Origin of the sequence: Allobosea sp. MMO-172, from assembly GCF_037147855.1 — a bacterium.
GTDB lineage: Bacteria > Pseudomonadota > Alphaproteobacteria > Rhizobiales > Beijerinckiaceae > Allobosea.
Window position 1 is genome coordinate 447,892 of sequence record NZ_JBBCUM010000001.1, and the last position, 56,113, is coordinate 504,004.

At 67.1% G+C, this 56,113-nt stretch carries 51 protein-coding genes and 1 tRNA gene (2 of these 52 running past the window's edge); 19 read left to right on the forward strand and 33 right to left on the reverse strand.

Annotated elements, in window-relative coordinates:
* Together WFK61_RS02090 and WFK61_RS02095 are read left to right on the forward strand one after the other, a co-directional pair.
* A protein-coding gene (locus WFK61_RS02090; RefSeq protein ID WP_336809873.1) for a hypothetical protein crosses the window boundary here: on the forward strand, positions 1 to 1,109 show its 3' portion. It extends 70 nt beyond the left edge of the window; only the last 1,109 of its 1,179 coding nucleotides appear in the window; its start codon lies off the left edge, out of view; its stop codon occupies positions 1,107 to 1,109.
* Positions 1,110 to 1,241: 132 nt separating this feature from the next.
* On the forward strand, positions 1,242 to 1,559 hold the full coding sequence (locus WFK61_RS02095) for a hypothetical protein (protein ID WP_336809874.1): 318 nt from the start codon (positions 1,242 to 1,244) through the stop codon (positions 1,557 to 1,559).
* Between the two features lie 6 nt (positions 1,560 to 1,565).
* Here the strand turns inward: WFK61_RS02095 and WFK61_RS02100 are convergent, their stop codons facing one another.
* The 6 genes from WFK61_RS02100 to WFK61_RS02125 all read right to left on the reverse strand — a co-directional run bounded on the left by WFK61_RS02100 (position 1,566) and on the right by WFK61_RS02125 (position 9,604).
* On the reverse strand, positions 1,566 to 2,522 hold the full coding sequence (locus WFK61_RS02100) for a succinylglutamate desuccinylase/aspartoacylase family protein (protein WP_336809875.1): 957 nt from the start codon (positions 2,520 to 2,522) through the stop codon (positions 1,566 to 1,568).
* An 11-nt stretch (positions 2,523 to 2,533) separates the two neighbouring features.
* Complete coding sequence (locus tag WFK61_RS02105; protein ID WP_336809876.1) at positions 2,534 to 3,355, reverse strand: ABC transporter permease; 822 nt, start codon at positions 3,353 to 3,355, stop codon at positions 2,534 to 2,536.
* A gap of 9 nt (positions 3,356 to 3,364) precedes the next feature.
* Entirely contained in the window at positions 3,365 to 4,300 is a 936-nt protein-coding gene (locus WFK61_RS02110; protein ID WP_336809877.1) for an ABC transporter permease, read from the reverse strand.
* A gap of 134 nt (positions 4,301 to 4,434) precedes the next feature.
* A complete protein-coding gene (locus WFK61_RS02115) occupies positions 4,435 to 6,024 on the reverse strand; it encodes an ABC transporter substrate-binding protein (RefSeq protein WP_336810095.1) in 1,590 nt (529 codons plus the stop codon).
* Between the two features lie 212 nt (positions 6,025 to 6,236).
* A complete protein-coding gene (locus tag WFK61_RS02120) occupies positions 6,237 to 7,859 on the reverse strand; it encodes an amidohydrolase (protein ID WP_336809878.1) in 1,623 nt (540 codons plus the stop codon).
* A 263-nt stretch (positions 7,860 to 8,122) separates the two neighbouring features.
* Positions 8,123 to 9,604, reverse strand: a complete 1,482-nt coding sequence (locus WFK61_RS02125; protein WP_336809879.1) for a M81 family metallopeptidase — start codon at positions 9,602 to 9,604, stop codon at positions 8,123 to 8,125.
* A 192-nt stretch (positions 9,605 to 9,796) separates the two neighbouring features.
* Here WFK61_RS02125 and WFK61_RS02130 point away from each other — a divergent pair, with 192 nt between their 5' ends.
* Positions 9,797 to 10,819 carry a DNA topoisomerase IB gene (locus tag WFK61_RS02130; RefSeq protein WP_336809880.1) on the forward strand — a complete coding sequence of 341 codons (1,023 nt, stop codon included), beginning with the start codon at positions 9,797 to 9,799 and terminating at the stop codon, positions 10,817 to 10,819.
* Between the two features lie 83 nt (positions 10,820 to 10,902).
* A complete protein-coding gene (locus WFK61_RS02135) occupies positions 10,903 to 11,109 on the forward strand; it encodes a hypothetical protein (protein WP_336809881.1) in 207 nt (68 codons plus the stop codon).
* Positions 11,110 to 11,179: 70 nt separating this feature from the next.
* On the opposite strand, the gene hemC is transcribed toward WFK61_RS02135, so the two are convergent.
* On the reverse strand, positions 11,180 to 12,118 hold the full coding sequence (gene hemC / locus WFK61_RS02140) for a hydroxymethylbilane synthase (RefSeq protein ID WP_336809882.1): 939 nt from the start codon (positions 12,116 to 12,118) through the stop codon (positions 11,180 to 11,182).
* A 106-nt stretch (positions 12,119 to 12,224) separates the two neighbouring features.
* Positions 12,225 to 13,613, reverse strand: coding sequence for an aminotransferase-like domain-containing protein (locus WFK61_RS02145; protein WP_336809883.1), 1,389 nt, complete (start codon positions 13,611 to 13,613; stop codon positions 12,225 to 12,227).
* 155 nt (positions 13,614 to 13,768) lie between these two features.
* Here WFK61_RS02145 and WFK61_RS02150 point away from each other — a divergent pair, with 155 nt between their 5' ends.
* A complete protein-coding gene (locus WFK61_RS02150; RefSeq protein WP_336809884.1) occupies positions 13,769 to 14,635 on the forward strand; it encodes a DMT family transporter in 867 nt (288 codons plus the stop codon).
* Positions 14,636 to 14,696: 61 nt separating this feature from the next.
* Entirely contained in the window at positions 14,697 to 14,960 is a 264-nt protein-coding gene (locus WFK61_RS02155) for a DksA/TraR family C4-type zinc finger protein (RefSeq protein ID WP_293812475.1), read from the forward strand.
* 102 nt (positions 14,961 to 15,062) lie between these two features.
* On the opposite strand, the gene WFK61_RS02160 is transcribed toward WFK61_RS02155, so the two are convergent.
* From WFK61_RS02160 to WFK61_RS02175, 4 genes are all read right to left on the reverse strand, one after another.
* Positions 15,063 to 15,138 (reverse strand) — tRNA-Thr (locus tag WFK61_RS02160).
* Between the two features lie 75 nt (positions 15,139 to 15,213).
* Positions 15,214 to 16,152, reverse strand: a complete 939-nt coding sequence (locus tag WFK61_RS02165; protein WP_336809885.1) for a prephenate/arogenate dehydrogenase family protein — start codon at positions 16,150 to 16,152, stop codon at positions 15,214 to 15,216.
* A 5-nt stretch (positions 16,153 to 16,157) separates the two neighbouring features.
* Positions 16,158 to 17,258, reverse strand: a complete 1,101-nt coding sequence (gene hisC, locus WFK61_RS02170; protein WP_336810096.1) for a histidinol-phosphate transaminase — start codon at positions 17,256 to 17,258, stop codon at positions 16,158 to 16,160.
* A gap of 27 nt (positions 17,259 to 17,285) precedes the next feature.
* A complete protein-coding gene (locus tag WFK61_RS02175) occupies positions 17,286 to 18,119 on the reverse strand; it encodes a chorismate mutase (protein WP_336809886.1) in 834 nt (277 codons plus the stop codon).
* A 170-nt stretch (positions 18,120 to 18,289) separates the two neighbouring features.
* On the opposite strand from WFK61_RS02175, the gene metX reads away from it, so the two are divergent.
* Together metX and metW are read left to right on the forward strand one after the other, a co-directional pair.
* Positions 18,290 to 19,459 (forward strand): homoserine O-acetyltransferase MetX, encoded by a 1,170-nt coding sequence (metX, locus tag WFK61_RS02180; RefSeq protein ID WP_336809887.1) that lies wholly within the window; start codon positions 18,290 to 18,292, stop codon positions 19,457 to 19,459.
* 3 nt (positions 19,460 to 19,462) lie between these two features.
* The gene (metW, locus tag WFK61_RS02185) at positions 19,463 to 20,086 is read left to right on the forward strand and encodes a methionine biosynthesis protein MetW (RefSeq protein ID WP_336809888.1); all 624 of its coding nucleotides are present in this window, start codon (positions 19,463 to 19,465) and stop codon (positions 20,084 to 20,086) included.
* Positions 20,087 to 20,240: 154 nt separating this feature from the next.
* On the opposite strand, the gene clpB is transcribed toward metW, so the two are convergent.
* Positions 20,241 to 22,859: an ATP-dependent chaperone ClpB gene (gene clpB / locus WFK61_RS02190; RefSeq protein ID WP_336809889.1), complete on the reverse strand. Its 2,619-nt coding sequence runs from the start codon at positions 22,857 to 22,859 to the stop codon at positions 20,241 to 20,243.
* 175 nt (positions 22,860 to 23,034) lie between these two features.
* Here clpB and WFK61_RS02195 point away from each other — a divergent pair, with 175 nt between their 5' ends.
* Together WFK61_RS02195 and WFK61_RS02200 are read left to right on the forward strand one after the other, a co-directional pair.
* Positions 23,035 to 23,352 carry a DUF2293 domain-containing protein gene (locus WFK61_RS02195; protein ID WP_336809890.1) on the forward strand — a complete coding sequence of 106 codons (318 nt, stop codon included), beginning with the start codon at positions 23,035 to 23,037 and terminating at the stop codon, positions 23,350 to 23,352.
* Positions 23,353 to 23,435: 83 nt separating this feature from the next.
* The gene (locus WFK61_RS02200; protein WP_336809891.1) at positions 23,436 to 24,221 is read left to right on the forward strand and encodes an MOSC domain-containing protein; all 786 of its coding nucleotides are present in this window, start codon (positions 23,436 to 23,438) and stop codon (positions 24,219 to 24,221) included.
* Between the two features lie 68 nt (positions 24,222 to 24,289).
* On the opposite strand, the gene WFK61_RS02205 is transcribed toward WFK61_RS02200, so the two are convergent.
* From WFK61_RS02205 to WFK61_RS02230, 6 genes are all read right to left on the reverse strand, one after another.
* Positions 24,290 to 25,288, reverse strand: coding sequence for a DUF4167 domain-containing protein (locus WFK61_RS02205; protein ID WP_336809892.1), 999 nt, complete (start codon positions 25,286 to 25,288; stop codon positions 24,290 to 24,292).
* Positions 25,289 to 25,694: 406 nt separating this feature from the next.
* Positions 25,695 to 26,534: a peptide chain release factor N(5)-glutamine methyltransferase gene (gene prmC / locus WFK61_RS02210; protein WP_336809893.1), complete on the reverse strand. Its 840-nt coding sequence runs from the start codon at positions 26,532 to 26,534 to the stop codon at positions 25,695 to 25,697.
* Positions 26,535 to 26,599: 65 nt separating this feature from the next.
* A complete protein-coding gene (locus WFK61_RS02215; RefSeq protein ID WP_336809894.1) occupies positions 26,600 to 26,848 on the reverse strand; it encodes a hypothetical protein in 249 nt (82 codons plus the stop codon).
* 74 nt (positions 26,849 to 26,922) lie between these two features.
* Complete coding sequence (prfA, locus tag WFK61_RS02220; protein WP_336809895.1) at positions 26,923 to 28,008, reverse strand: peptide chain release factor 1; 1,086 nt, start codon at positions 28,006 to 28,008, stop codon at positions 26,923 to 26,925.
* Positions 28,009 to 28,064: 56 nt separating this feature from the next.
* Positions 28,065 to 30,332 (reverse strand): phosphoenolpyruvate--protein phosphotransferase, encoded by a 2,268-nt coding sequence (gene ptsP / locus WFK61_RS02225; protein ID WP_336809896.1) that lies wholly within the window; start codon positions 30,330 to 30,332, stop codon positions 28,065 to 28,067.
* A gap of 183 nt (positions 30,333 to 30,515) precedes the next feature.
* Positions 30,516 to 32,081, reverse strand: a complete 1,566-nt coding sequence (locus WFK61_RS02230; protein WP_336809897.1) for an alpha,alpha-trehalose-phosphate synthase (UDP-forming) — start codon at positions 32,079 to 32,081, stop codon at positions 30,516 to 30,518.
* Between the two features lie 278 nt (positions 32,082 to 32,359).
* Here WFK61_RS02230 and otsB point away from each other — a divergent pair, with 278 nt between their 5' ends.
* On the forward strand, positions 32,360 to 33,163 hold the full coding sequence (gene otsB / locus WFK61_RS02235; protein ID WP_336809898.1) for a trehalose-phosphatase: 804 nt from the start codon (positions 32,360 to 32,362) through the stop codon (positions 33,161 to 33,163).
* A gap of 6 nt (positions 33,164 to 33,169) precedes the next feature.
* Positions 33,170 to 35,011, forward strand: coding sequence for a glycoside hydrolase family 15 protein (locus WFK61_RS02240; RefSeq protein WP_336809899.1), 1,842 nt, complete (start codon positions 33,170 to 33,172; stop codon positions 35,009 to 35,011).
* Positions 35,012 to 35,035: 24 nt separating this feature from the next.
* Here WFK61_RS02240 and WFK61_RS02245 read toward each other — a convergent pair whose 3' ends face one another.
* Entirely contained in the window at positions 35,036 to 35,257 is a 222-nt protein-coding gene (locus tag WFK61_RS02245) for a putative antibiotic biosynthesis monooxygenase (RefSeq protein ID WP_336809900.1), read from the reverse strand.
* Between the two features lie 103 nt (positions 35,258 to 35,360).
* On the opposite strand from WFK61_RS02245, the gene WFK61_RS02250 reads away from it, so the two are divergent.
* Positions 35,361 to 35,942: a TetR/AcrR family transcriptional regulator gene (locus tag WFK61_RS02250; RefSeq protein ID WP_336809901.1), complete on the forward strand. Its 582-nt coding sequence runs from the start codon at positions 35,361 to 35,363 to the stop codon at positions 35,940 to 35,942.
* A gap of 7 nt (positions 35,943 to 35,949) precedes the next feature.
* On the opposite strand, the gene WFK61_RS02255 is transcribed toward WFK61_RS02250, so the two are convergent.
* From WFK61_RS02255 to WFK61_RS02275, 5 genes are all read right to left on the reverse strand, one after another.
* Positions 35,950 to 37,158: a M20 family metallopeptidase gene (locus WFK61_RS02255; protein ID WP_336809902.1), complete on the reverse strand. Its 1,209-nt coding sequence runs from the start codon at positions 37,156 to 37,158 to the stop codon at positions 35,950 to 35,952.
* Positions 37,159 to 37,280: 122 nt separating this feature from the next.
* Positions 37,281 to 40,049: a tetratricopeptide repeat protein gene (locus tag WFK61_RS02260; protein ID WP_336809903.1), complete on the reverse strand. Its 2,769-nt coding sequence runs from the start codon at positions 40,047 to 40,049 to the stop codon at positions 37,281 to 37,283.
* Positions 40,050 to 40,165: 116 nt separating this feature from the next.
* Positions 40,166 to 40,705 carry a chromate transporter gene (locus tag WFK61_RS02265; protein WP_336809904.1) on the reverse strand — a complete coding sequence of 180 codons (540 nt, stop codon included), beginning with the start codon at positions 40,703 to 40,705 and terminating at the stop codon, positions 40,166 to 40,168.
* Complete coding sequence (locus tag WFK61_RS02270; RefSeq protein ID WP_336809905.1) at positions 40,705 to 41,271, reverse strand: chromate transporter; 567 nt, start codon at positions 41,269 to 41,271, stop codon at positions 40,705 to 40,707. Before WFK61_RS02270 ends, WFK61_RS02265 begins: the two co-directional genes overlap by 1 nt.
* A gap of 7 nt (positions 41,272 to 41,278) precedes the next feature.
* Positions 41,279 to 41,911, reverse strand: a complete 633-nt coding sequence (locus tag WFK61_RS02275) for a LysE family translocator (RefSeq protein ID WP_336809906.1) — start codon at positions 41,909 to 41,911, stop codon at positions 41,279 to 41,281.
* Between the two features lie 171 nt (positions 41,912 to 42,082).
* Between WFK61_RS02275 and WFK61_RS02280 the strand changes: the two genes are divergently transcribed.
* Positions 42,083 to 42,658 carry a GNAT family acetyltransferase gene (locus WFK61_RS02280; RefSeq protein WP_336809907.1) on the forward strand — a complete coding sequence of 192 codons (576 nt, stop codon included), beginning with the start codon at positions 42,083 to 42,085 and terminating at the stop codon, positions 42,656 to 42,658.
* A 65-nt stretch (positions 42,659 to 42,723) separates the two neighbouring features.
* On the opposite strand, the gene WFK61_RS02285 is transcribed toward WFK61_RS02280, so the two are convergent.
* The 3 genes from WFK61_RS02285 to WFK61_RS02295 form a co-directional block, all read right to left on the reverse strand.
* Positions 42,724 to 43,230, reverse strand: a complete 507-nt coding sequence (locus WFK61_RS02285) for a DinB family protein (RefSeq protein WP_336809908.1) — start codon at positions 43,228 to 43,230, stop codon at positions 42,724 to 42,726.
* Positions 43,231 to 43,243: 13 nt separating this feature from the next.
* Entirely contained in the window at positions 43,244 to 44,467 is a 1,224-nt protein-coding gene (locus tag WFK61_RS02290; protein WP_336809909.1) for an NAD(P)/FAD-dependent oxidoreductase, read from the reverse strand.
* A gap of 93 nt (positions 44,468 to 44,560) precedes the next feature.
* Complete coding sequence (locus WFK61_RS02295) at positions 44,561 to 45,475, reverse strand: LysR family transcriptional regulator (protein WP_336809910.1); 915 nt, start codon at positions 45,473 to 45,475, stop codon at positions 44,561 to 44,563.
* Positions 45,476 to 45,641: 166 nt separating this feature from the next.
* Between WFK61_RS02295 and amaB the strand changes: the two genes are divergently transcribed.
* From amaB to WFK61_RS02320, 5 genes are all read left to right on the forward strand, one after another.
* Positions 45,642 to 47,162, forward strand: coding sequence for an L-piperidine-6-carboxylate dehydrogenase (amaB, locus tag WFK61_RS02300; RefSeq protein ID WP_336809911.1), 1,521 nt, complete (start codon positions 45,642 to 45,644; stop codon positions 47,160 to 47,162).
* Between the two features lie 150 nt (positions 47,163 to 47,312).
* Complete coding sequence (locus WFK61_RS02305; RefSeq protein ID WP_173047970.1) at positions 47,313 to 48,509, forward strand: acyl-CoA dehydrogenase; 1,197 nt, start codon at positions 47,313 to 47,315, stop codon at positions 48,507 to 48,509.
* A gap of 142 nt (positions 48,510 to 48,651) precedes the next feature.
* Positions 48,652 to 49,842, forward strand: coding sequence for a CaiB/BaiF CoA transferase family protein (locus WFK61_RS02310; RefSeq protein ID WP_336809912.1), 1,191 nt, complete (start codon positions 48,652 to 48,654; stop codon positions 49,840 to 49,842).
* On the forward strand, positions 49,835 to 51,511 hold the full coding sequence (locus WFK61_RS02315; protein WP_336809913.1) for a thiamine pyrophosphate-binding protein: 1,677 nt from the start codon (positions 49,835 to 49,837) through the stop codon (positions 51,509 to 51,511). The genes WFK61_RS02310 and WFK61_RS02315 overlap by 8 nt, the downstream gene beginning before the upstream one ends.
* Before the next feature lie 95 nt (positions 51,512 to 51,606).
* Positions 51,607 to 52,104 (forward strand): hypothetical protein, encoded by a 498-nt coding sequence (locus tag WFK61_RS02320; protein ID WP_336809914.1) that lies wholly within the window; start codon positions 51,607 to 51,609, stop codon positions 52,102 to 52,104.
* A gap of 27 nt (positions 52,105 to 52,131) precedes the next feature.
* Here WFK61_RS02320 and WFK61_RS02325 read toward each other — a convergent pair whose 3' ends face one another.
* The 5 genes from WFK61_RS02325 to WFK61_RS02345 all read right to left on the reverse strand — a co-directional run.
* Complete coding sequence (locus tag WFK61_RS02325) at positions 52,132 to 52,842, reverse strand: SDR family NAD(P)-dependent oxidoreductase (protein WP_336809915.1); 711 nt, start codon at positions 52,840 to 52,842, stop codon at positions 52,132 to 52,134.
* 7 nt (positions 52,843 to 52,849) lie between these two features.
* Positions 52,850 to 53,818: a transaldolase gene (gene tal, locus WFK61_RS02330; RefSeq protein WP_336809916.1), complete on the reverse strand. Its 969-nt coding sequence runs from the start codon at positions 53,816 to 53,818 to the stop codon at positions 52,850 to 52,852.
* A 138-nt stretch (positions 53,819 to 53,956) separates the two neighbouring features.
* Positions 53,957 to 54,793 (reverse strand): carbohydrate ABC transporter permease, encoded by an 837-nt coding sequence (locus WFK61_RS02335; protein ID WP_336809917.1) that lies wholly within the window; start codon positions 54,791 to 54,793, stop codon positions 53,957 to 53,959.
* Positions 54,790 to 55,665, reverse strand: a complete 876-nt coding sequence (locus WFK61_RS02340; protein ID WP_336810097.1) for a carbohydrate ABC transporter permease — start codon at positions 55,663 to 55,665, stop codon at positions 54,790 to 54,792. Before WFK61_RS02340 ends, WFK61_RS02335 begins: the two co-directional genes overlap by 4 nt.
* Positions 55,666 to 55,772: 107 nt before the next feature.
* Positions 55,773 to 56,113: the 3' portion of an ABC transporter substrate-binding protein gene (locus WFK61_RS02345; protein WP_336809918.1), read on the reverse strand. The gene runs 1,042 nt beyond the window's last position; 341 of the gene's 1,383 nt are visible here — the last part of the coding sequence; the start codon falls outside the window, past its right edge; it ends in the stop codon at positions 55,773 to 55,775.

A 56,113-nucleotide genomic window follows, 5' to 3' on the forward strand; every position in this document is an offset into this window, starting at 1 on the left:
AGAAAGCCCCCGAGGAAAAGGAGAGTTCGGTCGCCGTCATCGGGCTTCGGGGCGGCTTCGACAGCAATCCGGCGGGCATTCAGGGCGCGAACGGCACGCCGGCCGTCACAAGCTTTGCAACCTGGGATTATCTTCACGGCACGTTGCAGGACGGCTACGGCCTCAACCTGTCTCTGGTCGAGACGCATTACGATCCGCGCACGCTCGCCTCGGCCCGCGCCCATTCGCTGGCGCTCAAGCACGCCATCAGCCTCGGCGATTCAACCGTGCTGCAATCCTCGGTCACGGCGAGCGGGGAGCAGAGCTGGTCGCGCCGGAAGAGCAGCCTGACCTGGCGCGAGCGCCTCGATCATGGCATCGGCCCGTTCCGCCTCTTCGCCAGCGGGGAGGCGCGCATCAGCGCGCTGAACGAGCGCAACGTCTTCAATCTCGGCGATTTCCTGCCGCGCGACGAGAATTTCGGCACGCTCGGGCTGACGACGGGCGCGGCCTGGCGCTCGGGCGAGACCGAGATCGGGCTCTCCTTCAGCGCCTCGCGCGTCCATTATATCGAGGGCGTCGACTATCTCGGCTTCCGGCGCGACCATAACCGGCTGCAACCGAACCTGTTCTTCTCGACGGTGCTGGGCAGCGCCGCGATCGAGGGTTCGCTCTCGCCGTTCCGGGCCTATTTCCCGGAGAAGGAATTCGATGCGGTCGAGAGCCTGCTCTACACCGCGAAGCTGCGTGTGCCTTATGAGCGCTTCACGCTCGATCTCGGCTCGACCCGCACGGTGGAGGACACCACCCTGCCCTTCTCCGTCATCAACCTGACGACGGCGCATGAGGCGAAGCTGACCGCCCGGATCGACGACGACAATGCCGTGAGCGTCTCCGCCCGGCGCAAGACCGAGGACTATGTCGGGCTCGACGCCCGCTCGGACCAGAAGGGCATCGGCATCGACTACCAGCGCGGATTGGGCAAGGGCTTCACCGCCACCGCCTCCGGCGCCTGGCGCAAGACCAAGGAGACCGGGCTCACGCCGGTGACCTCGTTCAGCGTCATGCTCGGCCTGCAGAAGCAGATCGACCTCAGCCGCGTCAGTAAGCCGGACAAGAGCGGCGGGTAGCGTCCGGCCTCGCGGCCCCCTTGTCATTGCCGCGCCTCAAGACGGCCTCAGCATCCATTCATCATGAGTCCGCTAGGAGACGGCGAATCCCAGCCGGCCCGCTTGCCAGCGCCGATCTCGAAAGGAACGACCATGCTGCGCCGCCAGCTCACGGTTTCGGCTCTCGCCTGCGCCGTCCTGCTCAGCGCCCTGCCGGCTCAGGCCCAGTATTACGGCGGCCCCTATCGCGGCGCGCCATCCTATGAAGATGACGACGACGATGATCGTCCGTCCCCGCCGCGCTATTACCGCCGCGACTATGGCTATGAACGCCCGTATTACCGGCAGCCGCGCTACGGCAATATCTGCGTCACCGGCCGTGGCGATTGCCCGACGCCGCCGCTGCCCTTCGGGGCGGGCTGCGGCTGCAACATCCCGGGTTTCGGGACCAAGCGCGGCATCGTGCAGTAGCCGCCCTCAGTACCGGCGGGTGCTCTCCGTCCCGAGATAGCAGATGCCCTCGCCGGGCTTGGCCTTGGGATTGGGGAAGATGATGAAGCCGTCGCGCGGCATCGCCACCACCGTGCCGTCGGCGCGGCGGGCGATCGGCGTGCCCCTGGCGACGCGGTCGCCGGTCTTCCAATTGCCCTCGACGCGGTCGCCCTCAGCCTCGCAGATGACGAGATCGTCCATATGGACGACGACGCGCTTCTCCGCGGCCGGCAGGGCCTCGTCGGTCAGGCCGAGATGGGCGAGCACGTTGCGGATCGCCTTGTAGCCGACATCGACGGAAGCCGGGTCCTCGTGACGGCCGCATTCCAGCGTCACGCCATAGCCGCCGGCGAAGCGCATGAACTCCGTCGTGCCGAAGCCTTCGGTGACGGCGAGCCGCGGCAGGTTCAGACGCTCGCGCGCCGCGATCAGGCGCACATAGATATCGAGCCAGCCATGGATCATCAGGTCGACGCCGAGGCTGGCGGCGAAGGCGGCTTCCGCCGCGCCGTGGCGGAAGGGTTCGAGCGTGCCGCGATTGTCGTCCGGCCCGAAGAAGACGAAGGGCACGCCCTCCCCGGTGAAGGAATGGACGTCGAGCAGCATGTCGTGCTGGCGCAGGATGGCGGAAAGGCGGTTGCCGAGCCTGTCCTCGTTATCGACAGGCTGCGGCCGCTCGCGCAGGTCGCGGTTGAGGTTGCGGTCGCCCTCGCGGGTGTTCTGCCGGTAAGCCTTGGGATTGGCGACCGGCAGGAAGGTGACCTCGCCGCGCTGGACCGAAACACGGCCGGCCCGGCAATCCTCGATCACGCGGGCAATGGCGTTCGGCCCGCACGTCTCGTTGCCGTGGACGGCACCGAAGACGAGGAGCTTCGGCCCCGCCTTCAGTCCGTGGAAGCGAATGGTCTCAAGCGGCGGGTCGATCAGGTCTGGCGTGGTCATAGGCTCTGGTATCAGGCTTTGCGTAGCTGCGAGTGGGGATCGAGGATATCGCGCAGGCCGTCACCGAGCAGGTTGAGGCCGAGCACGGTCATGAAGATGGCGAGACCCGGAAAAACGGAGATCCAGGGCGCCGTGGTGATCTGGTCGCGCGCATCGGAGAGCATCGAGCCCCAGCTCGGGAAGGGCGGGCGGATGCCGAGCCCCAGGAAGGAGAGCGCCGCCTCCGCCAGCACGGCGCCGCCCATGCCGAGCGTGCCGATGACGATGATCGGGCCGGCGATGTTCGGCAGGATCTGCAGCAGCATGATGCGCAGATTGCTGGAGCCGAAAGAGCGCGCCGCCTCGACATAGCCCTGCTGCTTGATCGACAGCGTCGCCGCCCGCGACAGCCGGCAGGTATAGGACCAGTTGGTCAGGCCGAGCGCGATCAGCAGGCTGGTCAGGCCCGGCTGGAGGATCGCCATGATCGCGAGTGCGAAGATCAGCGAGGGGATCGACAGCATGAGATTGGTCAGGCCGTTGACGAAATCGTCCCACCAGCCGCCGAAGTAACCCGCCGACATACCCAGCGCCACGCCGATCACCGTGTTGATCAACTGCGAGACGATGCCGACCGTCAGCGAGATGCGCGCGCCGTAGAGCACGCGGCTGTAGATGTCGCGGCCCTGCGCATCGGTGCCGAACCAGAATTCGGAGCCGGGCGGAACCTCGGCATTCATCAGGTTGGCGTCCATGACGGGGTCGGTATGCGCCAACCAGGGCGCCAGCGTCCCGCCGATCACGACGGCGGCGAAAAGCACGCCGCCAATCCACAGATTAGCCCGGAATTTCATGCCCCGCCCCTAGGTATATTTGATGCGCGGATCGATCAGAGCGCAGAGCACGTCCACGATGATGTTCACGACGAGAAAGAAGAGCACGAGCAGCAGGATGCAGGCCTGGACGACAGGGATGTCGCGCAGCGACACACTGTCGACCAGGAGCGAACCGATGCCCGGCCAGGCGAAGAGCTTCTCGATCACCACCGCGCCGCCCATGATCGAGCCGAACTGCAGGCCGAGCGTCGTCAGCACGATGACCATGGCGTTGCGCGCCACATGCCAGCGCATCACCCGGACCTCGCTGTTGCCCTTGGCGCGGGCGGTGCGGACGAAATCGGCATTCATGACCTCGAGCACGGCGGCCCGCGTCGTACGGGCGAGCAGCGCCAGCGGCGCCACGCCAAGCGCGACCGCCGGCAGCACGATGTAACGTGGATTGCCGTCGCCATAGCCGAAGCTCGGGAACCAGCCGAGCGTGAGCGCGAAAGCGTACATCAGCATCAGCCCGAGCCAGAACTGCGGCAGGGACAAGCCGGACACAGCGACGAACATCGACTGCATGTCGAGCCAGCCACCCGGTTTCAACGCCGCCAGGAAACCAAGCGGAACCCCCAGGACGATGGCGAAGGCCATTGCGGCAACGGCAAGCTGGAGACTGGGCCAGATGCGCTCCAGCAGGGAGTTGATCACCGGCTGACGGGTGCGGAACGAGGTGCCGAGATCGAACGTCGCAAGCTTCATCGCATAGTTCGCGAAGCGCACATGGACGGGATCGTCGAGGCCGAACTGCTTGTTCATGCGCGCGACCTGCTCGGCATCGACGACCGAACGGCCATCCGCCATCTGGGTCGAGGCGAAATCGCCGGGAATGACGCTGAACATCACGAAGATGAGCCCCGCGACGGCAAGCAGGATCGGAATGGCCTGCAGCAGACGGCGGATGACATAGGGCAGCATGGTGAACTCCTGATCGCCGCCGCATGGCGGACTCAGGTCTAGGACCGGAAGTCCCCGTCACCCCGGATGGACGGCGTAGCCGGCCGACCCGGGGGCGGAGATTCCTGATCTGGCGGGAACCTCTGCGGAGGCGCTTACTTCGCCGCGGGCGAAGAAGCGTCGACCCAGAGATCCTCGTAACGCTGGAGCGCGAGCTCGGTCGCGTTTGCCTGGAGGCCGTGCAGCCAGGGCTGATAGGCCAGCACCGCCTTGTTGTAGTTGAAGAACCAGACCGGAGCCTCTTCCTGCAGCAGCGCGTTGGCCTTCTTCATGAGCTCGACCTTCTTGCCGGCGTCCCTCTCGGCCGCGGCCTCTTCGAACAACTTGTCAAAAGCGGCGCTCTTGAAAGTGGTGTAATTGCAGGACGAGCGCGGCGTCGCCGAATGGAAGCACTTCAGCGCGGTCAACGGATCGGGCCCCGAGGTGTTCGACCAGATGTAGGCCTGGAAGTCGCCCTTCGCGACGACACCACCGAGCGCCGAGGTCTCGACCGGCTTGACCTTCACCTTGATGCCGACCTTGGCGAGCATGGGAATCGTCGCCTCGACGATCGGAATGCCCCAGCTCTCGTTCGGCGTCGCCGTCCATTCGAACTCGAAGCCGTCGGGATAGCCGGCCTCAGCCAGCAGCTTCTTGGCCTTCTCCGGATCGAAGGCATAAGGCTTGGCGTCCTTGTCGAAGGCCGGGACCGAGCTCGGCAGCCAGCTCACCGCGCGATAGGCCTTGTCACGAACGAGGCGCTTGATGATCAGCTCGCTGTCGATGGCGTGGTTGATCGCCTGACGGACGCGCTTGTCGGAGAAGGGCTTGAACTCCGGGTTCATGCCCATGTTGCGGGTAAAGACCTCCGCGACCTCCAGGATGCCCTTCTTGAGGTTCGGATCGGCCTGATAGGCTACATACTGGGTCGAGCCCAGGATCGAGACGTCGATCTCCTTGTTGCGGAAGGCGACGTCACGCGCGGCCGCCTCGCCCATCGGCGAGATCACCAGCTTGTCGGCATAGGGCTTGCCGGGCTTGTAGTATTTCTCCCAGCGCTCGAAGACCATGCGCGAGCCGGGAACGTGCTCGACGAACTTGAACGGGCCGAGGCCGATCGGCTTGTTGAAGAAGTCCGGCGCCTGCGCTTCCTTGGCCGGCATGATCGCCGTGGTGGCGGCGTAGAACAGGAAGCTGGGATCGGCCGGATCGGTCAGCGTCATCTCGATGGTGAAGTCATCGATCTTCTTGAGGCCGGAAATCTCCTTGGCCTCGCCCTTGCGAACGGCCTCAGCGCCCTTGATGCGCACGACGCGGCTTGCACCCGGATAGTTCTTGGAGCCGTCGACGAGGCGATGGAACGACCAGATCACGTCGTCGGCCGTCATCTTGCGGCCGTTATGGAAGAAGGCGTCGTCACGCAGTTTCAGCGTATGCGTCAGCCCGTCCGCCGAGGTGGTCATGCTCTTGACGAGCTCGGGCTCGGGTTTGCCGGCCTTCGAATCCCAGCGGAACAGCATGCTGTGCAGCGCATAGCCGTAAATCTCGTCCTGGATCTGGTTCGAGACATGGCTGTCATTGCTGACGAAGGACGCGCCATAAGGGGCCGTGAAGCGGATCGTTCCGCCCCGGCGCGGCTCCTGAGCCTGTGCCGATACCGTAAAGGCCGCCAGCGTCAACGCGGTGGCAAACGCAAATTTCTTCAACAACACGATCATTCCTCCCGTTTATCCGCTCCGGCTGATCCGGAGTTGTTTGCTTTCAAGTGGAACCATAACGGCTTTGCCGCGCTTGTCTTCCCCCGCACGGTCAAATTCCCCGAACAGCGCCGCGTTTCACGGTCCTGCGAAGCTATTCGGGGATCCTTTTCGCATTTTCTTCGTACGAAAAGGCCTTTTTCGCTCGAAGATGCGCCAGATCAAGCACCTCGCTCGAAGACGACCTCGCCGCCAAGAATGGTGAGGTCGCAGCGCGTGTCCTTCAGGATATCGGCCGGCGCGGCGCTCAGCAGATCGCGCGAGAATACCGCGACATCGGCCAGCAAGCCCGGCGCGAGGCGGCCCTTCACGTTCTCCTGCTTCTGCGAGAAGGCGCCGAACTCGGTATAGGCCTGCAGCGCCTCCTCGATCGAGACGCGCTGGGCCGCATCCATCACCGTGCCCTTCCAGGTCTCGCGGGTCAGCATGGTGTGGAAATTCGGGAAGGGATTGGGGTCGCAGACCGGCGCGTCGCTGCCCGTCGCCGGCTTCAGGCCGAGATCGAACCAGGTGCGGAACGGATAGCTCGGCATCGCCCGCTCGGGGCCGAGCACCTTCACATAGGCATCGCCGAAATCATGGATGAAGACCTGCTGCGGGCAGGGGTAGATGCCGGCCTTGACCATGCGCTCGTGCTGGGCCGGGGTCGAGAAGCCGCAATGCTCGATGCGGTGGCGGCGATCCGGGTCGGGATAGGCGGCGAGCGCCTTCTCATAGGCCGTGATCAATTGCTCGATCGCGGCGTCGCCGATGGCATGGCAGACGAGCTGGTAGCCCTTCTTGTGGGCGTCGAGCACCATGCGCTCGAGCTCGGCATCCTCCCACATCCAGACGCCGGTGGTCTTGTCCTCGCCGAGATAGGGCTCGGTCATCCAGGCGGTGCGGCCGCCGGCCGAGCCGTCGAGGAAGAGCTTGACGCCGCCGATCATCAGCATCTCGTCGCCCGTGCCGGAGATCAGGCCAGCGGCGTAGCACTCCGGCACGATCGAGCGGCCATCGTCGCCGAGCAGCGTCAGCCAGGTGCGGACCGGCAGGCGCCCGTCGCGCTTGGCGCGGTGATAGGCCGCGATCTCGCGGAAGCCGCCCTTCTGGCCGACGGCGGCGTCCATGCAGCTGGTGATGCCGAGCGAGAGCAGATACTGCCCGCCGCGCTCGATGCCGGCGATGATGTCCTCCTCGGTCGCGGCCGGGATCGCAGCTTGGACCGGAGCGCGGGCGTTCTCGGCGAGCAGGCCAGTGAGGCGGCCGTTCTGCTGCTCGATCAGGCCGCCCTGTGGCGTCGGGGACGTCTCGTCGATGCCGCCGAGGCGCAGCGCCTCCGAGTTGCAGATCGCGATATGGCCGCAGGCGCGCACCAGCATCACCGGATTGTTCGGCGCCGCGCGGTCGAGCTCCTCGCGATAGGGATGGCGGCCGGTGTCGAGCTTGGTCTGGTCGTAGCCGCGCGAGAGAATCCATTCGCCGGGCTTCGACTGTGCGGCGCGGGCCGAGATCGCGCCGAGCAGAGCCTCCAGCGTCGGCGCGCTCTCCGGCTTGGAATCGACCCAGCCCATGGTCATGCCAAGCGAGACCAGATGCAGATGGGAATCGTTCAGGCCCGGCGTCGCGAGCCGGCCCTTGAGATCGATGACTCGGGTCTTCGGCCCGATCAGCGGCTTGATCTCGGCATCGCTGCCGGCGGCCAGCACCTTGTCGCGGAAGATCGCCAGCGCCTCGACGACGCCCTCCTCGCGCCCGCACCAGATCGGCCCGTTGCGCAAAACGATATCGGCCTGAACCACCATGGGTCTTCTCCTGCCTGTACTGTCTTCGCCGGCCCCCTGCGGCCGGTTCTCAGACGAGGTCGGTCGCCCGGCTCAAAGGCCGGCGCAACGCGTTGATTTCATACCGCCCGGCCGCGTCCCATCCGCGATGTTCCCCGCGAAAGACGATATGCTGCGCTCTGACACCCTGCGCGACCAAGCGGGCCAAATTCCTTCGCAGATCGGGCCAATTCTCGCCGCGCGAGGACGGTGCGGGGTGGAATTATCGGTCGGCACCCCACCCCTCAGATATCGTCGAGCGGGAAGATCGGGCGGCGGACCTTCTTGTAGGGCCGCTCCTTGAAATTGCGGGTCGAGAGCGCGCCGGTATCGACCTCCAGCACCTCGCGCGCGATCGGCTCGAAGGCGGCGCGGAAATGCTGCATCGACTTGACGATCACCGTCGACTTGCGGGTCGGATCGACCCCGAGCGAGGTGAACTGCGCGAGGTCGGTCGCCTGGCCGTTATGGGTGATCACGATGATCTCGACATCGTCGACACGCAGCAGGGCGGAGAGCCCGTAATTGCGCCAGACGCCGCCGGCCATCGGGCCATGGCAGAGGAAATAGCCGTCGGTGATGGCTACGACATGGGCGTCGAGATCGAGCGGCCCGCCGCCCATGGTCGGATCGACCTTGCCGCCGAGCCTGATCCGCCCGCGCTTGCCGACGCCGATCGCCTGTGCGGCCAGAACGGCCTCGGGGTCGTTGATCGCGTGGAAGCCGACATTCTTCAGCCCGGCATCGAGCACGGCGCGCAGCAGGTTGGTGGCGTCGCCATAGGCGCCGGAGCCCGGATTGTCGGAATAGTCCGAGATCACGACGGGCTTGTAGCCGGGTTTGCCCGTATCGGCCTCGCCGGCCTTGGCGCGGGCCATCGCTTCGGCCAGCGGCGTGAAATGGATCGAGGAGAAGCGGCGCTGCTCCCAGGCATAGTCCATCAGCTCCTCGGCGATGGCCTGCGCCTTGCCGCGATCATCCGCCGTGACCGCGATCGAAGGGCCGATATCGTGGACGTCGGCCGAGGAGAAGCCGGCCTGGACGCTGACGACGAGCGCGTCGCCGGAGGCTTCAAGCACATCGCCACGGCGCAGCAATTCAAGGAAGGGCGGCGAGGTCGTGCGCCCGCCATCGAGCGCATAGAGGATCGGGCGGCGGGCGAGCGCGACCTTGGGCCTGATCTCGCCCTTGATAGCGCGCTGCAGCAATTCGGCCGCCTGCCAGGTCCGTTCGTACTGATCGATATGCGGATAGGTGCGATACGAGATCAGCGCATTGGCGTTGTCGGCCATGAGCTGCGTGACCGTGGCATGCAGGTCGAGCACCGCGACGACAGGCACGTCCGGGCCGATGCGCTTGCGCAGCCGGGCCAGCAACTCGCCCTCGCCGTCATCCGAGCTTTCGGTCGACATCGCGCCGTGGAGATGCAGCAGCACGCCATCGACGCCGGACGCGGCATCGACGATCTGGCCGGCGAAGAGGTCGAAGGCGGCATCGGTGACGCGGCCGGAGGGGTTGGCCCCGGTCACCAGCGGATGGACGAGGCTCCAGGCAAACTTGTCGGCCGCCTCGAAAGCCGCCCCCATCGAGGTGCGCGTGCCACGGAAGGCGCCGGGTATCTCGTTGTCGCGGAAGGCGCCATGCGCCCGGAACGTGGCCTCGTCCGTGAGCTGAACACTGAAGGTGTTCGTCTCATGCATGAACTCGGCGATCAAAACGCGCGGCACCGTCATCTCCCCAAACATATCGTTCAATTTTTTTGACAGTCTTGGCGGGGCGCCCACGTTCTGGCCACTGATTTTCGCGCATGCATCCCCAGAAACCTGCGCGCTTGTCGAATTGTGGTGAATATGCTCGACTGCGCGGAACCAACTGGACGATGGCGCCGTTTTCGCAGCGGAACTCTGCGAGCACCGTCCATGCCGGTTTCCCCGCACGCTGAATGCCCTGCCGCCGCGACCCGATTGCGGCGCGTTTCGTCCGACGAACTCACGATCCGCCGCGTCCGCCACGGCCGCTCATTCGGCTATCGCGATGCCGATGGCGGCAAGGTCACCGACGAGGAGACGCTGGCGCGCATCCGCTCGCTGGCCATCCCGCCGGCCTATGCGGATGTCCGCATCGCCAGCGATCCGCGCGCCCATCTGCAGGCCATCGGCCATGACGAGGCCGGCCGCGTTCAGCATCGCTACCATCCGGATTGGGAGAAGGTGCGCGAGCGACGCAAGCTCAAGCGGCTCGGCCGCCTGATCGAGGCCCTGCCGAAATTGCGGACCCGCATCGCGACGGACATCAAGGCGCGGACGCTGTCGCGCGACAAGGCGCTGGCCTGCGCCGCCGCGATCATCGACCGCGGCCACCTGCGCGTCGGCAACGAGGCCTATGCCAGGGAAAATGGCAGCCACGGCACCTCGACGCTGCTCAAGCGCCACGCCACGCTGACCGGCACGCGGGTCTCGCTGCATTTCCGCGGCAAAAGCGGCAAGGAGATTTCCTGCGCGATCGACGATGCGTCGCTCGCCCGGGCGATTGCCCGGATCACCACCCTGCCCGGCCGGCGCCTGCTGCAACACAAGAGCGAAGACGGCTCCATCGCGCCGATCCACGCGGCCGAGATCAACGCCTATCTCAAGCAGGCCTGCGGGTTGCCGATCAGCAGCAAGGACCTGCGCATGCTGGCCGCCAATGCTGCCGCTGCGGAGCTGCTTCTCGCCGGTGAGGCGGTGGCGAGCGAGGCCGGGCGCAAGCGCCAGCTTGCCGACATCATGCGCTCGATCTCGGAGAAACTGGTCAATACACCGGCCGTCGTCCGCAAGAGCTATGTCCACGCGATCGTCATCGACGCCTATGCCAGCGGCCGCTTGCAGAAGACCTATGCGAAGGCGCGCGCCAAACCCGGCTGCTCGCGCATCGAGCGCACGCTCGGGCTGCTGGCGTCCTGAGGAAAAAAGCGGGAGCTGCCGGCGGAACCGGGAGGCCCGATTCGACGTTCCGTGGCCGCTGGATCGTCGCGGCGGAGGCGGAGATGGACGAAGAGCGGATCACGCGGATCGCGCGAGCGATGTGTCGGGCGGCACGGCTCGACCCCGACAAGCCGGCCGGCAATGCCGGCCCCTATACGATGTCGATGCGCGAGCCCGGCTACGAAACGCCGCAGCCCGCCTGGATGCTGTTCCGCCGGGAAGCGACATTGTTCGCCTCGCGCCATCGCGAGGCCGCCGTCCGGCTCTGAGCTTTGGCCGAACCGGCCACCGAAGGCCCGGCTCTCCCCGAGCAGGCCGGACGCGCCCGGTTTGCGGCGGCTAGATCGACTTGAAGCTCGGATAATGGCCGCGATAGCTCTTTTCGAGGATCGCGACGCCGCCCTTTTCCTTCAGGATCTGCGCGACCGAGAGACCGAGCTCTCGGGCCTGCTCCGGCGCCGCACTCTGCTCCGCGACGACACGCTCCGTGCCCTCGATCGAAGTCACCTGCGCATGCAGCGTCAGACGGCCATCCTGCCATGTCGCGCAGGCGCCGACCGGCAGGCTGCATCCGGCCCCGAGCGCATGCATCATCTCGCGCTCGGCCTCGGCCTCGGCACGGGCCTTCGGGCATTCGATCGCCTTCAGAACCTCGATCACTGCCGTATCCTCGGCGCGGGCTTCGAGCCCGAGCGCGCCCTGCCCGACCGCATAGGGGAACAGGCTGGGGGAGAGCACTTCCGACGAGGCATCATCCATGCCGAGGCGGCGCAGGCCGGCATGGGCGAGGATGACCGCATCGAGCGCATCCTCCCCGCCGATCTTGGCGAGGCGCGGGCCGACATTGCCGCGGATCGGGACGACGGTGACGTCCGGCCTTAGATTCAGGATCTGGGCGCGACGGCGCAGCGAGCCCGTGCCGACGCGCGCGCCCTGGCGCAGCGAGGTCATGGTCGCGCCGCAGAGCGCATCGCGCGGGTCCTCGCGCGGCGGCACCGAAGCCAGGACGAGCCCTTCATGCAAGGTCGTCGGCAGGTCCTTCAGCGAATGGACGACGAAATCGACCTCGCGCTTCACCAGCTGCTGCTCGTGCTCGACGGCAAAGACGCCGACCATGCCGAACTGGTGGAATTCGGAGACGCGGTCGCGATCGGCGATGGTGGCGATCTGGCAGAGGGTGAATTCCGCCTGCGGAAACTTCTCCCGGATCAGCCCCATGACGTGGTTGGTCTGGGCCATCGCCAGCGGGCTGCGGCGCGTGCCGATCCTCAGATGCATGATCTCGAAACTTTCGGGTCCTGTCCGGCCGAGCCGGTTGTTGCCGCGGTCTATATCAGGGGGGCGCCGGGCTGACGAGTGCGACGCGCGCCGAGACTGCGCTGGATCAATCGCGCGCAGCTGCACCGCCCTGCCGCCGCATCGTCGCCATCGCCTGCCCGAGCACCTCGATCACGCGCGGATCGCGTGACTGGGCGACGTTGAAGCGCATGAAGCTGCCGGCCGTCTGGGCGACGCTGAAGACATTGCCCGGCGCCAACACCACGCCCTGCATCACGGCGAGGCGCGCCAGCTCGGCGGAATCGATGCCGTCCGGCAGGCGGCACCAGAGATAGAAGCCACCTTTCGGCATCAGCCACGGGCGAATCCCCAGGGACTCCAGCCGCGCCGCGACCTCGCGCCGCGCCTGCGCCAGGCGGCGGTGCAATTCCTCCATGTGCTTGCGGTAGCTGCCACCAGCGAGAACGCCCGCCAGCAATTCCGTCGAGACCGGGCTGGGGCCGCCGAAATTGGTCGCGACCTGCAGGTCGACCAGCCCCTCGATCCAATCGGCCCGCGCCGCGATATAGCCGCAGCGAACCGCGGCCGAGAGCGTCTTGGAGAAACTGCCGATCCGAATGACGCGCTCCAGCCCGTCGAGCGCCGCCAGCCGCGCCGATGGCTCGGGCTCGAAATCGGCGAAGATGTCGTCTTCGACGATGATCACGTCGTTGGTCGCCGCAGCGCTCAGCACCCGATAGGCGGCCTGCGGCGACAGGCCGGCGCCAGTCGGGTTGTGCAGGCCGGAATTGGTCAGGTAGAGGCGCGGCCGCTCGGCCGCGACCACAGCCTCGAAGGCCGCGATATCCGGCCCTGTCGGCGTATAGGGCGTGCTCAGCACACGCACCTGATGCGCCCGCAACAAGGCCTGGAAATTGAAATAGCAGGGGTCGTCGACGAGGACCGCATCGCCCGGCCGCAACAGGAAGCGGCAGATCAGGTCGAGCGCCTGCGTGCCCGAACCGGTGAGCATGAGCTGTTCGGAGGCAACCGCCAGCCCGGCCTCGGCGAAGCGCCCGAGCAGGAGCCGACGCAGCACGGAAGCGCCGCGCGTTCCGCCATAATCGGTGAGGATCGCACCATCGGCTCGCGCCAGCGCCCGGAAACCGCGGCGCAGGGCCTCCTCCGGCATCCAGTCGGCCGGGAGCCAGCCGCAGCCCGGCTTCAACGCGCCGGGCTCGGCATCGAGCGACTGGCGCGAGACCCAGAAGGGATCGACGACCAGCTCCTGCGGCGAAGCGGCCTGCGTCAGAGCCAAAGGCGGCAGACCACCGCCGGTGACATAGAAGCCCGAGCCTTGCCGCGCGCGGATCAGCCCTTCAGCCGCGAGGCGGTCATAGGCTTCGACCACGGTCGAGGGCGAAACCTTCATCGTCGCAGCAAAGCCGCGGATCGAAGGCAAGCGATCGCCCGGCGCCAGCGTCCGCGTCGCCAGACGCACCCGGATTGCCGCCATCACGGTTTCCGTCCGCGTCGCGGCAGGTTCGCCTGTGTCGAGTGTATGGATATCCATGGCCATACAGTTTGCCATGAATGTACCGGTCTGTCGCTGGCTTCATTGCGAGCACGCGCCTAGAGCACGGCTTCCGGCGAAGCAGCAGGACGGATCGGATGTCAAACAACTGGGGTGGCAAGGGCTGGGGCAGCGGACTCATCGGTGTGCTGATCTTCAGCGGCTCGCTGCCGGCGACGCGCGTCGCGGTGGCCGGTTTCTCGCCGCTGTTCCTGACCGGCGCCCGGGCGGCTATCGCCGCCCTTCTGGGCGCGGCCTGCCTGATGCTGCTGCGCCAGCAATGGCCGCAAAAGGCGGATATCCGCCCGCTCGCGATCGTCGCGCTCGGCGTCGTGCTCGGCTTTCCCCTGCTCACGGCGCTCGCTCTCCAGCATATCCCCTCGGCGCGCTCAATCGTCTTCATCGGGCTCCTGCCGTTAGCGACCGCCTTGTTCGGCGTATTGCGCGGCGGCGAACGGCCGAAGCCGGTGTTCTGGCTGTTTTCCGGGCTCGGCAGCGCCACGGTCGTCGGTTTCGCGCTGGCCAATAGCGATAGCGACTCGATAACGGGTGATCTGCTGATGGTCGCGGCGGTGCTGCTCTGCGGCCTCGGCTATGCCGAGGGCGCGAGCCTGTCGCGCCGGCTCGGCGGCTGGCAGGTGATTTCCTGGGCTCTCCTGCTGTCACTGCCGGCGATGGCCGTGATCGCACTGCTGTTCTGGCCATCGACCTGGCAAGGCATCGGCACGCCGGCCTGGATCGGGCTCGGTTATGTCTCGGTCTTCAGCATGCTCGTCGGCTTCGTGTTCTGGTATCGGGGCCTGGCGATCGGCGGCACGGCGACGGTCGGCCAGCTTCAGCTGCTGCAACCCTTCTTCGGGTTGATGCTGGCGGGCTTCCTGCTCGGCGAGCCGATCGCCTGGACGATGATCGCCGCGACCGCTGTGGTCGTGCTCTGCGTCGCCGGGGCGAAACGCTTCGCCTGAGCGGAAGCTCTTGGATTTCGCGCGACCTGCGGCCATCTTATGGCTTATCGGAGGTTGCGTCATGGCAAGCGGATGGGCTCCGGACGGAGCGGTTCAGGACCAGATCGACGGCTCGATCACGGACGCTGTCCGTCTCGCACGCTCGCGATTGCCGAGCGGGCCGGGCGAAATCCATTGCCAGGAATGCGGGGAAGAGATTCCCGAAGCGCGGCGCCTCGCGATGCCCGGCGCCCGGCTCTGCGTCGCCTGCCAGTCCGGTCACGATCGTTCGGCGGCGCAATCCAGCTACAACCGGCGCGGCAGCAAGGACAGCCAGCTGAAATGAGGCCTGCGCGCTGAAACGCTATTGCCGGTGCCGACGAATTTCGACGTTCGACAGCCATCGAAAGCGATGGTCCTGACGCGCCGCGATGTCGGGGAAGGATCGTGGTGCCGCTTGAGGGATTCGAACCCCCGACCCCCTCATTACGAATGAGGTGCTCTACCAGCTGAGCTAAAGCGGCAACGGGTGGCGCTGTACCAGCAGGCGCTGGGCTTGGCAAGCCGCAACCGCGCCCGTTTCACAGGCTTCGCCGGTTTCAATCCTTGCGCAGCTTCTCCGTCTCCGGCTTCTCCTGGCCGAGCGCGACGATACCGCGGCGGATGGCGCGGGTGCGGGTGAAGTGCTTGTGCAGGGTCTCGCCGTCGCCATAGCGGATGGCGCGGGTGAGCAGGGCGAGGTCCTCGTTGAAGCGGCCGAGCATCTCCAGCACCGCTTCCTTGTTGTGCAGGAAGACGTCGCGCCACATCGTCGGATCGGAGGCCGCGATGCGGGTAAAGTCGCGGAAGCCGCCGGCCGAGAACTTGATCACCTCGGACTGCGTCACCGCCTCCAGATCCTCGGCTGTGCCGACGATATTGTAGGCGATCAGATGCGGCAGGTGGCTGGTGACGGCGAGCACGAGGTCATGATGCTGTGCGCTCATCACCTCGACCAGCGCGCCCATCCCCTCCCAGAACTGGCGGGTTTTCGCGATGGCCGCCGGCTCCGTACCCTCGGGCGGGGTCAGGATGCACCAGCGGTTGAGGAAGAGGCTCGGGAAGCCGGCATCGGGGCCGGAATTCTCCGTGCCCGCGACCGGGTGCGCCGGCACGAAGGCGACGCCCTCCGGCAGATGCGGCGAGACGGCATCGACGACCGAACCCTTGACCGAGCCGACATCGGAGACGATCGCGCCCGGCTTCAGCTCGCTGGCGATCTCGACCGCGACCGGTCCGCAGGCACCGACCGGCACGCAGAAGATGATGTGATCGGCATCGCGGGCTGCTTCCGCCGCCGTCTCCGCAACGGCATGGCCGAGGCCAAGCTCGCGCGCCCGCTTGCGGACAGCCTCGTCGCGATCCGCCAGCACGATCGTGCCGGCGAGGTTCAGCTCCTTCGCCGCGCGCGCGATCGAGGAACCGATCAGCCCGATGCCGATGATGGCGAGACGGGCGAAGACCGGCTCGGACCGGCGTGGCGCGAAGCTTTCCGCCATCTCGGTCACGCCTTGAGGAAATCGGCGAGCGCGGCGACGACGAGGCGGTTCGCCTCCTCGCTGCCGATAGTCATGCGCAGCGCGTCCGGCAGGCCATAGCCGCCGACGGCGCGCAGGATGAGGCCGCGCTGGGTCAGGAAGGCGTCGGCGTCCCTGGCGGTCTTGCCGGGCGTCTTGGTGAAATGGATCAGCACGAAATTGCCGACCGAGGGCGTGACGGTCAGACCGAGCTTCTCCAGCTCGGCCGTGGTCCAGGCGAGCCATTTCTCGTTATGCTCAAGGGCGGCAGCGACATGCGCCTCGTCGGCAACGGCCGCGGCGCCGGCCTCGATCGCGGCGCCGTTGACGTTGAAGGGGCCGCGGATGCGCTCGAGCGCATCGATGATATGGGCCGGCGCGTACATCCAGCCGATGCGCAGATTGGCGAGGCCGTAGATCTTCGAGAAGGTGCGGGTCATCACGACATTCTCGCTCTCGGCGACGAGCTCGATGCCGGAGGCGTAGTCGTTGCGGCGGACATATTCGGCATAGGCCGCATCGAGCACGAGCAGGACATGCGGCGGCAGGCCGGCCTGCAGGCGCTTGACCTCGTCGAAGGGCAGATAGGTGCCGGTCGGGTTGTTGGGGTTGGCGAGGAAGACGATCTTCGTCTTCGGCGTCACCGCCGCCAGGATGCCGTCGACATCGGCCGTGTAGTTCTTCTCGGGCACGACGACCGGCTTGCCGCCCATGGCGAGGATGGCGATGCGATAAACCAGGAAGCCGTACTGGCTGTAGATGCCCTCGTCGCCCGCGCCGAGATAGGCCTTGGTAACGAGCTCAAGCAATTCATCCGAGCCGTTGCCGCAGATGATCCGCTGGGGATCGAGGCCATAGCGGCCGGCGATCGCCTGCTTGAGCTTGGTCGACGTGCCGTCGGGATAGAGTTCCAGCTTGGCGGCGAGGCCTTCAAATGCGGCGATCGCCTTGGGGCTCGGGCCGAGCGGCGTCTCGTTGGAAGAGAGCTTGTGCAGCTTCACGCCGGCGGGCGCGGCGGATTTGCCGGGGACATAGGCCTCGATATCGAGGACGCCGGGACGCGGGGTGGGACGGGTCGCCATGACGATTGACCTTGCAGCAGGAAGCCAGCCCGTTCAGCGGGCGGATTTGACGGAGAAGCGGGCGGCGTGGCTGCCGACCTCGGCGAAATCGCTGAGCCCGGCCGGCGCGAGGGCCTGGCGGATCGCGGCCTGATCGACCTCGCCGGAGGCCGCGACGAGCAGCGACAGGTGCGAGCCGTCGGCAGCCGAGGCCGAGACCTCGGCCAAATGCTCGGCAAGGCCGTGGCGCAAGCTTTCAGACCAGCGCTCGACGCGGGCGGCATAAAGCACGATCTCGCGCACGGCGGCGTCGGCCAGCGGCTTGGCGATGCAGTAGACCGGCGTGCCCGCAGGATGGTTCGGCCGCTCGACGAAGGGCAGGCGCGCGATGATCTTGGGCGCATCAACCCCGATCAGGTCCCGCCACCAGATGCCGGCGCTGGCGCCCTGGTCCATGCGGAAGATGCCGAGATCGCCAGCCGATTCCGCGACCGCTCGGATGACCGAACGGGCATCCTCATGCGGGATATAGGGAACGGTGAAGCCGAAATGGAAGCGGGCGGAATCGCGCATCGCCGCATCGCCGCCGGAGATGTCGGCATGGACCGAGTAATTCGCCTGCACATAGGTGAAGGTCGCGATGATGATGCGCCAGACGCTCTCCACCGTGTCGAGCGGCAGCAGGCCCTTATGGCTGAGGGCCAGGCGCTTCATGATGTCGGCCTCGCGGCCGGGGCGGAAGGCGGAGCCGGAGGCCTGCGTCTTCTTGATCGAGATCAGCGTCTCGATGATCTGCGAGCGCTCCATCAGCAGCGCGTGCATCGCGCTGTCGATGCGGTCGATTTCACCGCGCAGATCGGCAAGGGTGGTCGGGGCGGCTTCGGTCATGGGCAACGCGCTTTCCGGCAAGGCCACGCTCCTTAGCGCTCCCGCAACGCCTTGGCAAAGCCGGCTGCGCAGTCCCGCGTTGACAGAAGCGCTCTGGCGCGGCATCGCTAGAGTTCGATTTTCCGAACGCCTGGACCGGCAAGACAAATCCTACTGCCGAAGCGGACGACATGAGAGATCTCTCCCCCAGCCTGGCCGATCCGCAGAAGGAGGCGAACGAGCCCTCCAGCCCGGTCGCGCGCTTCGGGCCCGACACGCCCCTGCTGATGGATTGCGGCGTGGTGCTGGACCACTGGCAGATCGCCTACCAGACCTACGGCACGTTGAACGCCGAGAAATCGAACGCGGTGCTGGTCTGCCATGCCCTGACCGGCGACCAGTATGTCGCGAGCCGCAACCCGATCACCGGCAAGGGCGGCTGGTGGACGGCGATGATCGGGCCGGGCAAGCCGATCGAGACCGACCGCTATTTCGTGATCTGCGCCAATGTGATCGGCGGCTGCACCGGCACCACAGGCCCGGCCTCGACCAATCCGGCCACGGGCAAGCCCTGGGGCCTGTCCTTCCCGATCGTCACCATCCGCGACATGGTGCGGGCGCAGGCAGCGCTCATCGACTCCCTGGGCATCGAGACGCTGTTCTGCGTCGCCGGCGGCTCAATGGGCGGCATGCAGGTGCTGCAATGGGCCGCGAGCTATCCGAACCGCGTCTTCTCGGCGCTGCCGCTCGCGACCGGCGCCAAGCACTCGGCCCAGAACATCGCCTTCCACGAAGTCGGCCGGCAGGCGGTGATGGCCGATCCGGAATGGCGGCAGGGGCGCTATCTCGAAGAAGGCACGCGCCCGGCCAAGGGATTGTCGGTCGCGCGGATGGGCGCGCATATCACCTATCTCTCGGAGCAGGCGCTGCACCGCAAGTTCGGCCGCAAATTGCAGGACCGGGCGGCGCCGACCTTCTCCTTCGACGCGGATTTCCAGGTCGAGAGCTATCTGCGCCATCAGGGCCTGAGCTTCGTCGAGCGCTTCGACGCCAATTCCTATCTCTATGTCACGCGCGCGATGGATTATTTCGACCTGGCTGCCGATCATGACGGCGTGCTGGCGCGGGCCTTCACCGGCACGAAGACCCGCTTCTGCGTGGCCTCCTTCACTTCTGACTGGCTGTTCCCGACGGCGGATTCGCGCGCGATCGTGCACGCGCTCAACGCGGCCGGCGCCTCGGTCTCCTTCGTCGAGCTGGAGAGCGACAAGGGGCACGACGCCTTCCTGCTGGAAGAGCCCAATCTCTTCGCCACGACGCGCGGCTTCATCGGCGCGGCGGCCCGGGCACGCGGACTTTAGACCATGGCCTTCAGCGACAACCAGACCAACCGCATCGACCTCCGGCTCGTCGCCGAGATGGTGCAGCCCGGCACGCGCGTGCTCGATGTCGGCTGCGGCGACGGTGCCCTGCTCGCGCTGCTGGCCGAGAGCCGGCAGGTCGATGCGCGCGGCATCGAATTGTCGCGCGAGGGCGTGGCCGATTGCGTCGCGCGCGGGCTCTCGGTGATCCAGGGCGACGCCGATACCGACCTTGCCGACTACCCGGACGATAGCTTCGACTACGTCATCCTCTCCCAGACGATCCAGGCGACGCGCAATCCGCGGCTCGTGCTGGAGCAGATGCTGCGCATCGGCCGGCACGCCATCGTCTCCTTCCCGAATTTCGGGCATTGGCGGATGCGCAGCCAAGTCTTCTTCCAGGGACGGATGCCGGTGACGGACTCCCTGCCCTATGCCTGGTGGGACACGCCCAATATCCATTTCTGCACGATCCGGGATTTCGTGACGCTGTGCGACCAGATCGGCGCCCGCAAGGAGCGCGCGGTCGCGCTCGACGCAGCCGGCGGACGGGTCGGCGTCAACGCGCCCTGGTGGTTCTGGAATCTGTTCGGCGCACAGGCGGTGTTCCTGCTGAAGCGGAGGTAAATCCTTCTCCCCTCGGGGGAGAAGGTGGCAGCGCGAAGCGCTGACGGATGAGGGCAGCGCGCCAGACAAAAGAAAAGGGCCGCTTTCGCGACCCTCCCCTCATCCGTCTGCTCCGCAGACACCTTCTCCCCCAAGGGGAGAAGGGAAACGGCGATCAGTTCAACGCCACGCCAGCCGGCCGCTTTTCCTTCACGGCCGCGACCGAGCCCAGCATCAGCGAACCCGGACCGACGGTGATCGGCACATCCTCGCCATCGACGATGTCGCCCGCGAGGATCGCTTCCGCCAGCGGGTCCTGCACCGATTTCTGGATCACGCGCTTCAGCGGGCGCGCGCCATAGGCCGGGTCGTAGCCCTTGTCGGCCAGCCACTCGCGCGCCTCCTTCGAGAGCTCGAGCGTGATCTTGCGGTCGGTCAGCAGCTTCTGGAGCCGCGCCATCTGGATGTCGACGATCGCGTCCATGTCCTTCCGCCGCAGGCGATGGAACAGGATGATGTCGTCGATCCGGTTCAGGAATTCGGGCCGGAAGGCGTGGCGGACCACGCCCATAACCTCGTCGCGAACCGCGTCGCTGTCCTGCCCTTCGGGCTGGTTCACCAGGAACTCCGAACCGAGATTCGAGGTCATGATGATCAGCACGTTGCGGAAATCGACGGTGCGGCCCTGGCCATCAGTCAGACGGCCGTCGTCGAGCACCTGCAGCAGGACGTTGAACACGTCCGGATGCGCCTTCTCGACCTCGTCGAAGAGCACGACCTGATAGGGCCGGCGCCGCACGGCCTCCGTCAGCGCCCCACCCTCCTCATAGCCGACATAGCCGGGAGGCGCGCCGATCAGCCGGGCGACCGAGTGCTTCTCCATGTACTCGGACATGTCGATGCGCACGAGCGCCGTGTCGTCGTCGAACAGGAACGAGGCCAGTGCCTTGGTCAATTCGGTCTTGCCGACGCCGGTGGGGCCGAGGAACATGAAGGAGCCGATCGGACGGTTCGGGTCCTGCAGGCCGGCGCGAGCGCGACGGACCGCGGTCGAGACCGCCTCCACCGCTTCCTTCTGCCCAACGACGCGAGCACCGAGAACCTCCTCCATGCGGAGCAGCTTCTCCTTCTCGCCTTCCAGCATCCGATCGACCGGCACGCCGGTCCAGCGCGAGACGACGGCAGCGACGTGATCGGGCGTCACCGCTTCTTCGACCATGCCGGCGCTCTCGCCCTTCTCCTCGATCTCGGCCAGACGCTTCTCGAGCTGCGGGATCTCGCCATAGGCAAGCTCGCCCGCGCGCTGGTATTCGCCCTTGCGCTGCGCCTGAGCGAGCTCGTTGCGAGCGTTGTCGAGCTTGGTCTTGATCTCCGCTGCGTGGCCGAGCTTGTCCTTCTCGGCCTTCCACTTGGCCGTGATGGTGCCGGAACGCGTCTCCAGATCGGCCAATTCGGCTTCGAGCCGCTTCAACCGCTCCTTCGAGCCGGCGTCGCTCTCCTTCTTGAGCGCCTCCTGCTCGATCTTGAGACGGACGATCTCGCGATCGATCGAATCCAGCTCCTCGGGCTTCGAGTCGACCTGCATGCGCAGGCGCGCCCCGGCCTCGTCGACGAGGTCGATCGCCTTGTCCGGCAGGAAGCGGTCGGTGATGTAGCGGTTCGACAGGGTCGCAGCCGAGACCAGCGCCGAATCCGTGATGCGGACGCGGTGATGCTGCTCATACTTCTCCTTCAGGCCGCGCAGGATCGAGATGGTGTCCTCGACCGTCGGCTCCTCGACGAAAACCGGCTGGAAGCGCCGCGCCAGAGCCGCGTCCTTCTCGACATACTTGCGGTACTCGTCGAGCGTGGTCGCGCCGACGCAGTGCAGTTCGCCGCGCGCCAGGGCAGGCTTCAGCAGGTTCGAGGCATCCATCGCGCCGTCGGTCTTGCCGGCGCCGACGAGGGTATGCATCTCGTCGATGAACAGGATGACGCCGCCATCCGAGGACGAGACCTCGGTCAGCACCGCCTTCAGCCGCTCCTCGAACTCGCCGCGATATTTCGCGCCGGCGATGAGCGAGCCCATGTCGAGCGCGAGCAACTCCTTGTCCTTCAGGCTCTCGGGCACGTCGCCATTGACGATGCGCAGCGCGAGGCCCTCGGCGATGGCGGTCTTGCCGACGCCGGGCTCGCCGATCAGGACGGGATTGTTCTTGGTCCGGCGCGACAAAACCTGGATCGTGCGGCGGATCTCCTCGTCGCGGCCGATGACCGGGTCGAGCTTGCCCTCGCGCGCCGCGGCGGTGAGGTCGCGGGCGTATTTCTTCAGCGCGTCATAGGCCTGCTCGGCCGAAGCGGAATCGGCGGTGCGGCCCTTGCGGATCGCCTCGATCGCAGCATTCAGCGCCTGCGGCGTCACGCCGGCCTTCGACAGGGCCTTGCCGGCCTCGCTGTCCTTCTCGATCGCGAGCGCGAGCAAAAGCCGCTCGACCGTGACGAACGAGTCGCCGGCCTTCTCGGCCGCCTTTTCGGCAGTGTCGAAGACGCGCGCGAGGCCCGGCGTCAGGTTGAGGCCGCCGGAGCCACCCGAAACCTTCGGGAGCTTGGCCAAGGCCTGGTCGACGAGCTGCAATGCGACGCGCGACTGGCCGCCGGCCCGGTCGATCAGACCAGCCGCCATGCCTTCATTGTCGTCGAGCAAAGCCTTCAGAAGATGCTCGGGGGTGAACTGCTGGTTCCCCTCCCGCAAGGCGATCGTCTGCGCCGCCTGGAGAAAGCCCTTCGCCCGATCGGTATATTTCTCAATGTTCATTCAAGTCACTCCGCCCGCAGGCCACGCCCCGTAGCAACGTGATCCTGCTGCCCTTTCATCAGGATGGGGCGCCGCGATGGGCCGCCCCTCGCCCTCCAAGATAGTGTTGCTTTCGCGCAACGGAAGAGGCCCGCCCCAGAATTGACCTGGCGCAAAGGGCAGGCGCAGATCGGGCATGGCCGGGACCAAGCGACAGCAGGCGATTCGGAAGTCACTGAGGGCGCTGGCGCCCGGCATTCCGCTCTCCGACGCCGAGGCCGTGGTCACGCTGGCGGAGCGGCGTCACATGAAGGACCTACCGCCCTCGACCGCGCTCTGGCTGGCGCTCGGCAGCCATGTCCGCCATGTCCATACCGATTACGAGCGGCTGCTGGGCGAAGGCTACGACCGCGACGCCGCCCGCTTCTTCGTCGCCGACGATACCGACGCCGTGCTCGCGGGCTGGGGCTGCCAGCGCTCGGTCAGCGATGGCGAAGACGACACATCCGATTGATCGAAACGGATACAGAATTTGATCTGTCAGGACCGCCTGGTACGGCTATGGTCCGCCCAACCTTGCCTTAGCCGGACCCGACCATGCGCATCGAAACGCTCTACCGCTACCCCGTGAAGGGCCTCTCGCCGGAGAGGCTGAAGCGGGCGGCCTTGCCGGCCGGCGGCTTCTTCCCGGGCGACAGGCTTTTCGCCATCGAGAACGGCCCCTCCGGCTTCGATCCGGCCGAGCCCGTGCATCAGCCCAAGATCAAATACCTCATGCTGATGCGCAACGAGTCGCTCGCCCGGCTCAGGACCCGCTACGACGATGTCAGCGGCGATCTCGTCATCCACGAGAACGGGCAGGAAGTGTTGCGCGCAGCAACCGCCAGCGACGAAGGCCACGCCGCGATCTCGCGGTTCTTCTCCGACTTCATGCCCGAGGAACTGCGCGGCGAGCCGAAGCTGCTGACGGCGCCTCCGACCTATCGCTTCATGGATTCGCGCTCCGGCTTCCTCTCGATCATCAATCTCGCCAGCGTCGCCGACCTCGAAGTGCGCCTTGGACAGCCCGTCGATCCCCTGCGCTTCCGCGGCAACCTGATGGTGAGCGGGCTCGCGCCCTGGGCCGAGAACGATCTCGTCGACCGCGAGCTGACCGGGCCCGGCGGCCTGCGCCTGCAAGTGATCAAGCGGATCGAACGCTGCGCGGCGACCAATGTCGACCCAGACACCGGCGCGCGCGACATGCAGATCCCCAAGGCACTGATGAAGAATTACGGCCATGTCGATTGCGGCATCTATTGCCGCATCCTCACGGCCGGCGCGCTGGTCGAGGGCGACAGCCTGACCGTTGCGGACGCGCCGGTCGAACTCGGCATCGCCTGATCGGCGCAGATAAAGAAAAAGGGCCCGAATGGGCCCTTTTCCATATTTAATGCCTGATAGCGTGGGGCTTACTCGGCCGAGCTATCCGTCTCCGAACCCAGCGCATCCATGACCTCGCGGGGCGAGCGGCGACGGCGGGTACGCTTCGGAGCAGCCTCCTCGGCAGGCTCAGCCGCGGCAGCCGGCTCGGCGACGGGGGCTTCGACCGGCTCCGACGCAACAACGCGCACGGGGTTGGTCAGGAAGGAGGGCAGCGCGGCGGCGACGTCATCGCCCGCATCGGCCTCGACCTCACGCTCGCGGCGCGGACGGCGCTCGCGCTGGGGACGCTCGCTCCGCTCGGGACGCTCGAAGCGGCGCTGTTCGCCCTGGGCCTGCTCCGGAGCCGCCTCGACGGCGCCGCCCTCGCTGACCGGGATGTCGGAGCGCGGCGCGTCGGGACGCGGCGCATAACCGCCGGGAGCGCCCTGGCCGCCTTCGGCATTGCGGTCGAAACGACGCTCGCCACGATCCTGACGGTCGAAACGGCGCTCGTTGTTATTGTTGTTGCGGTCGTTGTTGAAACGCTCGCGACGATTGTTGCGGTCGAAGCGCTGGCCGCCCTGCTGCTGGCCCTCGCCGCCCTCGCCCTCGGCACGCTGGCCGCCGCCATGGCCGTTATAGCCATTGGGATTGCCATAGCCGTTGGAACGCATCTCCGGCTGCGGGCCGGCGCCGGGCTGGAAGGACTGGCCTTCCTCGTCGCCCTCTTCCTCGCCCTCGTCCGCATCCTCGACGAAGGCGCGATTCGGCGGGAAGGAATGGCCGAACTGCTGAGCCATCTGCTCCTGCGCCGCGAGCAGGATGCGGTAGTAGTGCTCGGCGTACTGGAAATAGCTCTCGGCAGCGACGGTATCGCCCGAAGACTGGGCGTCACGAGCAAGCTGCAGATATTTCTCGGCGACATGCTGCGCCGTGCCGCGAACCTTTACGTCCGGGCCGTTGGATTCGTAGCTACGCTGCAACGGATTGGGAGATTTGCGGTTGCCGTTATTGTTGCCGCCGCCGTTATTGTTGCGGCCGCGCATACGCCGGTTCTGACCTGGTCTCATTCGCGTCTGTCTCGCGCTTCTGTGTTCAAAGCAACCGTGGTGCCGTCATGCGCGTTGCGAAGCACAGCGGGTTGCGACGCTGTGTCGGACGAAGGTGACCTGAAGGGGCGATACGCCGTTCCTGGTCTTCACGCGCTCTTTTCCAAAAAGGGGGTTTCAACCCCATGAGCCGATCGGCGCCACGCGCCTTCGGGGCTCCATCCGGCTTGTCAGCTGCATCGCCCCGGGAACACGCCCGCAAACGATGCCGAACTCAAGAGCAATCCTGTACGATCGGGAACTGCCCAGAGGCCCGGCTCTGACGCCACCAGCTTCGGCTGGATGCTGCATAGCTGCTTTTGGCTGCTTCTCCAAGCGAAATCGACCAAAAGCCTGTGCATTCTCAAGCGAGCATGAAGATCAACGCCCGCTCATGCCCTCCGAGATCATTGCGGCTGCCGCGGAATTCAAGCCCGCCCGCCCGCATCAGGGCGACGACATCCGGCCCCTGCCCCGCACCGATTTCGAAAACGATGACGCCGCCGGGCGCCAGCAGCGGCGGCAAGGCCGTGGCGAAAAGGCGATAGGGCCCGAGTCCGTCGGCACCGCCATCCAGCGCAAGCAGCGGATCGTGCTCGCGCACCTCGACGGACAGCGTCGCGATCTCCGCCGAGGGGATATAGGGCGGGTTCGAGACGATCAGGTCGAAGCGGCCGGTCAGACCCGCAGTCCAGCTACCCTGCCGGAAAGTCACGCGATCATCGACGCCGTTGAGGGCGGCATTCGCCGCAGCGGTCCGGCAGGCCTCGTCCGACAGGTCGATGCCGATGCCACGCGCTCGCGGCAGCTCGCTGAGAAGCGCGATCAGCAGGCAGCCGGTGCCGGTGCCGAGGTCGAGCAGCTTCAACGTCTCCTCGCGGCGTCCGGCGAACTGGGCCAAAGCCGTCTCGACGATCGTTTCGCTATCGGGGCGCGGCTCCAGCGTCGCGGGCGACAGACGGAAGGGCAGCCCCCAGAATTCGCGCTCGCCGAGAATGCGCCAGACGGGCTCGCCAGCGGCGCGCCGCGCCGCGAAATCGTCCAGCCGGGCGAGCGCTTCAGGGGGTAGGATCAGGTCGGGATCGGCGTTCTCGACGCCGAGACTGCCCTCGACCAGCAGCCGCGCATCGAGCCCGGGGCTGGTCGAGCCCGCGCGCATGAGGCTTTGCGCAAGAAGACGCCGCGCCTCCCTGACGGTCGGCACGGCGCCCTCCCCTCGTGCGTTTCCAGCGAAGCCGATTTCGGGCTTCGCCATCCCCGAAGCGGCGGCTAGTTGCCGTTCATCTTCAGGTCCATGCAGGTCCTCATCTTCTTGTTGATCGAGGCCTTGCTTTCGCGGGTCCCGGCCAGCTCCAGACGGCAGGCCTTGCGCGCCTGCGACTGCGTCATCGCGCCCTGAAGCGCGGCCGGCTGGCCTGCGGTGATCCTCTTGAACGTGCGCTCCTGCGCCTGCGAGACGCCGCTCATCGCCAGCGCCATCAGACCGGTCACCGCTATCGTCGAGAACATCTTGATCATGAGAGGGTCCCCCCTTCGCTGGTGTCGATGCCTTATCAACGCGGGATGGCGATTTTGGTTTCATCGCGCCCGCCTCACGCCATGCCCTCGGCCGCCAGCAGCTTCGCCTGATGCTCGGCGGTGAGCGCATCGATGATCTCATCGAGAACGAGGCCCTGCATCATCTCGTCGAGCTTGTAGAGCGTGAGATTGATGCGGTGGTCCGTCACGCGCCCCTGCGGGAAATTGTAGGTGCGGATGCGCTCCGAACGGTCGCCGGAGCCGACCTGCGAACGCCGGTCCGCCGAGCGCTCGGCATCGATGCGCAGGCGCTCCATGTCGAAGAGTTTGGCGCGCAGCAATTCATAGGCCCGTGCCTTGTTCTTGTGCTGCGAGCGCTCGTCCTGGACCAGTACGACCGTATTGGTCGGGATATGGGTCAGGCGCACCGCCGATTCGGTCTTGTTGACGTGCTGGCCACCGGCGCCACCCGAGCGCAGTGTGTCGATGCGGATATCGGCATCGTTCAGGGTAACATCGACATCGGTCGCCAGCGGCAAGGTCGCGACCGTCGCGGCAGAGGTATGGATGCGCCCGCTCGCCTCGGTATCCGGCACGCGCTGGACGCGGTGGACGCCGGATTCGAATTTGAGCCGGGCATAGACGCCGCGCCCGTTGATCTCGGCGATGACCTCCTTGAAGCCGCCGACCGTGCCTTCGCTCTCGGAGAGAATATCGACGCTCCAGCCCTTCTGGGCCGCATGACGCTGATACATGCGCAGGAGATCGCCGGCGAAGAGCGAGGCCTCATCACCACCGGTGCCGGCCCGGATTTCGAGGATGACGCCGCGCTCGTCGGCAGCATCCTTCGGCAGCAGGGCCACCAAGATCTCGCGGGCACGCGCCTCGATTTCGGCGCGGGCGGTATCGCGCTCCTCATAAGCGAGGTCGCGGAACTCGGCATCGGTCGCGGGATCGGCGATCAGCGCCTCGGCTTCCTCCAGCGCGACCTGCGCCTGCCGCCAGGAGGCGATCGCCGCGACGACCGGATCGAGCTCGGCCAGCTCCTTCGCGAGCTCGACGGTGCGCGCCGCCTCGCTCGCATGGCTGATCTCATCGGTCGCGGCGGCATGGCGCGCCACGATGACGTCGAGACGATCCTGGGGAAGCTGGAGGGACATTCAACGAACTCGTGAAACGAAAGGAAAAAGCGGCAGCAGCGACGGAAGCAGCGTCGCTAGACCGGGACCTTGAACTCGGTCGCGAAGGCCGCGAGCTGCGGGCGCAGATTGGTGGCGCCTTCCGGCGAGGCCAGCATCCAGTCCATGCGCTCGCGCAATTTGCCGGCATCGAGCGCACGCAGCATCGCCTTGACCGGCCCGATCGATGCCGCCGACATCGAGAAGCCGCGATAGCCCAGGCCGATCAGGGCCATGGTCTCCAGCGGCTTGCCGCCCATCTCGCCGCAGACGGTGACCGGGCAGCCGGTCTCGGCCGCCGCCTCGACGATGCGCCGGAGCGCCCGCAACGGGCCGACGCCGAGCGGATCGAAGCGATCGGCGACGCGCTTGTTCTCGCGATCGGCCGCGAAGAGGAACTGCATCAGGTCGTTGGTGCCGATCGAGAGGAAATCGGCCTCGCGCGCAATCTCCGGCAATTCGAAGAGCAGCGAGGGCACCTCGACCATGACGCCGACCCGGAGGTCGCGCGGCGGCGTCACGCCCTGCTTCTCCAGCATGGCCTGCTCGCGGCGGATGATCATGCGGGCGCGGCGGAACTCCTCGGTGGTCGCGACCATCGGCAGCATGATCTTGAGGTCGCGGCCGGCGCCGGCCCGCAGCATGGCGCGCACCTGCGCCCTGAGCAGACGCGGCTTGTCGAGGCCGATGCGGATCGCCCGCCAGCCGAGCGCCGGATTCTCCTCCTCGACGCGCTCCATATAGGGCAACACCTTGTCGCCACCGATATCGAGCGTGCGGAAGGTGACCGGCAATTCCGCCGCGGCTTCCAAGACGGCGGCATAGAGCGCCTGCTGCTCGCCGGTGGTCGGCATGTGTTGCGCCACCATGAACTGCAGCTCGGTGCGGAACAGGCCGATGCCGGAGGCGGCGGTCGCCTCGATATTCGGCATGTCGACGATGAGGCCCGCATTGATCTGCAAGGTGATGTCGACCCCATCGCGGGTGACCGCCGGCAGCTCCTTGAGCTTCTGGTACTGCTTCTGCTTGCGGGCGCGCAGCCGCGCCTTGTCCTTGTAGGCGTTCTCGACATCGGGCTGCGGGCGGATCTGCACCTCGCCGGCCTGGCCGTCGACGATGATGGCATCGCCGGCCTCGACCAGCGCCGTCGCGTTGACGACCTCGCCGACGGCCGGAATGCCGAGCGCGCGGGCGACGATGGCGATATGGCTGGTCGGCCCGCCCTCCTCCAGCACGAGCCCGCGCAGATGGGCGCGGTCATAGTCGAGCAGCGCCGCCGGCCCCATCGAGCGGGCGACGAGGATGGCGTTCTCCGGCAGGTTCTCGCGGGCGACGCCATTGCCCTTGCCGACCAGCGTGCGCAGCAGGCGGTTGGCGAGATCGTCGAGATCATGCAGCCGCTCGCGCAGATAAGGGTCGGTCTGGCGCAACATCTTGGCACGGGTGTCGGACTGGACGCGCTCGACCGCCGCCTCGGCGGTGAGGCCGGTCATCACGACCTCGCGCATGCGGCGCAGCCAACCCTGGTCATGGGCGAACATGCGGAAGGTTTCGAGCACGTCGCGATGCTCGCCGGTATGGGCGACGTCGCCGCGCTCGACCAGTTCGTCGATCGAGGCGCGCATCTCGCCGATGGCCGCTTCGAGCCGGCCGACTTCGGCGGCCGGGTTCTCGGCGATGAGGTTGGTGATCGCGACGCGCGGCTCGTGCAGCACGGCATGGCCGAGGCCGACGCCATCGGCCAGCGCCACGCCGACGCCGTGGATCGGTCTGTCGAGGCCGATCGAGGCGCCCGGCGCCGCCAGCGACTTGAGGCCGCCGGCCGCGATCATCTCCGCCATCAGCATGGCGGTGGTCTGGAGGGTCTCGATCTCGTCGTCGGAATAGAGCCGCGAAGCGCGGTTCTGGATGACGAGCACGCCCATCACGGCGCCACCGCGCAGGATCGGCACGCCGAGGAAGGAGCGATACACCTCTTCGCCCGTTTCCGGACGGTAGGAGAAGGAGGGATGCGCCTGCGCATCCGACAAGGCCAACGGCTCGGCCTCGCTCGCGATCAGGCCGACGAGACCTTCGCCCGCGCGCATGGTGGTGAGGTGGACCGCCTCGCGGTTGAGGCCTTCGGTGGCGTAGAGTTCGAGCGAGCCGTCCTCGCGCAGGACATAGACGGAGCAGACCTCGGCGACGAGATTGCCGGCGATCAGGACGACGAGGCGATCCAGCCGCTCCTGCGGGCTGATCGATGCCGCCATGACCTCGCGGAGACGGCGCAACAGAACGCCCGGTCCTCCGAGAGCGCCTCGCATCGATCTCAGCCCTCCGCCCGCCTCCTCAGCCATCGACAATACGATGCCTGTCCGGACCCTGAGTCGCCCACTCCGGCCCTGCTGCCTTCTAGCGACGAAAGACCTTATTCGGCAAGGCCCGCGAAAGGGCCACGCAGCATCACCCCAAGATTTCGGTCGTTTTCCGGACCCGAGCGCCAAGTCTCAAGGTCGCACCAGAGCGAGATGAGAGCCCCTCGCAGCGCTCCGCTTCCCGCGCGATCCTGCCGACATCTTGCGTACACCGGCTTCCTGAGGCGGCGACGACGCAGCCGGCGCCTCGCTGCGGCCTGCCCGCCGCACGGCGGCGCGCGGTTCCTTGCGCGCCTCGCCGACGGCCGCGGAGTCGGTTGCGGCGTCCTCTCCGGCCAACGCCGCGAGATATTGCCGCGTCCACCAGTCGATATCGGTCGCGGCGATGATGGCGTAGAGCCGTTCGAAGCGGCGGATGCGCTCCGATTTCGGCATGGCCAGCGCGGTGCGGATCGCCTCCGCCACCTCATGGGAATCGAAGGGATTGACGATCAGCGCCTCGCCCATCTGCTGGGCGGCCCCGGCGAAGCGCGAGAGCACGAGCACGCCGGGATCGGCCGGGTCCTGCGCCGCGACATATTCCTTGGCGACGAGGTTCATGCCGTCGCGCATCGGCGTGACCAGCCCGACCTGGGCGCGGCGGTAGAAGCCCGCCAGCGCCTTGCGCGAATAGGCTTTCTTGACCACGCGGATCGGCGTCCAGTCGAATTCGCCGAGCTGGGCGTTGAGGCGGCCGGCGACCTCGTCCGACTGCCGGTCGAGCTCGGCATATTCCGGCACGTCGCTGCGCGAGGGCGGCGCGATCTGCAACAGGCTGACCCGGCCGCGGTCCTCGGGGTGGTTGCGCAGGAACTCGCCGAAGGCTTCGAGGCGCTGCACGATGCCCTTGGAGTAGTCGAGCCGGTCGACCCCGATGACGAGCTTGCGTTCGCCTAGCGATTCCCGCGTGGCCCGTAGAGGGGTCGCCGCCTGGCGGGCGGAGGCGGCGGCCAGCTTGCGGAAGCCCTCGACATCGATGCCGATCGGGAAGGCCTGCACGGCCGTCTCGCGCGTGCCGAGCCGCACGCGCTTGCCGTCGGACCGGGCGCCGCAGAGCGACACCAGCCCGCCGATCAGATTGCGGGCATCGACCTCCGTCTGCATGCCGACGAGGTCATAGGCCGCCATGGTGCGGATCAAGGTCGCGCTGAAAGGCAAGGCACCGACAACATCGGCCGCCGGCCAGGGGATGTGGTGGAAATAGCCGATCCGGTTGGTGACGCCGCGCCGGCGCAGCTCCGCCGCCAGCGGGATCAGATGATAGTCGTGTATCCAGATCAGATCATCGGGCTTGATCAGCCCGGCAAGAGCGCGGGCGAAGCGGCGATTGACGCCGAGATAGCCCATGTAGTCGCTGCGCTGGAACTCGGTCAGCCCGAGCCGGTAATGCATCAGCGGCCAGAGCGCCCGGTTCGAAAAGCCGAGATAATAGCTCTGGCGCTCGGCCTCGCTGAGATCGGTCACGGCATAGGTGACATTGCCACGCTCGACCTGCCGCAGCTGCGGCGAGGCACCCTCGCTCACGGCCCCGCTCCAGCCGAACCAGAGCCCGCCCCGCTGCTCCAGCGCCTCGCGCAGGGCAACCGCCAATCCTCCCGCCATCACCTTTTCATGGCGATCGGGAATCGTGACGCGGTTGGAAACGATGACAAGACGCATGGACGAGCATTCTCCGGCAGGGGCCGCCCGCATTTCGCCATCGGCGGCAGGAACAGAACGCTTCCGAAAGCGTAATGTTTCCGTGGTGCGGACGCGGTCACATGGCAGCGCTGCGGCAGCCGTGCGGTGAAATCGCGACCGCCATGGTAGGCTTTCGACAGATCGAGGCAACCCCTCGAACCCTATTTTCGACGCGGCCGCCGCCCGTCGATAAGACAGAAAAGGATATCCCTGGCTGCTTGGCCGCTCTTCTGCCGCCTTCTCTGCCCAGATACGAGATGATGACGACCTTGATCGAACCCGATATCGCCGCAAGCTCCCGCGAGATCGCTCCCGCGCATCGCGAAATCGCTCTGTTCCTCGATTTCGACGGAACATTGGTCGAGATCGCGCCCTCGCCGGACGATGTTCGCCTCGACCGGCGGGTCGCTCCCGCGCTGACGGCGCTGCGGGCGCAACTCGGCGGCGCGCTGGCGCTCGTCTCCGGCCGCCCGATCGGCTTTCTCGACGGCGTGCTGGCGCCGCACCGCTTCGACATCGCCGGGCTGCACGGCGCCCAGATCCGCGTCGATGACGAGATCCGCTCGCAGGCCGATACGCATGAGGGCATGCGCGAGGCGCTGCGCGATCTCGTCCGCTTTGCCAACAGCCATGTCGGCATCATCGTCGAGGACAAGCGCATCTCCGTCGCGCTGCATTGGCGCCTCGCCCCCGCGCTGGAGGACGAGGCTCTGGCCCTGATGCGCGGCATCGCCGCGCGAATGGGGCCGGGCATGCGCCTGCAGGAGGGCAAGTCCGTCGCGGAACTGGTCCCCGCCGGGGCCAGCAAGGGCAGCGCCATCGCCTGGCTGATGGCGACCCCGACCTATGCCGGCCGCCAGCCGGTCTTCATCGGCGACGACATCACCGACGAGGACGGGTTCGAGGCCGTCAACGCCATGGGCGGCGTTTCCGTGCGCATCGGCGCGGATCGCGAGAGCCATGCCACCTGCCGCCTCGCCTCGCCCACCGCACTTCGGCACATCCTTCTCGAAGCCGCCGAAAGCGGCCATCTTTCCGCTGCCAGCTTCAAGCAGGACTGACCGACCATGACCGTTACGACCTCGACCGCGGGGCATCACTCCGCCTCGCTCGACCTCGGCGTGATCGGCAATTGTTCGATCGCCGCCCTCATCGACCGCCGCGCCCGCATCGTCTGGGGCTGCTTTCCCCGCTTCGACCGCGACCCCGTCTTCTGCTCGCTGATCGACAACCAGGCCGAGGACGGCGATGCCGAGCCCGAAAAGGGCTTCTTCGGCATCGAGCTCGTCGGCATGACGCGCTGCGAGCAGGGCTATCTCGACAACACCGCGATCCTCTCCTCCGTGCTTTCGGACGACCAGGGCAATGCGATCGAGATCCTCGATTTCGCGCCGCGCTTCGTGCGCTACGAGCGCTTCTTCCGGCCGCCGCAGCTGGTGCGCCGCGTTCGCCGCGTCTCCGGGCGGCCGCGCATCCGCGTTCTGGTCAAGCCCAGCCTCGGCATCGGCGAGGAGCCCGACGAGATCACGCGCGGCTCCAACCATGTCCGCTATGTCGGCGCCGACCAGACGATCCGGCTGACGACGAACGCACCGCTCTCCTATGTCGTCGAGGGCACGCCGTTTGCCGTCGACCAGGCCTATTCCTTCTTCATCGGGTCGGACGAGGCTCTGCGCGCCGAGATCGAGACGACCTCGCGCGAGTTCCTCGACAAGACCACCGATTACTGGCGCGACTGGGTGCGCTCGCTCTCGATCCCCTTCGAGTACCAGAAGGAGGTGATCCGGGCCGCGATCACGCTCAAGCTCTGCGCCTTCGAGGAGACGGGCGCCATCGTCGCGGCCTTGACGACCTCGATTCCGGAGGCGCCGGGCACGCAGCGCAACTGGGACTACCGCTATTGCTGGCTGCGCGACGCCTATTTCGTCGTGCATGCGCTGAACCGGCTCGGCACGACGCGGACGATGGAGGATTATCTCGGCTTCATCACCAATATCGTCGACACCTTCTCGGAGAGCGGCGCCGAGCATCTGCCGCCGCTCTATCCGATCACGCGCGGCGGTACGCTGGTCGAGTTCGAGGCCAGCAACCTGTCAGGCTATCGCGGGCACCAGCCGGTGCGCTTCGGCAATGGCGCGGCGGTGCAGATCCAGAACGACGGCTACGGCGCGGTCGTGCTGGCGGCGACGCATTCCTTCTTCGACCGCCGCCTGATCCAGCCCGGCAAGGAGGCCTTGTTCGGGCAGCTCGAGCGCATGGGCGAGCTCGCCATCGCCTATTTCGACAAGCCCGATGCCGGGCCGTGGGAACTGCGCGAGAAGGAGGCGGTGCATTCCTTCTCCAGCGTGATGTGCTGGGCCGCCTGCGACCGGCTCGCCCGTATCGCCGGCACGCTCGGGCGCGCCGACCGCAAGGAGTTCTGGAAGGGCGAGGCCAAGCGCCTGAAGAACACGATCGCAGAGCAGATCTGGAACGAGACGAAGGGCCATTTCGTCTCGACCTTCGGCGGCGAGGACCTCGACGCCACCTTGCTGTTGCTGGCCGAACTCGGCTTCGTCAAGCCGGACGATGCCCGCTTCGTCGCCACCGTCGAGGCGATCGGCCGCGATCTCAAGCGCGGCGACCTCCTCCTGCGCTACGCCACGCAGGACGATTTCGGCTATATGCATACCGGCTTCCTGATCTGCGCCTTCTGGTATGTCGATGCGCTGAATGCGATCGGCCGCCGGGACGAGGCCAAGGAGCTGTTCGAGCGCGTGCTGAAGCGACGCAACAGCTTCGGCCTGCTCTCGGAGGATGCCGACCTGAAGACCGGCGAACTCTGGGGCAATTTCCCGCAGACCTATTCGCATGTCGGCCTGATCAACTGCGCGATGCGGTTGAGCCGCGACTGGGAAGAGGCGTTCTGATCCCCGTCCCGGCCAGGCGCCCGCTCAGCGCGGCGCGCCGAAGCGGAAGGCGATCGGGATCACCCCATAGACCATCGCAAGCACCATGGGCGGCACGGCCAATGCCGTGACGCCGAGGATGGGCCACCCCGTCGTGAACGGCGCCAGCGCGGCCAGCACGAGATTGATCGCCGCATAGGCGCCGGCGATCGCAACCATCAGAAAGCGCAGGCGCGAGGCCAGGCGGGACAAGAGCGAAAGAGCCATCGGGCTTCTCCATATAACGAAACGTTCCGTTTCTATTTGTTGATCTAAACGGACCGTTTCGTTATGTCAAGGAGCGAAGCATCGACTGACGAGGTTCGAGAGAATGGAGACGAAGCCGAAGCGCCGTGCCTCGATCGGCGCCCGCCGCAGCCCGGAAACCGAGGCTGCAGTGAAGGCGGCAGCGCGGGAACTGCTGGCTGAGAAGGGCTATGCCGGTTTCTCGATCGAGGAGGTCGCGCGCCGCGCCGGCGCCGGCAAGCCGACGATCTATCGCTGGTGGCCGACCAAGGCCGAGCTGTTCATCGCGATCTACGGAGCGACCAAGGATGCGACGATCCCCGTCCCGGACGAGGGCTCGCTGCGCGCCGACCTGCTGCGCTACACCCGCGATCTCTGGCGCTTCTGGCGCGAGGACGCGGCAGGGCGCGTCTTCCGGGGGCTGATCGCCGAGGCTCAGACCAGCGAGACCGCGCTCGCTGCCTTGCGCTTCAAGTTCATGCCGGAACGGCTGGCCTCACCGCGCCGGATGTTCGTGCGCGCTGCCGAACGCGGCGAATTCGCGCCTGACGAGATCGACGACCGATTGGAATTATGGGTCGCCTTCAACTGGCTGCATGCGCTGACCGATCGGCTGAGCGAGGACGAGCCCTCGCTCAGCCGCAAGATCGAGCTACTCTGCCGTTAGAGCCCCGTCACTCCACCTTCGCAGCGGCGCGCATCACGGCGAGCGCCAGCGTCTGCGCCGCCGGGACGATGCTTTCGACCTCCAGGAATTCGTCCGGGGTATGGGCCATCCCGCCGATCGGGCCGACGCTGCACAAGGTCGGGGTGCCCTGCGCGGCGGTGAAGCCGGAATCGGCGCAGCCGCCGGTGAATTCCGCGGTCACGCCGATGCCGAAGGCGGCCGCCGCCTCGCGATAGGTGTCGTAAAGCGCAGCCGAATCCGAGGAGCGTTCCAGCGGCAGGAACTCGCCCTTGATCGAGAGCACGGCGCTGGTGCCGGCCACCTCCGGCGCCTCGACGATCGCCTTGATCTTGCCGACCATCTCGTCGCGCTGGGCAGCGGTGACATAGCGCAGGTCGATCTCGCACCAGGCGCTGGGCGCGATGGTGTTGACGGTCTGGCCGCCGCCGATCAGACCGACATTGACGGTGATGCCCTTCTCCAGATCGGTGAGCCCCTGCAGCTTCGGGATCTTGTGTCCGAGATCGACGATGGCCGAGGCGCCTTTCTCGTAATTCGCGCCGGAATGGGCCGGCTTGCCGGTGAACTCGGCGCGCATGAAGACGCCGCCCTTGCGGCCGCTGGTAACCGACTGCTTCTGATCCTTCGCGAAATCGGTGCCCGCAGGCAGGCGGCTGGGCTCGGCATTGAAGACGCAGCGCGATTCACGCGCCGCAGCCTCGATCACCGGGCGAGAGGACGGCGAGCCGATCTCCTCGTCGCTGGTCGTCAGCATCAGCAGCGGCGCGGCGAGACCGCCGCATTCGGCGAAGGCAGCGGCGACGAAGGCCGAGATCATCACGCCCGCCTTCATGTCGGCGACGCCCGGGCCATAGGCCCGCGAGCCCTTGATGGTGAAGGGCCGGCGCGTCGGTTCGCCCTGCGGGAAGACGGTGTCGCGATGGCCGAGCAGCATGACCGGGCGCTGGTCGTTGGCCGCGGGGTTGGGCAGGCGTGCCCGGACGGCGTCGCCGAAGCGGCTATCCGGCACGATCTCGACCTCGAGCCCGTTCGCCCGGTGGAAGCGCGCGACGACATCGCCGGCCCGGTCGACGCCCGCCTTGTCGTACGAACCCGAGTCGGTGTCGACCAATTCACGCAGCAGCGCGACCATGCCTTCCTTGCGGCTCGCCAGCCACTCGGTGACCTTCTTCTCCTCGGGGGTCAGGGCGCTCATCGGCTCACTCGCATTCGTTCCGGATGGGACAATGCGGGCAGCTTATCGCCATTGCCGCGAGCGGCAATGGCGGGCGGCGGCGGCCATGCCATTCATGTCGTGCATGGCCTTTGGCCTGAAGCCTATTTCGGCGCGGCCATCCGCCGGATCAGGGCGTCGCGGGCGCTACGGGCGGCCTCACGGGCAGCTTCGTCGAGCGGGCCCCGCGCCGGCTGCTCCAGTGCCTTGGCATAGTAGCCGAGCGCGAGCTGGTCCGAGGCGATGCCGGCATAAAGATCGCCCAGCCGCCTGTTGGCCTGGAGCGAGGCTTCCGGCCTTGCCACAGCCGCCTCGAAGGCGCCGATCGCGCCGGGCACGTCGCCGAGCCTGACCTTGAGTTCGGCACGCGCCAGCAGAAGACGGGGGTCACCCGCCCTCGCCCCGAGCGCCGCCTCGACATCGGCGAGCGCGGCCTTCGCGTCGCCTTGCCCGAGCCGGGCATCGCTCCGCATGAGCAAGGCCTCGGCATCGCCGGGGGCTGCCGCGAGCCGCGCCGTCGCATCTTCCGCCGCCTCGGGGAAGCGGCCGAGGCCGAGCCTCGCCTTGGCGCGCAGCAGCAGCAGGTCAGCTTCCGGCGCGGGCGCGGCGAGCGCGGCGGTGGCGAAACGCTCGGCGGCAGCGGCATCGCCGGTCGCGAGGTTGATCCGGGCGGCCAGCGCCTGCCAGCGCGGCTCGTTCGGCTCGATCCGCAGGGCCATCGCGATATCGGTCAGGGCCGCCGGATTGTCGGAGCGCAGGTTCAGCGCGGCGCGCTCGGCATAAGCGCGCGCCCGGTCCGGCGCCCGCTTGATCACCTCGGCGAAATCGCCGCGCGCGGCATTGACCCGGTTCAGTTGCACGCGGGCGATGCCGCGCCAGAGGAAAAGGTCGGCGACATGGCCCGGTGTCAGGCCGGAGCTCCGGGCGCGGAAAGGAATAGGCACGATATCGTCGATGACCTTGCTCAGGTCCGATTCCGCTTCGAGCGCATCGCCGAGCCGCGCCGCCGCGAGCCCCCGCACGGCCTGCGCGCCGGCGTTGAAGCGGTTATCGGCGAGCGCCGCAGCAGCCATTTCCCTCGCCGCTGCCACATCGCCACGGGCGAGTGCGACGCGGGCCCGCAGCGCCTGCTCGGCATAGGCGCCCGGCAAGCGGTTGGCCCGCCAGTTGTCGAGAACCGTGACGGCCTCGTCGAACGCGCCGGTTTCGATGAGCGCAACGACGAGATCGTCCTCGCCTTGCAGCCCTGCGGGTACATCCGTCGGCAGACGCGCCCTCTCGCGCAAGTCCTCCAGCGCCTCGGCAGGCTTGCCCGCCATCAGGAAGGCGCCGGCGCGTTCCTCGCGATAGAACCGCGCCTTCGGATCGCTCTTGACGAGCTCGGTTAGGTCGGCCGCAGCGGTATCGTAGTTTCCCCTGCCCTGGGAGACGGCGGCGCGCGCCAGCATGGCCTGCGCCCAGATGTTCGTGTCGGCCCCCGAACGGCGGACGGCTCTGTCGGCATCGGCCCAGGCCCGGTCGAAAGGCGTCAGATCCTTGCCGAAGCGATAGTCCTGGATATGGGCGTAGGCGCGGGCCAGCGTGGCCGGGAGATAGTCCGGCGCCGCTGCCACGGCCAGATCGAAATCGCCGAGCTGGCTGTCGAAGGGCCGGGCCTTGGCGCGCTCGATCAGCCTGTCGGCCTTGCCCTGCGGCGTGGCGGCCGTTTCGACGAGCCGGTCGCAGCTCTGCATGCGCAAGGGATCGTCGCGGGTCGCGCAGCGCTTCTTCAGCTCGGCCTCGTCGAGATCGGCGACGACGATGGGTTTCGGCTTGTCGAACTCGGCGACGCGGGCCGCATGGCGCTCCCGCGAGGCAATGTCATAGGCCAGCTTCGCGTCGGTGCGCGCGGCGGAGCGGGCGAGGATGGCGCGGGCGCCGGGCTGATCGCCCGAGGCGAGCAGGATGTCCGCCTTGAGCTCATGGGCATCGAACAGGCCGGGATCGAGCTCGATCGCCTTGTCGGCATCCGCCGTCGCGGCGGCGACATCCTTCATCGCGAACTTCACCGCGCCGCGCGTCGCATAGGCGCGGCCGAAGCGGGGCTGGGCCTCGGCGACCACCTCGGCATCGGCGAGCGCCTCCGGCAACTCGCGCCGCGCCAATCGCGCTCGGGCGCGGATCTCGATCAGGTCGACCTGCTTCGGGAAGGAGGCAAGGCCCTCGGTCGCCTCCTTCGCGGCGGCTTCGAACTGGCCGAGATAGAACAGGCTGCGGGCGCGGGTGATGAAGGTCTCGGAGTTGCGGAAACCGCCCTCGCGCGCCTTGTCGATCAGCGCGACCGCATCGGTATAGCGGCCGGTGACATAGGCGAGCAGACCGAGGAGATAGTCGCTGCGCGGATGCTGCTTGTGCCAGAACTGGCCTTTGCGCAGGTCCTCGCCCGCGCCGGCGAAATCATATTGCAGCAGCCTGAGATAGCCGCGATTGGCGTGATTGTCGGGATCGAAGGGATCGTTCTCGATCGCGGCAGTGAAATCCGCCATCGCGCCGTCGCGGTTGCCGAGGGTGAAGCGGACGCGGCCGCGATCCCGGTAGAGCGCCGCGAAGTTCGGCGCGAGAGCCAGCGCCTCCGTATAGTCCTTCTCCGCTTCGGCCGGGCGGCCGAGCGCGAGCTGGGTATGGCCGCGCGCGACATGGGCCATTGCCTTGACCTTGCGGTCGGGGCGCCCCTTCAGGATGGCGTTGCAGGCGGCGAGCCCCTTCTCGGTGCGGTCATCCTTGCAGAGCGCGACATTCCCTGCCTTCTGCGCGAAGGCCGGCCGCGGGCCGACGGCGCAAAGCAGCGACAATGCGAGGACAACGAGCGCCATCCGCCAGAGCGAGCAAGGCATGCCGACCTCCCTGACAACAACGTCCCGACGGCGGAATGACGTTGGGAAAGGCTACCATGCTGCAGGGATGGCGTCATGCCGTCCCCCGAATGAACGATCCGGGGACAGACAGCCGCTCAGGCGATGCCGACAGACCAGGCGAGGACATAGACAAGCGTGCCCGCCGCCATCGGCACGAGCGGATTGACCTTCGAGCGATAAGTCACGAGCGCGGTCGCCACCGTGATCGCATAGCCGACGAGGCCGGCATCGGCAGCGAGCATCGCGACCACGCCGCTCGCCAGCATCAGGCCGAGCGCGATCGGCACCAGCGCGAGCGTAACGATCCGGACCACGCGGCTGCCGCCGAAGCGCTGCAAGCCGCGGCTGGAGGCGAGCGCCAGCAGGCAGGAGGGCAGCAGAAGCGCCGTTGTCGCGACCAGCAAGCCGGCCGTGCCCGCGACATGCCAGCCGATGATGCTGCCGAGCATGATATTGGGGCCGGGCGCGGTCTGGGCGATGGCGAAGAGGCGCGCGAAGGTCGGCGCGTCCATCCAGCCGAGGATGTCGACGACCTGACGGTGGATTTCCGGCACGACCGCATTGGCGCCGCCGATCGCCATCAGCGAGATCGTGCCGAAGGTGACGATCAGCTGGAAGAAGACGCCGCGCTCCATCAGACCCGCCGCGCTCCCAGCGTCGCCGCGATGAGGCCCAGCGGCACCAGCACCAGCAGGGTCGGCAGCATCGGCAGACGCAGCAGGCCGACCGCGACGAAAGCCGCCGCAGCCATGACCCAGGCCCAGCGCGCGAGGCCGGCCCTGGTCAGCAGCCGCACGGCGGTGCCGAGGATGAGCCCGGCAGCGCTGGCGGCGGCACCGGTCAGCGCGACCTGCGCAAGCGGATGGCTGGAGACCGCATCATAGGCATTCGCGAGCCCGACGAGACAGAGCAGCGGCATCGCCATCAGCGCGAAGACGCAGGTCAGCGCACCGACGCCGCCGCGGAAGCGGTCTCCCAGCATCACCGCCGCATTGACGGTATTGGCGCCGGGCAGCGCCTGGCAGATGCCCATCAATTCGGCATAGCCGCGGTCGTCGAGCCAGTTGCGCTCGGCGACGATGATATGGCGTGCGACCGGGCCGACACCGCCGAAGCCCATCAGCCCGATCTTGAGGAAGCCGGTGAACAGGTCCGGCAGGCTCGGCCGCGGCGCTTCCGATGCGGTGTCGAGGCTCGACATTCGTCGTCTAGCGCCGCGATTCCATCGCCATGCGCACAGCGAAGCCGGCGAGCACCGTGCCCATCAGCCAGCGCTGCACCAGCGACCAGAAGGGCCGCGTCTTCAGGAACACCGCGATGCTGCCGGCCGCCGTCGCGATCAGGGCATTGACGCTGCCGCTGATCGCGATCTGGACGAAGCCGAGCACGACCGACTGGGAGAGCACGTTGCCGGCGGCCGGATCGATGAATTGCGGCAGCAGCGCGAGGTAGAACATCGCGATCTTCGGATTGAGCAGGCTGGTCAGGAAGCCCATGGCGAAGAGCTTGCGCGGTCCGTCATGGGGCAGATCGCGGACATGGAAGGGCGAGCGCCCGCCCGGCCGCACCGCCTGCCAGGCGAGCCAGAGCAGGTAGGCCGCGCCGCCGAGCCGTAGCGCGTCATAGGCATAGGGTACGGCGAAGAGCAGCGCGGTGATGCCGAAGGCGGCGCAGAACATGTAGACGAAGAAGCCGAGGATGACGCCGCCGAGCGAGATCAGCCCGGCGCCCCTGCCCTGCGCGATCGAGCGCGAGATCAGGTAGATCATGTTCGGACCGGGCGTCAGCACCATGCCGAGCGCGATCAACGAGAAGGTGATGAGGGTCGTCGTCTCGGGCATGGGATAGCGCTCCTGCGGAACTCAGCGCTTGGACCATGGATCGCGATAGCCGGCAATCGGCTGCGCCATGGGAGCGGGCATGCAAGCCGTCGATGCGTGCCCCGGCTTCTCCCACGCGGAACCCGCAGCTTCGCTGGCGGTTGTCGGCTGCAAGCGGATTGGGGGGAAGACATGACGCTGTTCAGCCGCATTCTCTACACGGTCATCGCCTTCGCGCTGCTGGGCGCCTCGATCGTCCTGATCGGCGTCGCGGTCTGGCGGACGTCGCAGGGCTTCTGGACCGGCGAAGGCGCGCTCGACACGATGCTCGACGGGATCGGCCTCGTGATCATCGCGGTGGCCGTCGCCGATGTCGGCAAGTTCCTGTTCGAGGAGGAGGTCATCGCCGACCGCGAGATGCGCCACCCGGCCGAGGCGCGGGGATCGCTGACCAAGTTCATGTCGATCATGATCGTGGCGCTCTCGCTGGAATCGCTGGTGCTGATCGCCAAGACCTCGCGCGAGACGATGGGGGACATCATCTATCCCGGCCTGCTGATGCTGCTCGCCGTGCTGGCGCTGATCGGGCTCGGCCTGTTCCAGAAGCTCAGCCAGAACGCGACGGCGGCCGTGCCGCCGGATCGGGAGAATGGGGAGGGCGATGTCGAGCCTCTTGAGCGAAAACGAGCAGCTCAAAGCCCCAAACCCAGGTCATCCCGGCCGAAGCGAAGCGTAGAGCCGGGATCCATGCCTGAACCTATCCGGTAAAGCGCTCAGGCATGGATCCCGGGTCTCCCTATGGTCGCCCGGGATGACCTGCACCTAAAACGACCTCACCGCGGCTCGTCGACCAGAAAGAGATCAGTATCGTCAGGCTTCGCGCCCGCCGCGGTCAGCATGGCGTGGATCTGGCCGCGATGATGGGTCTGGTGGTTGAAGAAATGGACGAGGGCGAAGGCACGCGGCTTGCCCATCTCGCGGCCGGCCGCGCCTGAATACCAGATCAGCGTGCCGCGCAGCCAATCGGCCGTGACGGTCTCCGCCCAGTCGAGAATGGCCTGATCGCGCATGCGGCGCCGCGCTGAGAATTGCGCCCAGCCCTCGAAATAGACCGCCGAGTCGCGCCCGCCGACAGCCGGCTTCTCGCTGCCGATGAGCCGGCTGAGCCAGGTCTCGTCGGCCCAGAGGATGTGGTTGAAGGTGCCGTGGATCGACTTGAAGAAGGCGCCGCGGTCGAGCTTGCGCGCTTCGTCAGTCAAGCCGTCCGTAGCCGCCATCAGGCTGCGGTTCTGCCAGGCGTTGTAGCGGGCCATGGTCTGGACGAAAGCGGGATCGACCATGGTCTGCTCCTCGTCAGATGACGTTGGCCTCCTTGAGCGGCCGGTTCGCAACGATGCGCTCGTGGCCGAGATCGGCAAGGTCGAGCGAGCGATAGCGGCCATGCGCGATATGCTCGGCGAGGCCGCGGCCCACGGCCGGCGATTGCTGCAGGCCATGGCCGGAGAAGCCGTTGGCGAGATAGAGGTTCGGCAGGCCGACTGCCGGGCCGATGATGGCGTTGTGGTCGAGCCCGCACATGTCGTAGGGGCCGGCCCAGGCGCGGCCGGGCTTGATCTGCTCGAAAGCCGGGATGCGGGTGGCGAGCGCAGGCCAGACCACCTCCTCGAAGAAGCCCCAGTCGACATCCTCGGCAGCGGGATCGTTCTCGATCCATTCGACATCCTGCTCCGGCGTCAAAGGCGAGCAGCTGCCGATGAAGAGCTGGCCTTCCGCCGTGCGCTTGCCCTCCTGCCGGCACCAGGCGCCGGTCGTGTCGATCAGCAGCGGGCAGCCATCGACATCGCCCTTGCAGGTGAAGGTGAAGACATAGCGCTTCATCGATTTCACGGGGATCGAAATGCCGGCCGTCGCCGCGAGCTTCGCGCCATGGGTGCCGCTGGCATTGACCACCGCGCCGCAGGCGATGCGGCTGCCATCGGCGAGCTCGACCGCGGTGACGCGTCCGCCTTCGGTGACATAACGGACAACCTCGCCCTGCCGGTACTCGACGCCGAGGCTGCGGGCCTTCTTGCGGAAGGCCTGGAGCAGCGCCCAGCCGTCGAACCAGCCTTCGCCGCTGACGCCGAAGGTGCCGCAAGCGAGATCCTCGGTGCTGAGCCAGGGGAAGCGCTGCTTCAGCGCCGCGGGATCGTAGAGGGCGATATCGGCGCCCTCAGCGGCCTGCAGCTTCTGGTTGGCTTCGAGGATCGGGGCGCCAGCCTCGCTCGCGAGATAGAGATAGCCGCCCTCATGCAGGTCGATAGCGGGAACCTCGCCGTCGACAGCGAGGTGCTTCCCGATATTGCGCAGGAAATCGATGCCGAAGAGCGAGATGCGGATATTCACCGCGCTCGAAAACTGCTGGCGGATCGAGGCGGCCGAGAGTGCAGACGCAGAGAAGCGGTAGGTCGGGTCCTTCTCAATCACTACGACCTTGCCGGCGAAGCCGGGATCGGCGGCGAGATGATAGGCGACGGAGGAGCCGATCGCGGCGCCCCCACAGATCACGACATCGGCGCTTTCGGAGACGGGCGGCATGGCAGGCCTCGCGCAGCCGGCTTCGATGGAAAAGCCGGGTTGGTGAATTTCGCGCATGAATGAACGAGCGCGAGGCGCTTGTCGAGAGGCGCCTTAGCTCGCTGGCGTGCATTCCCCGAGCAGCCAGTCGCGGAAGGCGATTACGGTCGGCAGATTGGCCTTCTCCTCGGGATAGACCAGATAGTAGCCGTCCTTGCCGGTCACGGGCCGGTCGATCGGAATGACGAGTGCGCCCGAGCGCAATTCCTCCTCGACCAGGAAGCGCGGCACGATGGCGAGCCCGAGCCCCGCCACGGCCGCCTGCGCGATCATCGCGAACTGCTCGAAACGCGGCCCCATCAAGGCGCGCTCCGGCGCCAGACCCTGCTGTTCCAGCCAGTTCGCCCAGGCGCGTGGCCGGGTCGATTGCTGGAGTAGTGGCACCCGCAGCATGTCGGCCGCCTCGGTGATGCCGACACGCGCCAGCAGGGAGGGCGCCGCGACGGGCACCACCTCCTCGCCCATCAGGCGATGAAGCCGCGCACCCGGCCAGTTCTCCGCACCGAAATGCACGGCGGCGTCGACCTGCTCGCGGGCGAAATCGAAAGGCACCAGTCGCGTGGTGAAATTGATGGTGATGCCGGGATGCGCCTCGGTGAAGCGCGGCAGGCGCGGGATCAGCCAGCGCGTGCCGAAGGTCGGCAGCGTCGCCAGATTGAGCACGCCGGCCGCACCGCGAAAGGCCATGGCGGAGACCGTGGCAGCCGCGAGCCTGGACAGTCCATCGCGGATGTCGTTGGCGTAGGCTGCGCCCGCCGCCGTCAGGCTGACGCGCTTCTTGACGCGCTCGAACAGGCTGACGCCGAGCACCTTTTCGAGATGCGCGACCTGCCGGCTCACCGCGCCCTGCGTCAGGTTCAGCTCCTCCGCCGCACGCGTGAAGCTGCCATGCCGGGCTGCCGCCTCGAAGGCGGCGAGCGCCGATAGCGAGGGTACCGAGAGGCGACCGGGAACGAGCGCGTCATCCATGATAAATACTCACCAAGTGGTGAGAACATATCGGTTGCCCAGGCGGCAGGAAAGAGGGCATTCTGCCGGCCTCAAGCGCGGTCGCCTCAGGGTTCCCGCGCCTTTATGTCATGCGCCTTGGGGCATGTGCCCTTCGGCTCCCGCTCGCGACCGCTGGAAGACAAAGATGGCCACATCCCTGCCGAAAGACACGCTCGCCCTGCTCAAGCGCCTCGGCGTCGCCGACTCGGCCTATGCCGATGCCGGCCTCTCGGCCCGCTCGCCGATCACCGGCGAAGCCATCGTGACCCTGCGCGAGACCTCGCCGGCCGAGACCGAGGCCGCGATCGGCCGGGCCCAGTCCGCCTATCTCGCCTGGCGCAAGGTGCCGGCGCCGCGCCGCGGCGAGTTCGTCCGCCTGCTCGGCGAGGAGCTGCGCGCCGCCAAGGCCGATCTCGGCCTGCTGGTGACGCTCGAAGCCGGCAAGGTGACCTCCGAGGGCCTCGGCGAGGTCCAGGAGATGATCGACATCTGCGACTTCGCCGTCGGCCTGTCGCGCCAGCTCTACGGCCTGACCATCGCCACCGAGCGCCCGAACCATCGCATGATGGAGACCTGGCACCCGATCGGCATCTGCGGCGTGATCTCGGCCTTCAACTTCCCGGTCGCGGTCTGGTGCTGGAACGCGGCGCTCGCCTTCGTCTGTGGCGACAGCGTCGTCTGGAAGCCCTCCGAGAAGACCCCGCTGACCGCGCTCGCCGTGCAGGCCATCGTCGAGAAGACGATGAAGCGCTTCGGCCCCGAGGCCCCTATCGGCCTCTCGGAAGTCCTCGTCGGCGGCCGCGAGATCGGTGACATCCTGGTCTCCGACCACCGCGTCCCGGTCGTCTCCGCTACCGGCTCGACCCGCATGGGCAAGGAAGTCGGCCAGAAGCTCGCCGCGCGCTTCGCCCGCGCCATTCTCGAACTCGGCGGCAACAACGCCGCGATCGTCGCCCCCTCGGCCGATCTCGACCTCGCGCTGCGCGGCATCGCCTTCGCGGCGATGGGCACCGCCGGCCAGCGCTGCACCACGCTGCGCCGCCTGATCGTGCATGAAAGCGTCTATGACGCGCTCGTGCCGAAGCTCGCCAAGGTCTACGGCTCGGTGAAGATCGGCGACCCCCGCGAGGCCGGCGTGCTGGTCGGCCCGCTGGTCGACGAAGCCGCCTATCAGGGCATGCAGAAGGCGCTCTCCGAGGCCAAGGCCGAAGGCGGCAAGGTCCATGGCGGCGAGAAGGTCGATGTCGGTTCCGGCGGCTTCTATGTTCGCCCTGCGCTGGTCGAGATGCCCAAGCAGTGCGGCCCGGTCGAGCGCGAGACCTTCGCTCCGATCCTCTATGTGATGAAGTACAAGTCCATCGACGAGGCGATCGCGATCCAGAACGCGGTCGGCGCCGGCCTGTCCTCCTCGATCTTCACGCTGAACATGCGTGAGGCAGAGCTGTTCGTCTCGGACGAGGGTTCGGATTGCGGCATCGCCAACGTCAATATCGGCCCCTCGGGCGCCGAGATCGGCGGCGCGTTCGGCGGCGAGAAGGAGACCGGCGGCGGCCGCGAGGCCGGCTCGGACGCCTGGAAGGCCTATATGCGCCGCGCCACCAACACGCTGAATTACGGCACCACCCTGCCGCTGGCGCAGGGCGTCAGCTTCGACGTGGATGCGTGATCGGTAGACTCTAACAAAATCCGCGCCGTCATCCCGGCCGGAGCGAAGCGCAGAGCCGGAATCCATGCCTGAACCGTTCAGGAATGGATCCCGGGTCTCCCTCCGGTCGCCCGGGATGACATCGCAACAGGTTCAAGGGAGACGAACACCATGGCCGGCAGCCACAAGCTCGCGAAGTTCACCTGGGACGATGCCTATCTGCTCGACGAGCAGCTGAACGAGGACGAGCGGCTGATCCGCGACACGGCCCGCGCCTATGCGCAGGAAAAGCTCGCTCCCCGCATCCATGACGCCTATCTCGACGAGAAGACCGATCGTTCGATCTTCAACGAAATGGGCGAGCTCGGCCTCCTCGGCGTCACCGTCCCCGAGGAATATGGCTGCGCCGGCGCCAACTACGTCTCCTACGGGCTCGTCGCCCGCGAGGTCGAGCGCATCGACTCCGGCTACCGCTCGATGATGTCGGTGCAGTCCTCGCTCGTGATGTTCCCGATCTATGCCTATGGCAGCGAAGAGCAGCGCAAGAAGTACCTGCCCAAGCTCGGCTCGGGCGAATGGGTCGGCTGCTTCGGCCTGACCGAGCCGGATGCCGGCTCCGATCCCGGCGGCATGAAGACCCGCGCCGAGAAGGTCGCCGACGGCTACAAGCTGACGGGATCCAAGATGTGGATCTCGAATTCGCCGATCGCCGACGTCTTCGTCGTCTGGGCGAAATCGGCCGCGCATGACAACCAGATCCGCGGTTTCGTGCTCGAAAAGGGCATGAAGGGCCTCTCCGCGCCGAAGATCGGCGGCAAGCTTTCGCTCCGCGCCTCGATCACCGGCGAGGTCGTCATGGACGGCGTCATCGTGCCGGAAGAGAACCTGCTGCCGAACGTCTCGGGCCTGTCCGGCCCGTTCGGCTGCCTCAACCGCGCCCGCTACGGCATTTCCTGGGGCGTGATGGGCGCCGCCGAGGACTGCTTCCACCGTGCCCGCCAGTACGGGCTCGACCGCAAGCAGTTCAACAAGCCGCTGGCCCAGACGCAGCTCTACCAGAAGAAGCTGGCGGACATGCTGACCGAGATCACGCTCGGCCTGCAGGGTAGCTTGCGTGTCGGGCGCCTGCTCGACGACGGCAAGATGGCCCCGGAGATGATCTCGCTGGTCAAGCGCAACAATTGCGGCAAGGCGCTCGACATCGCCCGCCAGGCCCGCGACATGCACGGCGGCAACGGCATCCAGATCGAGTATCAGGTGATGCGCCACGCCGCGAACCTCGAGACGGTGAACACCTACGAGGGCACGCATGACGTCCACGCGCTGATCCTCGGCCGCGCGATCACCGGCCTGCAGGCGTTCTTCTGAGCCCTACCCACCCCCTCCGCGTCATCCCGGGCGACCGCAGGTCGACCCGGGATCCATTCCGGACCATCGCCGATTGGCGGTCAGGCATGGATCCCGGCTCTCCGCTTCGCTCCGGCCGGGATGACGGCGCGGATCGAGCCTGATGACTTCGACCTCCCCCCTCGCCGGCCTGCGCGTCCTCGAACTGGCGCGCATCCTCGCAGGTCCCTGGATCGGCCAGCTCCTGGCCGATCTCGGCGCCGATGTCGTCAAGGTCGAGGCGCCCGAGGGCGACGACACCCGCAAATGGGGCCCTCCCTTCGTCGAGGGCACCGGCGACGAGCATCTCTCCGCCGCCTATTTCCACGCCGCCAATCGCGGCAAGCGCTCGATCACGGCCGATTTCCGCACGCCCGAGGGACAGGCGCTGGTCCGGCGTCTGGCGGCCCATGCCGATGTGGTGATCGAGAACTTCAAGGTCGGCGGCCTCTCGAAATACGGGCTCGATGCGGCCTCGCTGCGCAAGGAATTCCCGCGCCTTATCTATTGCTCGGTCACCGGCTTCGGGCAGGACGGCCCCTATGCGCCGCGCGCCGGCTACGACTTCCTCGTCCAGGGCATGGGCGGGGCGATGTCGATCACCGGCGAGCCTGAGGGCGCGCCGATGAAGGCGGGCTATGCCGTCGCCGACATCTATACCGGGCTCTACGCCACGGTCGGCATCCTCTCGGCCTTGCGCCAGCGCGATGCCACCGGCGAAGGCGCGACGCTCGATCTCGCCCTGCTCGACTCGCAGGTCGCCGTGCTCGGCAACCAGGCGATGAACTATCTCGTCGGCGGCAATCCGCCGCCGCGCCTCGGCAACGCCCATCCGAACATCGTACCCTACGACGTGTTCCCGGTGGCGGATGGCCATATCATCATCGCGACCGGCAATGACGGGCAGTGGCGCAAGCTCTGCGAGGTGCTGGGCGAGCCGGCTTTGGCCGACCACCCGGACTATCTCGACAACAAGTCGCGCGTGAAGAACCGCGTGGCGCTGACGGCCAAACTGCATCTGCTCTGCCAACGCTATGCCAAGGCCGATCTGCTGGCCGGGCTGGAGAAGGTCGGCGTGCCCGCCGGCCCGATCAACGATATCGGCGAGGTCTTCGCCGACCCGCAGATCATCGCGCGTGGCGTGAAAGTGGACCTGCCGAGCGCTGCCGCCAAGGCCGGCGCCATTCCGACCGTCGCCTCGCCGATCGTCATGAACGGCGTGCGGCAGGTGGCCGGACGCCCAAGCCCACGGCTCGGCGAACATGCCGACGACATTTTGAACGACCCGGCCTGGGGAGGGCCGCAGCATGGCTAATCGCACTGGCGGGCAGATCCTCGTCGACCAGCTTCTGATCCACGGCGCCACCGACGCCTTCTGCGTGCCGGGCGAGAGCTATCTCGCGGTGCTCGACGCGCTGCACGACGCCTCGATGAAGGTCACCATCTGCCGCGCCGAGGGCGGCGCCTGCATGATGGCGGAGGCCGCCGGCAAGCTCACCGGCAAGCCCGGCATCTGCTTCGTGACACGGGGCCCCGGTGCAACCAATGCCTCGCCCGGTATCCATATCGCCGACCAGGACTCGACCCCGCTGATCCTCTTCGTCGGCCAGATCGACGGCAGCATGCGCGAGCGTGAAGCCTTCCAGGAGCTCGACTACCGCGCCGTCTTCGGCACGATGACCAAATGGGCGACCGAGATCGACGATGCCGCGCGTATCCCGGAGATCATCAGCCGCGCCTTCCATGTCGCGACCTCGGGCCGCCCCGGCCCGGTCGTGATCGCGCTGCCCGAGGACGTGCTGATCGACCTCGCCGACGTCGCCGACGCCGAGCCCTATCAGGTCACCGAGCAGCACCCTGCCCCGGCGCAGATGGCCGATCTCGCCAAGCGCTTCGCGGCGGCCAAGTCGCCGATCGCGATCCTGGGCGGCTCGCGCTGGAGCCCGGAGGCGATCGCCGACTTCCAGGCCTTTGCCGAGCGTTTCGACCTGCCGGTCGCGGTCTCCTTCCGCCGCCAGATGCTGTTCCCGGCCGACCACGCCAATTTCGCCGGCGATCTCGGCATCGGCCCGAACCCGAAGCTGCTCGCCCGCATCAAGGAGAGCGACCTCGTCCTGCTCGTCGGCGGGCGTCTCTCGGAGATGCCGAGCCAGTCCTACACCCTGTTCGGCATCCCCAATCCGGGCCGGCCGCTGGTGCATGTCCACGCCGACCCCGAAGAGCTCGGCCGGGTCTACCGCCCGACGCTGGCGATCAATGCTTCGCCCACCGGCTTCTGCGCCGCGCTCGCGACGATCGAGCCGCCCAAGGCTCCGGCCTGGAAAGGCGCCGGCGCTGCCGCGCATGAGGCCTATATCGCCTGGAGCGAGCAGCCGGCGCCGGTGCCCGGCGAGTTCCATCCCGGCGAGATGGTGCGCTGGCTGCGCAGCCAGCTCCCCGACGACGCCATCCTCTGCAATGGCGCCGGCAATTACGCGACCTGGGTGCACCGCTTCCATCGCTTCAACAAGTTCGCGACGCAGCTCGCCCCGACCTGCGGCTCGATGGGCTATGGCGTGCCGGCCGCGATCGGCGCCAAGCGGATGTTCCCGGAACGCACCGTCATCGCCTTCGCCGGCGACGGCTGCTTCCTGATGAACGGCCAGGATTTCGCGACGGCCGTGCAATACGACCTGCCCGTCATCGTCGTCGTCGTCGATAACGGCATGTACGGCACGATCCGCATGCATCAGGAGCGCGAATATCCCGGCCGCGTCTCGGCGACGACGCTGAAGAACCCGGATTTCGCCGCCTATGCCAAGGCCTTCGGCGGCCATGGCGAGCGTGTCGAGAAGACCGAAGAGTTTGCGCCGGCCTTCGAGCGCGCGGTGAAGAGCGGCAAGCCCGCGATCATCCACTGCCTGCTCGACCCCGAGGCGATCACCCCGGCGAAGTCTCTTTCGACGATCCGCGCCGAGGCTTTCGCGGCTCAAGCCAAAAAGTAAACGTCCCGGACGAGAATCTTAACCTCGTCCGTGAACCTGAACCGAACCTTTCGCGACCATTGAGCGTTGAGCTGGTGGTAGCGGAGGGCAAGGCGATGGCACGCAACGGGATGACGCGGTTCGGACTCGCGGCAGCGCTCCTCGTGGCTGCAGCCCCTGCGGCCGAAGCGGCCGGCCTGTTCGACGATCTCGCCCGCGCGCTGTTCGGCGGCGGGCCGCGCCTGCGGGCTTCCCCCATCTATGAGTATTATGACGACGAGCCGCGCGTGCGGGCGCCGCGCGCCCGGGCGCCGGAGGTCTCCGCGAAGCCCAAGCCTCCCGTCGTCCAGCTCGATCCCCAGGCCGACAAGCAGTGGTACCTGAAGGACCCGACGCTGCGGCGCGGCGACATCGTCGTGACCGCCGGCGGCGTGCTGGTCTATCAGGGCCGCGATGCCGACGCCTCACGCCCGGCCGATTTCGTCGCGCTCGGCGGGAACGATTCCAAGGGCTGGAAGCAGCAATTGCAGTCGGCCGCGGCCGGCGGGCGCGCCCGCTTCAATGACCTCAGCACGCCGGCCAAGCCGGCCGTGACGGCGGAAGCCACGGAGTAAGCCGACCAGCCCGGCGCAGCGGATGAATCAGTAGGTCGCGCGCCCGCCCGACAGGTCGAACACCGCGCCGGTCGAGAAGCTGCAGCGTGCGCTGGCCAACCAGGCGACGAGTTCCGCCAGCTCATCGACCGTTCCCAGCCGTTTCAACGGGCTCTTGCCGATCATCGTCGCGACCGTCTCCGCGCTCATCTGCTGGAGCAGGTCGGTCTCGATCGCGGCCGGCGCGACGGCATTCACCAGCACGCCCGTCCCGGCCAGTTCCTTACCATGCGCCTTCGTGAAGGCGATGACGCCGGCCTTGGCGGCGCTATAGGCGGAGAGCGTCGGAGTGCCCTCCTTGCCGGCAAGCGAGGCGATGTTGACGATGCGGCCGTAACCCCGCGGCACCATCACCTTCGCCACCGCCTGCGAACAGAGGAAGGTGCCGGTCAGATTGATCGCCTGCACCTTCTGCCATTGGGCCAGCGGCGTCTCCGCCACCGTCGTCGAGGGGCCGGTCAGGCCGGCATTGTTGACGAGCACGGCGATGGAGCCGTGCTCGCGCTCAGTTGCCGCCAGGGCCTGTGCGACGGAGTCCTCATCGGAGACGTCACAAGCAAGATGAAGACGGCCAGCCGCAGCCGGAGCGGCGATGTCCCAGACGACCGGGATCAGCCCGTCCTGCTCCAGCCGGTTCGCCACCGCGGCGCCAATCCCCTTGGCACCGCCGGTGACGACGGCAATCCGCCGCTCAGCCATGGCAGGCTCAGCCGAGCTTCTCGGTGACGAGCTTTCGCAGGCCGCGCAGGTCCTTGACGAAGCCACGGATGCCTTCGGCCAGCTTCTCGGTCGCCATCGCGTCCTCGTTCATGGCGAAGCGGAAAGCCTTCTCGTCATAGCCCAGCTTCTTGCCGAAGCCCGAGGCGAGCTGCGGCGAGGAAGCCGGCGACAGGCGGCGCGGCAGGTCGCCGGTCGCGGCGGCGAGTTCGTCGAGCAGGCCCGGTCCGATGGTCAGGCGATCGCAGCCGGCCAGCGCCTCGATCTCGCCGGTATTGCGGAAGGAGGCGCCCATCACAACCGTCTTGATGCCGAAGGTCTTGTAATAGGCGTAGATGCTCTTGACCGAGACGACGCCGGGATCGGTCTCGGCGGTGTAGGGGCCGCCGCCGGCCTTGACGTGCCAGTCGAGGATGCGGCCGACGAAGGGCGAGATCAGGAAGGCATTGGCCTCGGCCGCCGCGACCGCCTGCGGCAGCGCGAAGAGCAAAGTCAGGTTGCAGTCGATGCCCTCGCCCTGCAGCACCTTGGCGGCCTGCAGGCCCTCCCAGGTCGAGGCGATCTTGATGAGGATGCGGTCCTTCTCGACGCCGCGCTCCTTGTAGGCGGCGATGACGGCGCGCGCCTTTTCGATGGTGGCGGCCGTATCGAAGGAGAGATCGGCATCGACCTCGGTCGAGACGCGGCCGGGGACGATCCTGGTCAGCTCCGCGCCGAAGCTCACGGCGAGGCGGTCGCAGACCGCATGAACCGCCTTCTCGCCGCTGCCCTGCTTCTTGCCCCAGCCGATCGCCTCATCGACGATATGGGCATAGGCCGGCGTCTCCACCGCCTTGAGGATCAGGGTCGGGTTGGTGGTGCAGTCGACGGGCTTCAGGCGACGCACCGCCTCGATGTCGCCGGTGTCGGCGACGACGGTGGTCATCTGGCGGAGCTGGTCGAGCTTGGAGGCGGTCATCGTTTTTTCCCGGAAATCATCTTCAGCAGGCTAACGCCCGCACTGTGACGCCTGTTCGGCATGATGGCGAGAGGGGCGAAGCAATCCGGCCATGCCCGCGGCGCGCCGGGCATGGCTTTCACTGCGATCGAGCTGCGCTCAGCTCTTCACCGCGCCCGAAGTAAGCCCACCGACCATGTTCTTGCGGAACAGGTAGTAGATCACCGCCGGCGGGATGGCATAGAGCAGGCCCGCCGCCATCAGCAGGTTCCAGGGCGCGTCGTCGGCCGAGAGGAAGAGGCCGAGGCCCACCGCCAGCGGAACCGCCTTCTCCGAGGAGAGCAGCAGGAAGGCGTAGAGATACTCGTTCCAGGCCAGCAGCAGCGCGTAGATGCCGATCACCACCATCGAGGGCTTCATCAGCGGCAGGTAGACCAGCCGGAAGAGCTGGATCGAGGTGGCGCCGTCCATCACCGCGGCCTCGTCGAGCTCCTTCGGCAATTTGTCGGAAGCCTGCTTCAGCACCCAGATCGCATAGGGCGACGCCAGCGCGACCATGGCGAAGATCAGCGAGGCCTGCGTGTTGAGCAGGCCGTAGGAGCCCATCGCCTTGTACATGGGGATCGCGAGGAAGGCGGCCGGGATCAGGTAGGTCGCGAGCGCGAGGTTCATCATCGTGCGCCCGCCCCTCACCTTGAGGCGCGCGATGGCGAAGGCGGCGAAGGTCGCGACGAAGAGCGTGATCAGCCCCGTCGCCACCGCGATGAAGAAGCTGTTGAACATCTGCCGCCAGAAATTGTGCAGGTAGTAGTGCTGCTGGGCGAAGACGATCTGGAAATTCTGCAGCGTCGGCTGGTCGGGCCAGAGCTTGCCGGCCAGCATCGATTCCTGGTTGGAGATCGAGAGCACGAAGAGGTGGTAGATCGGCAAGAGCGTCCAGACCAGGACGGGAATGGCGACCAGCAGCAGCTTGCCTTCGTCGAGGATCTTCTTCATGCGTCCGGCCCCTTCGACAGGCGCTTCACCATCACGAAGACCATCGGCAGGATCAGCGGCATGGCGACGATGATCGAGGCGATGCCGAGATCGAGATTGTTGTTGCGCATGTAGCGGATGCCGAGCGTCGCCAGCACATGGTTGAGATCGCCCGGTCCGCCGCCGGTGAGCAGGTAGACGCTGTTGAAATCGCCCAACGTCCAGATCATCGAGAGCATGGTCGAGGTGACGTAGAGCGTCGCCAGCGAGGGCCAGGTGATGAAGCGGAACTGCTGCCAGCGATTGGCGCCGTCGACGCTCGCCGCCTCATAGAGGTCCTGCGCGATGGCGAGCCGGCCGGTGATCAGGATCAGCGTCCAGAACGGCAGCGACTTCCAGATATGGACGAAGATCGAGCAGATGAAGGCGAGCGTGGGATCGGTGAGCCAGCCGGGCCCTTCCATGATGCCGAACCACTGGAAAAGCTGCTGATTCAGCATGCCGTTCTCGGGATTGAGCATCACCCGGAAGGACAGGATGGTCGGGATCGAGGGCACCGCCCAGGGTAGGATGAACGGCACCAGGACGATGCGGATCCAGGGCCGCTGCTGCACGAAGAAGCCCGACAGCATGAGCGCGATCAGGAATTTCAGGTTCACCGCCACGAACAGGAAGATGATCGTATTGACGACGGTGCGGATGAAGATCGGGTCGGCGAAGAGCGCCCGATAGGAATTCCAGTTCAGGCCGAGCCAGAGGCCGTAGGCCACCGGATAGACCACCATGACGGCGAAGACGAGCACATAGGGCGCCAGCATGATCGCCCCCCACATCGCGCGGTCCCGCGTGAACCCCGATGCGTCATCGCGCGGCGCCGCTAGCGGCGCGGTCATGGCGGCTGTGCTCATGGACTCTCCGTGACTTCATCACCCTGTGAAAGATACGCCGCGGCAATCCTTGCCGCGGCGGGTCGTCGATGCAAGCGGAACGAGAGCTGAGGTCAGCCTGCGATCTGCTTGATACGGGCGATCATCTCATCCACGGCCTGCTCGGCCGGGATCTTGTCCTGAACCACGCGGTTCACGGCCTTGGCCCAGACGTTCTCGGCGTTCACGGTCGTGAAATTGTAGTTGTAGACGAACTGGAACGGCACGGTGCCGTCCTTGTACTGCTTGTAGACGACCGCGCGATGCGGGTCCTTGCCATCGGCCCAGAACGGCGCCTCGATCGCCTTCAGCGTGGTCGGCACCCAGCGGCCGGCCGAGCCCTCGACGAAGGGCCGCAGGTTCTCGTCCTTCATGAAGAAGGCCATGAACTCCTTGGCGCGCTTCTTGTTCTTGC

Excerpts from the sequence above, each read along its gene's own strand:
- WFK61_RS02230 (WP_336809897.1), bottom strand. The coding sequence starts at position 32,081 with ATGCGTCTTGTCATCGTTTCCAACCGCGTCACGATTCCCGATCGCCAT.
- WFK61_RS02215 (WP_336809894.1), bottom strand. The coding sequence starts at position 26,848 with ATGATCAAGATGTTCTCGACGATAGCGGTGACCGGTCTGATGGCGCTG.
- amaB (WP_336809911.1), top strand. The coding sequence starts at position 45,642 with ATGGCCACATCCCTGCCGAAAGACACGCTCGCCCTGCTCAAGCGCCTC.
- metX (WP_336809887.1), top strand. The coding sequence starts at position 18,290 with ATGAGAGATCTCTCCCCCAGCCTGGCCGATCCGCAGAAGGAGGCGAAC.
- tal (WP_336809916.1), bottom strand. The coding sequence starts at position 53,818 with ATGACCGCCTCCAAGCTCGACCAGCTCCGCCAGATGACCACCGTCGTC.
- WFK61_RS02260 (WP_336809903.1), bottom strand. The coding sequence starts at position 40,049 with ATGCCTTGCTCGCTCTGGCGGATGGCGCTCGTTGTCCTCGCATTGTCG.
- WFK61_RS02105 (WP_336809876.1), bottom strand. The coding sequence starts at position 3,355 with ATGAAATTCCGGGCTAATCTGTGGATTGGCGGCGTGCTTTTCGCCGCC.
- WFK61_RS02145 (WP_336809883.1), bottom strand. The coding sequence starts at position 13,613 with ATGGCGGCAATCCGGGTGCGTCTGGCGACGCGGACGCTGGCGCCGGGC.
- WFK61_RS02095 (WP_336809874.1), top strand. The coding sequence starts at position 1,242 with ATGCTGCGCCGCCAGCTCACGGTTTCGGCTCTCGCCTGCGCCGTCCTG.
- WFK61_RS02295 (WP_336809910.1), bottom strand. The coding sequence starts at position 45,475 with ATGGATGACGCGCTCGTTCCCGGTCGCCTCTCGGTACCCTCGCTATCG.
- WFK61_RS02245 (WP_336809900.1), bottom strand. The coding sequence starts at position 35,257 with ATGGCTCTTTCGCTCTTGTCCCGCCTGGCCTCGCGCCTGCGCTTTCTG.
- WFK61_RS02135 (WP_336809881.1), top strand. The coding sequence starts at position 10,903 with ATGGACGAAGAGCGGATCACGCGGATCGCGCGAGCGATGTGTCGGGCG.
- WFK61_RS02255 (WP_336809902.1), bottom strand. The coding sequence starts at position 37,158 with ATGAGCGCCCTGACCCCCGAGGAGAAGAAGGTCACCGAGTGGCTGGCG.
- WFK61_RS02280 (WP_336809907.1), top strand. The coding sequence starts at position 42,083 with ATGACGCTGTTCAGCCGCATTCTCTACACGGTCATCGCCTTCGCGCTG.
- metW (WP_336809888.1), top strand. The coding sequence starts at position 19,463 with ATGGCCTTCAGCGACAACCAGACCAACCGCATCGACCTCCGGCTCGTC.
- WFK61_RS02130 (WP_336809880.1), top strand. The coding sequence starts at position 9,797 with ATGCCGGTTTCCCCGCACGCTGAATGCCCTGCCGCCGCGACCCGATTG.
- WFK61_RS02275 (WP_336809906.1), bottom strand. The coding sequence starts at position 41,911 with ATGCCCGAGACGACGACCCTCATCACCTTCTCGTTGATCGCGCTCGGC.
- WFK61_RS02340 (WP_336810097.1), bottom strand. The coding sequence starts at position 55,665 with ATGACCGCGCCGCTAGCGGCGCCGCGCGATGACGCATCGGGGTTCACG.
- WFK61_RS02320 (WP_336809914.1), top strand. The coding sequence starts at position 51,607 with ATGGCACGCAACGGGATGACGCGGTTCGGACTCGCGGCAGCGCTCCTC.
- WFK61_RS02315 (WP_336809913.1), top strand. The coding sequence starts at position 49,835 with ATGGCTAATCGCACTGGCGGGCAGATCCTCGTCGACCAGCTTCTGATC.
- ptsP (WP_336809896.1), bottom strand. The coding sequence starts at position 30,332 with ATGCGAGGCGCTCTCGGAGGACCGGGCGTTCTGTTGCGCCGTCTCCGC.
- WFK61_RS02110 (WP_336809877.1), bottom strand. The coding sequence starts at position 4,300 with ATGCTGCCCTATGTCATCCGCCGTCTGCTGCAGGCCATTCCGATCCTG.
- WFK61_RS02240 (WP_336809899.1), top strand. The coding sequence starts at position 33,170 with ATGACCGTTACGACCTCGACCGCGGGGCATCACTCCGCCTCGCTCGAC.
- WFK61_RS02155 (WP_293812475.1), top strand. The coding sequence starts at position 14,697 with ATGGCAAGCGGATGGGCTCCGGACGGAGCGGTTCAGGACCAGATCGAC.
- WFK61_RS02265 (WP_336809904.1), bottom strand. The coding sequence starts at position 40,705 with ATGGAGCGCGGCGTCTTCTTCCAGCTGATCGTCACCTTCGGCACGATC.
- otsB (WP_336809898.1), top strand. The coding sequence starts at position 32,360 with ATGATGACGACCTTGATCGAACCCGATATCGCCGCAAGCTCCCGCGAG.
- WFK61_RS02200 (WP_336809891.1), top strand. The coding sequence starts at position 23,436 with ATGCGCATCGAAACGCTCTACCGCTACCCCGTGAAGGGCCTCTCGCCG.
- WFK61_RS02270 (WP_336809905.1), bottom strand. The coding sequence starts at position 41,271 with ATGTCGAGCCTCGACACCGCATCGGAAGCGCCGCGGCCGAGCCTGCCG.
- WFK61_RS02165 (WP_336809885.1), bottom strand. The coding sequence starts at position 16,152 with ATGGCGGAAAGCTTCGCGCCACGCCGGTCCGAGCCGGTCTTCGCCCGT.
- WFK61_RS02305 (WP_173047970.1), top strand. The coding sequence starts at position 47,313 with ATGGCCGGCAGCCACAAGCTCGCGAAGTTCACCTGGGACGATGCCTAT.
- WFK61_RS02100 (WP_336809875.1), bottom strand. The coding sequence starts at position 2,522 with ATGACCACGCCAGACCTGATCGACCCGCCGCTTGAGACCATTCGCTTC.
- prfA (WP_336809895.1), bottom strand. The coding sequence starts at position 28,008 with ATGTCCCTCCAGCTTCCCCAGGATCGTCTCGACGTCATCGTGGCGCGC.
- WFK61_RS02250 (WP_336809901.1), top strand. The coding sequence starts at position 35,361 with ATGGAGACGAAGCCGAAGCGCCGTGCCTCGATCGGCGCCCGCCGCAGC.
- WFK61_RS02120 (WP_336809878.1), bottom strand. The coding sequence starts at position 7,859 with ATGGTGGTTCAGGCCGATATCGTTTTGCGCAACGGGCCGATCTGGTGC.
- WFK61_RS02175 (WP_336809886.1), bottom strand. The coding sequence starts at position 18,119 with ATGACCGAAGCCGCCCCGACCACCCTTGCCGATCTGCGCGGTGAAATC.
- clpB (WP_336809889.1), bottom strand. The coding sequence starts at position 22,859 with ATGAACATTGAGAAATATACCGATCGGGCGAAGGGCTTTCTCCAGGCG.
- WFK61_RS02310 (WP_336809912.1), top strand. The coding sequence starts at position 48,652 with ATGACTTCGACCTCCCCCCTCGCCGGCCTGCGCGTCCTCGAACTGGCG.
- WFK61_RS02195 (WP_336809890.1), top strand. The coding sequence starts at position 23,035 with ATGGCCGGGACCAAGCGACAGCAGGCGATTCGGAAGTCACTGAGGGCG.
- WFK61_RS02150 (WP_336809884.1), top strand. The coding sequence starts at position 13,769 with ATGTCAAACAACTGGGGTGGCAAGGGCTGGGGCAGCGGACTCATCGGT.
- WFK61_RS02290 (WP_336809909.1), bottom strand. The coding sequence starts at position 44,467 with ATGCCGCCCGTCTCCGAAAGCGCCGATGTCGTGATCTGTGGGGGCGCC.
- hemC (WP_336809882.1), bottom strand. The coding sequence starts at position 12,118 with ATGCATCTGAGGATCGGCACGCGCCGCAGCCCGCTGGCGATGGCCCAG.
- WFK61_RS02285 (WP_336809908.1), bottom strand. The coding sequence starts at position 43,230 with ATGGTCGATCCCGCTTTCGTCCAGACCATGGCCCGCTACAACGCCTGG.
- WFK61_RS02205 (WP_336809892.1), bottom strand. The coding sequence starts at position 25,288 with ATGCGCGGCCGCAACAATAACGGCGGCGGCAACAATAACGGCAACCGC.
- WFK61_RS02325 (WP_336809915.1), bottom strand. The coding sequence starts at position 52,842 with ATGGCTGAGCGGCGGATTGCCGTCGTCACCGGCGGTGCCAAGGGGATT.
- WFK61_RS02335 (WP_336809917.1), bottom strand. The coding sequence starts at position 54,793 with ATGAAGAAGATCCTCGACGAAGGCAAGCTGCTGCTGGTCGCCATTCCC.